Origin of the sequence: Halolamina salifodinae, assembly GCF_017874235.1 — an archaeon.
Lineage (GTDB): Archaea > Halobacteriota > Halobacteria > Halobacteriales > Haloferacaceae > Halolamina > Halolamina salifodinae.
Genome location: NZ_JAGGLC010000001.1, coordinates 660,581 through 717,224 on the forward strand (window position 1 = coordinate 660,581; position 56,644 = coordinate 717,224).

Sequence of the window (56,644 nt, forward strand, 5' to 3'; positions counted from 1 at the left end):
CGAAGCGAGTGGGACCACGAGGGAGTGATACGAGAGGCGCTCCGCGCCTCTTGGCATCGCCAGAAGGCAGCGCCTTCTGGCTAGCAGCCGAGAATCTCCGATTCTCGGCGACATGACGAGAGAGCTTTGCTCTCTCGAACCACTTGCTCCCCCGGAGGACGAACGACCGAACGGGAGTGAGTCGGTTGGGGAGGCTGTGGCCGCGGTGCAGGGCGGTGCGGTCACAGGAGGTCATGGGAACTCCGCGGTGCTGTTCGGGGTCCCAGCCGTGGTCCAGGTGCAGTCACCAACATCGAATAGGCCACCGTAACAAGCTACTTCCCACAGCGAACCCAAACGGAATCCATGTCCATCACCCTGTACGCACTGGACGGCTGCCCCTGGTGTGAGAAGGCCCACGACGCACTCGAAGGTGCCGGCGTCGAGTACGACACCGTCTGGGTCGACGCGCTCCACTCCGAGCGCAACGAGGTCGCCCGCGTGAGCAATCAGCGCAGCGTCCCCGTCCTCGTCGACGAGGACCACGGCGTCACGATGGGTGAGAGCGCGAACATCGTCGAGTACGTGGAGCAGACCCTCGCGTGACGGTCTACACCGGTCGTGGCGACGAGGGCCAGACGGACCTCGGCAACGCCGAACGCGTCTCGAAGACCAGCCACCGCATCGAAGCCTACGGCACCGTCGACGAGGCCAACGCCCTCGTCGGCCGCGTGCGCCCGACGGGCTACGACGACGTCGACGCCCAACTCAAGCAGGTCCAGAACTGCCTCCACGTCGTGCAGGCGGAGTTCGCCAACCCCGACACCGGCGAGGACGACCCCCAGATCGACGCCTCGGATGTCGACGATCTGGAAGACTGGATCGACGAGGCTGACGAGGAGCTGGAACCGCTCACCTCCTTCATCCTCCCCGGCGGCGGCGACGCCGGCGCGCGCCTGCATCAGGCCCGCGCGGTCACGCGCCGCGCGGAGCGCCGCGCCGTCGCCCTGGGCGAACAGGAGCGCGAGTCCGTCAACGCCGAGGCGATCCGGTACCTGAACCGCCTCTCGGACTACCTGTTCACGGTCGCCCGCCTCGTGAATCAGCGCGAAGGGGTGCCCGAGGAATCGCCGACGTACTGAGCCGGCCTCAAGGCTTTTGACCTTTCGAGAGCAACATCGGGTATGGCGAGTCACTTCGAGGACGCACGCTACTACATGGGTCGTGCGGTCGACCACGCCAAGGCCGGCATCAAGGAGGAGCTCGAGCCCCTAGAGGAGCGGGTCCGAGAGCTCACCGGCACCGAGAACGAGCCCGAACCGAGTCGGCTGGAGAAGCTTCAGGGCGACCTGAAAGAGCTCGAGGGCCGTGCCGAGGGCGAAGCCCGCGAGGCCGTCGAAAGCGCTCGCGGCCGGCTGGCGGCGTACCGCGAACAGCGCGAGGAGTAGCCGTCCCGAGACAGTACGCTTAAGTCCGCCCTCGCCTTCATTTTGGGTGAAGGGTCGGTGGTCTAGTCCGGTTATGACGGCTCCTTCACACGGAGCAGGCCCCAAGTTCAAATCTTGGCCGACCCACTTTCTTTCGACGCCACGACCGAGAGCGCCTGCGCCGTCTCTGGGATCCGGGAACTGGTCGGGACCCTCGAAAGGGTCGGCCGAGAACGGCCGATTCCGACCTCGATCACCCCAACACCCAACCTTCCGCCCACCCATCGATCACCATGGATCGCCGACAGTTCGTCCTCGCCGGGACCGGCCTGCTGACCGCGCTCGCCGGCTGTAACGGCGACGGGGCACCGCCGACCGGGACCACAGCGTCGCCCAGTGAGTCGCCGACCCCGACGCCGTCGCCGACAGAGACGGAGACCGGCACCGAAACCGAACAGGAGCCACCCGAGATCCCCGACTCGATTGGCCTCGAGACCGTCGCCACGGGAATGGGGACCCCACTGGACATGATCGACGTGCCCGACTCGGACCTGTGCTACGTCGCCCAGCAGGGCGGCGCCGTCAGCGTCCTCGAGGGTGGGAGCCTGCGCCCGACGCCGCTACTGGACATCAGCGACGGACTCTCCCGGGGGTACGAGAAGGGGCTGCTCGGCATCGCACTCCACCCGAACTTCGCCGAGAACCGCCGGCTGTTCGTGCGCTACTCGGCGCCGCCGGACGACTCGACCCCCGACGGCTACAGCCACCGGTTCATCCTCGCGGAGTTCGAGGTGGGCACCGACGGCTATCAGGCCGACCCCGACTCGCGGACCGGCCTGCTGACCATCGACCAGCCACAGGCCAACCACAACGCCGGCTCCGTGCTGTTCGGGCCGGACGGCTACCTCTACGTCGGCGTCGGCGACGGCGGCGCCGCCAACGATCAGGGCACCGGCCACGTCGACGACTGGTACGACGCCGTCGGCGGCGGCAACGGGCAGGACGTGTCCGAGAACCTCCTCGGCAGCATTCTCCGCCTCGACGTCGACGACCGATCGCCGAATCGGGGGTACAGCGTCCCGGACGACAACCCACTCGTCGGCGGGGACGGCCGCGACGAGCAGTACGCCTGGGGGTTCCGGAACCCCTGGCGACTGGCGTTCGACGGCGAGGACCTCTACGCCGGGGACGTGGGGCAGAACCGATACGAGGAGGTCGATCTGGTCGAGAAGGGTGGCAACTACGGCTGGAACGTCAAAGAGGCCACCCACTGTTTTCAGGCCGATAGCTGCCCCGACGAGACGCCGCCGGACGTGCGCGGTGGCGAACCGCTGCTGGATCCGGTGATCGAGTACCCGCAGGGCGACGCGCCCGTCTCGGGCGTCTCAGTCATCGCGGGGAACATCTACCGCGGCGACGAACTTCCGTCACTGCAGGGTCGGTTCCTGTTCGGCGACCTCGCTCCGGAGGGTCGGCTGTTCGTCGCCCACCCCCGCGAGTCGGGGCTCTGGGAGACCGAACCGCTCCCCATCGCCGCCGACGACGCCGGAAAGATCGAACAGATCTTCGACATGGACCGGATCGGCGGCGAGATGTACGTGCTCGGGCGCGGCGCCGACGGCGGCGGCGTGTTTCGGGTCGTCGCCTGAATCGGAGACAGAAAACGGACCGTCAGCAGTCGATGGTCGGGTTCCAGCGGGCGAACAGCCCGTTTGGGTTGGGTTTGCGCCAGAGCGTGAGTTCGTAGTGGCGCCCCATCCCCTCGAAGTAGCCGTCGATGGGCCCCTTCATCGACTGCCCCACCAGCGAAGGCCGGGAGTCGACTTCGTCGACCGGCATGAACCACTTCACGCCGACGAGCTGTCGGCCGTTCTCGGTGCTCTCGTAGAGCAGCGACTGGAAGTTGCTGTGGTAGAGCGTGCCCGAACTGTTGAAGGGGTCCGACCCGGAGAGGAAGTTCGTGCCCTCCGCGCCGTTGGTGCCCACGCGACAGCTTCCGCGCCGGGAGAAGCCCGTCTGCTGGGCGGTCTGGACATCCTCGAACGTCCGAGTCGCGAAGCCCACGTCGGTGTACTGTGTCGCGTAGGCCGGCGGCGTGATGTCGGGGTTGAACGTCGCGAACGTCCCTTCGGGGTTGTCCGCGAACAGCCACGCCCGGAGCGCGTACTGCTCTGGCTGGCGGGCGCGCAGGCCCTGCTGGGGGCCCTGGAACGTCTCGCCGAACAGGGTTGGCGCCTGATCGACCGCCGACGTCGGGACGGACCACTCGGCGCCGAGCAGGTCGTACCGACCCTGATCGTTGATCTGGTAGAACAGCGCGTGTGGGCGGAGCGGGTCGACTTCGTCGTCGGCCACATCCGGGTTCGTGAAGTGGACGCCCATCCCGGCGGAGCCGTCGTCGTTGGCGACGTACTCCATCGTGTTGGTGTAGCCGTCCTCCCACGCGGTCAGCGCGTCGGAGTACTGCTCCAGTTCCGCGGTCGTCTCGTCGATGTCGCCGACCGGTTCGGGCGTCGCCGTCGACACCGCCGTCGGGGTCGGCGACGATTCAGTCGACGACTCGGTGTCGGTCTCGGTGTCCGTCGACTCGCCGAACCCGCAGCCGGCGAGGCTCGTCGCGGCTCCGGCCGCGACCATCCCTCGCAGCACCTTTCGGCGTGATGTAGGATCATCTGCCATGCACCATAGTAGCTTTTGGGAGCCACATAAGGTTACTCCCGAAATCACCGAAGATTTATATCCCATTTATGCCACCACCCAGTATCTTTATCCAATCTGAAGCACAACCCGTGAGGTATGGAAGATAGTAACATACAAGAAGTATCCATCGGCGAGGAGGAGCGCCGAGACTTCCTCAAACTGCTCGGGCTAACCGGGAGCGTCGGGGCTGCGAGCCAGTTCTCCCTGAGCGACATCCGGAGCGCGCTCGGAAGCGGCACGTCCTCGGAGCTCGCCGCGATGGGCGAGGCGATCCGGGCCGACCTCACGGGCACCGTCGACGCCGACGTGCTCGCGAACTCGATGACCGGCGTCGCGACCGCCGTCGAGACGCTCCCCGACGTGCGGGCGGCCGGCTTTCCAGCCGAGGAGGCCACACCGTATCAGGAGCTGACCGAGCCGGCGTGGGAGGCCTACCGACACCTCTCGGACATCGGCTTCTTCGCCAGCGCCGAAGAACACCTGCCGGCCTACACGAGCGAGGGGCTCGCGACGACGACCGAGGAACTCGTCCGCGCCGAACCGCTCACGGCGACGTTGAGCGAAGCAGGGTTCAGCGAACAGGAGATCACCGCAACGGTGGCCAGCGTCACGAGCCAGCAGGAGCTGCTCAAACACTGGGTGCCGGCAAGCGACCTGCCGGCGGACATCAACGAGTTCGACCCCGCGAACGTCGGCCCGCTGCACAAGCGTGCCGCCGGCGGGGCGCTACTCTGGATCGACGGCCTCGACGACCACCTCTGGCGGAACAAGGTGCTGGTCAGCGAGCAGATGTACGACCAGGGGGTCCAGCACACCAAGACGATGCTGGGCGGTCTGCACCTGATGACGGCCGCGGCCCACGACATCGCCGGGGCGGGCGAGTTCGACGACGCCCACCTCGCGGCCGGCCTCGCCGGCGGGGCCGCGATCATGATCGCCGGCCAGGAGAACATGGCTGGGGACGTATACCGAATCACCGACGAGATGCGGGCTGACGGAGGCTTCTAACAATGACTGACCTATCGAACGACAAGGCGGTGCAGGCGGTCAAGAACACGAAGATCCAGAAGAAAGACGAGTTCTTCGTGGTCGACTCGCCCATCGACGAGCCGGTGACCGAGACCCACGCGGCCGACATGATCCCGGAGAAGGACGTGACCCAGGAGATGCTCACCGGGTCCTCCGCGAACGCGAACGCGTGGCTGATGTACGGTGGCGGCTACGAACAGCAGCGTCACACCAGCGCCGACACCATCACGCCGGAGAACGTCGACGGCCTCGAACTGGAGTACCTGTTCCAGACCGGGACCGGGAGCGGCGAACTCGAAGGCTCCCCGGTCGTCGTGCCGGGCGACCCGCCGGTGATGTACCAGACCAACGGGCCGAACCACGTCAAGGCGCTCAACGCCCGGACGGGCGACGTGCTCTGGAGCTACACCTACGCCAACCCGAACAACATCCGGCCCTGCTGTGGGCTGAACAACCGCGGGGTCGCGGTGTACCAGGACAAAGTCTACATGACCACGCTGGACGCCAACCTCGTCGCCCTCGACCGCTACACCGGCGAGCAGCAGTGGAGCTACAACTCCGGCGACCCGGCCAAGGGCTACTCCAACACCGAGGCGCCCGTCGTCTACGACGGGAAGGTCATCATGGGCAGCGCCGGCGGCGAGTTCGGCGTGCGTGGCTACGTCGACGCCGTCGACGCCGAATCCGGCGAGCAGGTCTGGCGCCGCTGGACGGTGCCGGAGGACCAGTGGATCGACGACTCCTGGCAGAACGGCGCCGCGACGGTCTGGATGACGCCCTCCATCGACCCGCAGTCCGACACCATCTACGCGCCGACGGGCAACCCCGGCCCCGACGTTTGGGCCGGCGTCCGACCGGGGCTCAACCCCTACTCCGACGGAACGCTCGCCATCAACTCCTCGGACGGTTCCGTGGAGTGGCACTACAACGAGAGCCCCCACGACTGGTGGGACTACGACTCGCCGTCGCCGCCCATCATCTTCGACGAGGAGGTCCGGGGAAGCGAGCGGCGGCTCGTGATGAGCGCCGGGAAGGTCGGCTGGCTGTTCACCATGGACGCCGAGAACGGCCAGCTAATGGAGCGCTCCGAAGCGTTCGGCCAGATGCTGAACACGTTCGACCTGCCGCCGGCCGAACTCGAGGACTCGCCGTGGATCATGCCGTCGGCCGACGGCGGCGCGGAGTGGAACCCCGTCTCCTACGACCCGAACTCCCGCACGGCGTTCGTCAAGGCGATGAACTACCCGAGCAAGTTCCAGTGGGACCGCGAGGAGTACGAGGAAGGGCGCCTCTACCTCGGCGGCGGCTTCACCGTCGCCCCCGAGATGGACGACGCCGACTACCCCTCCGAGGACGACTGGAACCGCAAGCTCGGCGTCATGAGCGCCGTCGACCCGATCAGCGGCGAGGTCAAGTGGCGTGACTGGTACGACGAGTACTCGATGGGTGGCTCCATGACTACCGCGTCGGGGCTGGTGTTCACCGGGAACGGCAGCGGCGAGTTCATCGCCTACGACGTCGAGTCCGGCGAGCGCCTCTGGCAGTTCAACCTCGGCGCCTCCGTCAACGCCTCCCCGGTTAGCTGGTACGACCCGGGCACCGAGAAGCAGTACGTCGCCGTGCAGGCTGGCGGTGGCGGCCTTCGCTCCCACAAGACCGGCGACGCCGTCGCCGTCTTCTCGATGGAAGCGTAAGGCCCCGCCTGCCGGATTTCCTCGCACAGCGCGGAAACCGACGCGGTCCGGATTTCTTTCTTGCAGCACGATACTGACGGCGACGTAATCGCGACGCCAATCCAGATCGTCGACGCCGAGCGCTATCGCTAGGCGGCGAGAGAGAACTACAGAAAGGTGGTCGGTCAGCGAAGCGACTGGCTCAGTTGTCCCAGTCTTCCCACGACACGGAGCCCTCCTCGACGATGCGCTGGCTGTCGGGGAGTTCGCCGTCGGGCGGGCTACCCTCCTCGGCAGGGCCGCCGGGCGCACAGACCACGATCCGGCCGATCATGCCCAGACCCTTGTGCGGGATGCAGAAGTAGTCGTACGTGCCGGGCTCGGTGAACGTGTAGTTCCACGAGGCGCCGTCGCTCTGCAGGATCCCGCTGTTGAACGGCTCAGCGGCCTCGGGGATTCGGGTCACGTCGGAGGAGTCCAGATCCTCGTGGTAGCTGGTGGCCGAGTGGCCGCTGGTGTCGTTGACGAACTCGACGGTATCACCGGGGCTGACGAACAGCCCGATCGGGTCGAAGTAGAACGGGCCGTGGCCGGCGCCACCCATCAGCACGGTGTGGGTCTCGCCGCCTTCCTCACACGAGACTTCAGTCGCGGTCGGCGTCGCGGTGTCCGTCGGCGCCGCCGTCTCGGTCGGGGTGTCGGATGCGGGCTCGGTCGCCGTCGAATCGCCGCCGGAACAGCCTGCCAGCGCCACGGTCCCGGCCGTCACCGATCCGGAGACCAGTTTGAGATAGTTCCGTCTGGTTCGATCCATGGCGACAGTATGAACGTTAGGCTGTTACACCTTTCGTTAGAGACATCTCGTGCCCATCATTGACGGATCCGGGAACCGAGTGACCGTAACGCATAGACAGGTCAGGCCCACACATTGGGTAGTGTTCCCACGCTCGGACGGCCAGCGTCTCAGCACCCTTCGCGAGCCCACATACACGGGTGCGAACCGGTGTATCCCGTGTACGGTCGTCAACCTCGTGCTGGCGGCCGCGCTCGCGGTCGCCGTCGCGGCCGTCTGGCCCCCGCTGGCGCCGGTCGTGGCCCTGCTCTCGCTGGCAAGTATCTACCTCCGGGGCTATCTCGTCCCCGGAACGCCGACGCTCACGAAGCGCTACCTGCCCGACCGGATGCTCGCGTGGTTCGGGAAACCCACCGAACGGTCCCGAACCGACCGCGGGGACCGCGGGCCGCGGCTCACCACCGACCTCGGCCCGGAGTCGGCACTCCGGGAGGCCGGAGTGCTGGAGACAGTTCCCGCCAACGAGGCGGACGAAGCCGACGGAACGCGCCTCTCCTCCGAGTTCCGGACAGCGTGGGTCGACGCGCTCGAAGCTCTGGAGACGGCAGACGTGGCCGACGGCGTTCGGGCGACGTTCGGCGACGCCGCCGAGACGACGCCCGTCGGCGGCGACCTGACGACCGTCGTCGACGGCGAGCGACTGGTCGGCTGGGAGACTGACGCGTCGCTCCGGGCCGACATCGCCGCCGCCGAACTGCTCGCCACGCGGGACGCCGACTGGGAGACACTCGGCGGACCCGACCGACAGGAACTGCTCTCGACGCTACGGGCCTATCTCGACCGGTGCCCGGACTGCGGCGGCACGGTCGAACTGACGGAGTCGCTGGTCGAGTCCTGCTGCCGGCCGGCCGACCGAACGGTCACCGCGCAGTGTGTCGACTGTGGGACGATGCTGCTGGACGTTGGAGAGAGGGCCTGAGAGGCCGGTTCGGGGCGAGCGGTGTAGCCGGGCCGTCGCGTACGCGCCGCGGGGAGTGTGCGAAGCTATATCTCCCTGTGAGCCAACAGCTCTGGCAGTGACCCTCCAGACCCTCCAGCCGGCAACCCCGGCCCGATCCGAGGTGGCCCGATGAGTCTCGCCGCCCTCGACGACATCGACGACGCCATCGCCGCCACCCGCGCGCTGCTCTGGCCGTTCGACCTCGGCCGCTGGGCACGGCTCGCGTTCGTCGTGTTCTTCCTCGGCGGCGCCGGCACCGTCAACCCCTTCCAGTTCACCGGCAACACCGGCACCGGGATGCCGACCGACCCCGGGGGGAGTCCCGGGTTCTGGGAGTTCATCAACTCCATCAGCCCCCGCGAGTGGGCGATCATCGCCGGCGTCGTCGGCGCCATCCTGCTGATCGCGCTCGTGTTCGGCTTCATCGGCGCGGTGATGGAGTTCGTGTTCGTCGAGTCGCTCCGGCGCGAGCGCGTCTCGATCCGGGCGTACTGGGGCGAGCGCTGGCGGCAGGGCGCCCGCCTGCTGGGCTTCCGGATCGTGGTCGGCCTGCTCACGCTGGGAGTCGGCGGCGGCGCGCTCGTGGCCGCGTTCTGGCCGCTGTTGGCCGGCGTCGAAGGGTTCTCGCTCGCGCTGCTGGCGGTCGGCGGCGCCGTGTTCGTCGCGGTCACGTTCGGTGGGAGCCTCGTCACCGGCCTGACGACCCAGTTCGTCGTCCCGGTGATGATCGCCGAGGACCGCGGCGTGCTCGGCGCCTGGCGGCGATTCTGGCCCACACTGACCGGCGAGTGGAAAGAGTACCTCGCCTATCTCGTCGTGCGGTTCGTGTTGGGCATCGGCATCGCGATGGTCGTCGGCATCGTCAGCGTCGTGGCCGCTATCGCGCTGGCGATCCCGGTCGGCGTCGTCGCGCTGGTCGGCGTCGCCCTGCTCTCGGTCTCGTCAATCGCCGGCTGGGCGATCATCGGCGTCGCGGCAGCGCTGTTCGCGCTCTGTCTGTTCGTGCTCTCGCTGTTCCTCGCCGTCCCCGTCCAGACGTTCGTGCGCTACTACGCGCTGCTCGTGTTGGGCGACACCGAGGACGCGTTCGACCTGATCCCGGAGCGTCGCCAAGCGATCCGCGGCGGCGACGCGTCCGGTGCGGCCCCGGTCGGCGACAAACGGTAAGGACCCCCAGGCCGAAGCCCGGTCCATGTACGAACAGATCTTCATCGGCGTCGACGGGAGCGAGGAGTCAGAGCGGGCAGCCAAACGCGGGATCGAACTCGCGTCGGCGTTCGACGCGTCGGTGACCGCGCTCCACGTCGTCGAGACGTCGACGCTCGACCTCGCCCGGGACGAGGAGGCCTCTTCGATCCGGACGAACCGCGAGACGGTGTTCTCGGGTGTCGAGGCCGCCGCCGAGGACGCCGGCCGGCCGGTCGCGACCGAAGTGGTCGAAGGCTCGCCTGCCAAACGGCTGACCGAGCGCGCGTCCGACTCCGGGGCCGACCTCGTCGTCCTCGGCCGACAGGGTGCGAGCGGCATCGGCGAGCGCCTGCTCGGCAGCGTCACCGAACGGGTGCTGAGCCACGGCGACGTACCCGTGTTCGTCGTCCCGGGCGAGGCCGAGCCCTCGGCCGACTACGACCGCCTGCTGGTCCCCACCGACGGGAGCGAGAACGCCGAGGCGGCGCTCCCCTACGCCGGCGCGTTCGCCGGGCGCTACGGCTCCGCGGTCGACGTGCTGAACGTCGTCGACCTCCAGGAAGCCGGCGGCGCGTTCGATGCCGGCGGCCTGCGGGAGTCGTTCGTCGAGCGCCTCGAGTCCGAGGGCGAGGCCGCCGCCGAGCGTGCCGCGGCCGCGGTTCAGGAGGACGCCCCGGACGCCGACGTGGAGACCGTCGTCGAGCGAGCCAGGACCCGGAGCGCCGCCGAACTGATCCGTGACCGCGTCGCGGACCGCGGGATCGATCTGGTGGTGATGGGCTCCCGGGGGCGCTCCACGGTCGAGCAGAAACTGCTGGGCAGTGTCGCCGCGGGCGTGCTCCAGACCGTCGACGTGCCGGTGCTGGTCGCTCCCGAGGCCTGATCAGCTCTCGACGCCCGTGATCTCGAGGCGGGCGCCGCCGGCCCCGCTTTCGGTCGCCGCGACCGACCAGCCGTGGCTCTCGGCGATGGTGGCGACGATGTCGAGCCCGAAGCCGGTACCGTCGGTCGAGGTAGAGTAGCCCGGGTCGAACACCGCCTCGCGTTCGTCCTCGGGGATGCCGGGCCCGTCGTCGGCGACGTAGAAGCCGTCCGGGAGGTCGCCGACCGTGATCACGGCGTCGGGGGCGGCGTGCTCTATCGCATTTCCGAAGAGGTTCTCGAACAGCTGCTGGAGCTGATCCGGATCGGCGTTCACCCGCAGGTCGGTCGTCACGGTTAGCTCGGCGTCGCCCGTTTCGACGGTGCCCCACGCCGCCGCGGCAACCGTCGCCACGTCGACCGGTTCGACTTCGAGGGCGGCGTCGCCCTCGCGGGCGAGCGTGAGCAGGTCGTCGATCAGCGACTCCATCCGGTCGAGCGCGCTGCCGAGATCCGCGAGATGCTCGCTCTCGGCCTCGTCGGCGAGCAGGCCGAACCGGCCCTGCGCGACCTGCAGCGGGTTCCGGAGGTCGTGGGAGACCACGCTCGAGAACTCCGCCAGCCGCTCGTTCTGGCGCATGAGCTCCTCCTCGCGGGCCTTCTGTTCGGTGATGTCCCGGTCCAGCGCGACGAACCGGTCCTCGCCGTCCAGATCCAGCCGGATCAGGTGGACCTCGACGGGGAACGTCGAGCCGTCGGCGCGCTCGAGCCGTCCTTCGAACCGCCGGGGCGTGTCCGGGGGGAGCTCCCGCCAGAACGACCGGGAGCGCTCGGGGTCGGCGGTAGCGTCGACATCCCAGACGTTCTTCCCGACGAGTTCGGACGGCCCGTAGCCCAACTCCTCCTGGGCGCGTTGGTTGGCCTCGACGATGGTGCCGGCGGCGTCGTGGACGACGACCAGATCCGGCGATAGCTCGAACAGCGCTTCCAGATGGTTCCGGCTGGCCCGGAGCTGTTCCTGTCTGGCTCGGCTGCGGGTCACGTCCTCATGGAAACCGGCGTACAGCACCACCTCGCCATCGTCGTCGCGGATCGGTGCGATCCGGACCCGGTTCCAGAACATGACGCCGTCGGTCCGGTAGTTCCGGATCTCGAGGGTGATCGGCTCCACGTTCTCGATGGCCTCGCGTAGCTTGTCGACCTGCGCCTCGCTGGTGTGTTCGCCCTGCAGGAACCGACAGTTGCGGCCAAGCACGGCCGCGCGGTCGTAGCCCGTCATCTCGAGAAACCGGGTGTTGGCGTAGACGATGGGGTTGTCCGGCTGATCCGGGTCCGTGAGCACGACGCCCGTCGGCGCCTCGTCGAGCGCACGGGCTTTCAGGCGGAGTTCGCTGTCCGCACCCGCCTCGCGGTCGATCTCCTGCACGATACAGACGTGGCCGCCGTCCTCCATCTGTGTCAGCACCAGTTGCTCTGGCACGGGGTCGCCGTCCTTGGTGACGCCAGTGGCGACGCCACGCCAGACCCCGCAGTCCTCGAGTTCGGGCAGGATCAGGTCGTGGAACCGCGCGGCCTCCTCCTCGGGGTAGAGCACGTCCCAGTGCTCGCCGATCAGTTCGTCACGGTCGCGGTCGTACACCGCGGCGTAGGCCTCGTTGACGTACTGATAGACGCCGTTCTCGTCGATGATGCCGATCCCCTCCTCGGCGGACTCGATGGCGAGAAACCCCCGGCGGACCTGCTGTTCGGCCCAGTGTTTCTCCACGAGGTTCTCGACGTTGTTCGCCAGCACGGGGTACTCCTCGGGGCCCCCCTTCTGGAGGTACTCGTCGACGCCGGCCGAGATAGCGCGGCTGGCGATCTCCTCGCTGCCCTTCCCGGTGAACAGCACGAACGGGATCTCGAACCCCGCGTCCCGAACGCGTTCCAGCAGTTCGAGGCCGTTCACCCGCGGCATGTCGAAGTCGCTGACGACACAGTCGTACTCGTCGTCCGAAAGCGCCGCGACCGCCTCGGTCGGGTCGGTCAGCGTCCTGATCGTCGCGTCGTCCAACTCCCGCGCCAAGAACTCCGCCGTCATCTTCGCCATCGTCTCGTTGTCGTCGACGATCAAGACATCGATGCGACGATTGCCCGCGTCGAAGGGGGTCCGCTCGCTGAGGGGAGCCGTCGCCATAGGTCGGGATTGTTTCTCGACTGTATAAATAACCGCCTCCGGCTATCAGATCCAAAACTCCGACGGAGGGGGCCCAGAATCCCATCAGCAGGCATTTAACCGCCGCGTGGTTGGCTTTCGGTATGGATCCCGGGGAGCTACCCACAGCGCCCGAGGAGTTCTACCGGACGCTCGTGGAGAACGCCGCCGAGGGGATGCTGACCATCGACGCCGAGAGCCGGATCGTCTACGCCAACCCCGCTATCGAGGAGATCCTCGGCTACCAGCCCGAGGAGCTGATCGGGAGTTCGAAGATGCAGATCATCCCCGAACGCCTCCAGTCGGTGCACGCCGAGGCGCTCGCGGCGTACGTCGAGACCGGCGAGCGCCACATCGACTGGAACGGGATGGAACTCCCCGCACTCCACAAGGACGGCCACGAGGTACCGACGCTGATCAGCCTCCGGGAACACGAGTACGGCGGCGAGCAGTACTTCACGGGGATCATCCGTGACGTGAGCGACCGCCGGGAGCGCGAGGCGGAGCTACAGGCACAGAAAGAGCGACTGGACCAGTTCGCGGACATTCTCGCCCACGACATCCGCAACCCCCTCTCGGTCGCCGCCGGCTACACGGAGATCGCCCGCGATGAGTACGACGCGCCGGAGTTGGAACGCGTCGCCGACGCGCTCGGGCGGATCGAGGGGCTGATCGACGACGTGCTCGTGCTCTCGAAACAGGGCCAACAGATCGGCGAGACCGAACGGGTGAGCCTCAACGCCGCCGTCCGCGAAGCGTGGGATAGCACGGCTGCTGACGGCGCGACACTCGAAGTCGAGGGGCGTCTGGGCTCGGTCGATGCGGACCGAAGCCGGTTCCGCGAACTGCTCACGAACCTCTTCGGGAACGCTGTCGAACATGGTTCGACGGGCAGTCAGACGGGGTCTGACGACGCTGTCGAACACGCCGCCCCGGACACCACCGTCACGGTCGGTCCGCTCCCGGACGGCTTCTACGTCGCCGACGACGGGCCCGGCGTTCCGGAAGAGATCCGGGAGAACGTGTTCGAGCACGGCTACTCCACCCGGGAGTCGGGAACCGGGTTCGGGCTCTCCATCGTTCGCCAGATCGCCGAGGCCCACGGCTGGGAGATCAGCCTGACCGAGAGCGAGGCCGGCGGCGCCCGCTTCGAGATCCGGACCGGCGACTGACCGCACCCTTCTTGCGCCGGCACGCCAACCACCGAGCGTGACCCGAGTCTGCTGGGCGTGTGGCGCCCGCACCGACGACGACAGCCGCGTCCGGTGTGACTGCGGCGAACCGCTCTGGCTCGAAACCGACCCCGATTCCGTCCCCGACTCCTGGCCCACGAGCGTCGAGTCGATGTGGGATGTGCTCCCCCTGCTGGGCGTGCCGGCACCCGACGTGCCCGCGGGCCTCCCGACCGCTGCGGGCGGGACGCCGCTCCTGCGCACCGACTCGCTCGACACCGAGGGTGTCCGCGTCCACGTGAAGCCCGAGGGGCTGAACCCCACGGGGAGCTTCAAGGACCGCGGAACGGCCTTCGGCGTCGCCGCCGCGCTGGAACGCGGCGAGCACCGGATCGGCACCGTCTCGCACGGGAACATGGCCGAGAGCGTCGCCGCCCACGCCGCCGCGGCGGACATGGACTGCACCGTGCTGGTACCCGCGGACATCGCCGACCAGCGGTTGGCCGCCATCGCGCGCTACAGTCCGCGGCTGGTCCGGGTCGACGGCGACTACGGTCGACTCTACTACGAGTCCCTGGCGGTGGGCCAAGACGCCGGCGTGCGGTTCCTGAACAGCGACGCCCCGTGGCGCGTCGCCGGGCAGGCGACGACGGCGCTGGAGATACTGACGCAGTTCGCGAACCGGGGCGGAGGTTCACCCGATGCACTCGTCCTCCCGGTCAGCAGCGGCGGCCACGCCAGCGGCACCTGGCAAGCCGTCCGGACGCTGACGGAGGCCGGCCTGCTCGAGGCGGCGCCGAAACTCTGCTTCGTGCAGGCGGCCGCCTGCGCGCCCATCGCGGCGGCGTTCGCGCGCGGCGACGACACGGTGACGGCCGTCGAGGGCGGCGAGACCATCGCCTACTCCATCGCCAACGCGGACCCGCCCAGCGGGGGCCGGGCGCTCGCGGCCGCGAGAGCCACCGGCGGCGCCGTCGTCGCCGTCGAGGACCCGGCCATCGAGCGGGCGGGCAAGCGCTTCGCGGCTGCCGGGCTGGCGGTGGAACCGGCCTCGGCGACGACGCTGGCCGCAGTCGAACGGCTCCGCGAGGACGGGGTTCTCGACGACGGCGACGAGGTGGCGTTGGTCGCGACCGGCCGCGGGTTCGGCGACGCCGGCGCGGCCGTCGACGCCGACCGGGTCGACCTCTCGGCGCTTGGGTCGCTGTTCGACGCGGGCGCGAGTCGCTGATTCCGGGTTGGGCCGTTCCCTGCGCTCGCCGCATCACCTTTGTAACAGGAAGGTGAACTGACCGGTCATGAGCCTGATCGCCGAACTCCGAATCTCGGGTGAGTCCTTCGCCCTGGGAGAGGCGCTCGCGGCGGCGCCGGGGATGCGCGTCGAGACCGAGTACAGTGTCCCGGCGCCCGCAGGCCCCATCGTGTTCGTCTGGGCGTGGGGCGGCGAGTTCGAGCCGTTCGAGGCGTCGCTGCCAGAGGACCCGACGGTACAGGAGTTCGACCTGATCGAGGGCGGCGGCGACCGACGGCTCTACGAGATCGTGCTCGACGACGGCCCCGCGCTCATCGATCCGGCGCCGCTGCACCGACAGACCAGCGCCTCACAGCTCAGGATGGTAACACTGGCCAACTGCGCGATCATCACCGAACGCCTCCCGGATCGTGACTCGCTCAGCGAGTATATCCGCCTCTGTCGGGAGCACGGCTACGAGGTCGAACTGCTCCGGGCCTACCCCGCTGACGACCAGCACGGCAGGTACGACCTCTCGGAGAAACAGGCCGCGGCGCTCCGGGCGGCGCTGGACGCCGGCTACTTCGAGACCCCGCGAAAAACGGACTTGGGAACACTGGCCGCGGCGTTCGACATCTCCGAGCAGGCGCTCTCCGAGCGACTCCGCCGCGGCGTCGCCGCCGTCCTGGAGTCGACGGTCGGCGAACTCGAGGGGAATGCGCGCCACGGCGCCGGCATCGACGCCGAAGCGGTCGACCAGTCCGAGTCGGATCTGCTGTCGAACTAATCCAACCCGCCGGGGAGAATATATAAAACCCGGAGCACACAAGCCCAAAGACTACCAAGGGTCCGAACCTACCGATCATATGTCCACCGGCGCACCAGCGTCGGGTGGGCCGCCTCTGACACGGGTGGACGCCCTTCCCGTCCACCCACACCACCGTTCTGCCGTATGACCTTAGTAACAGGCCGCCGAAGTTGACGGCGTGAGCCTGATCGCCGAACTCCGCCTGACCGGCGCGCGCCTCGTTCTCGGCCCGTCGTTGCAGGCGGCCCCGGGGATGACCCTCGAACGGGAGTGGGCGACCGCGGCCGATCGGGCGTCCGACCCCCTGCTGTTCGTCTGGGCCTCCGGCGGCGACTTCGAGTCGTTCGAGGCGGCGATGCCCGAGGACCCGACGGTCAACGGCTTCGAACGCGTCGACGGTGGCGACCATCGGCGGCTCTACCGGGTCATCGTTGACCGGGACGCCGGCACCACCAACCCCGGCCCCATCGACCGACAGACCGGCGCCTCCCGGCTCTCGATCCGGACGACCGCCGAGGGCGCGGTGTTGAAGATCCGACTCCCGGACCGCGAGGCGCTGACCGAGTACATCAGCCATCTCCGGGAGCGGGGGTTCAGCGTCGAACTGTTGCGGGCCCACCACGCCGACGACGAGCAGGGACGGGCGTACGACCTCTCGGAGAAGCAAGCCGAGGCGCTGCAGGCGGCGTTCCAGGCTGGCTACTTCGAGGTACCCCGGGAGACCGACCTCCAGCGACTGGCCGACCAGTTCGATATCTCCGAGCAGGCGCTCTCGGAACGGCTCCGTCGCGGCGTCTCCTCGGTGCTTGCAGCGACCGTCGGCGAACCCGACGGGCGATCCGACACCGAACAGGCGGCGCCGCCGATCAGTGAGGAAAAACGGGAGTAGCGGCCTACAGGAAGCTCTCGACGTTGTCAGCGACCTCCTCGGGGGTGTCGCCGACAGGGACGCCCGCGTCGTTGAGCGCCTCGATCTTCGACTCCGCGGTCCCGGTACCGCTCCCCGAGACGATGGCGCCGGCGTGGCCCATCCGCTTGCCCGGCGGCGCCGTGCGGCCGGCGATGAAGCCGGCGACCGGCGTGTCCATGTGTTCGCCGATGAACTTCGCGGCCTCCTCCTCGTCCTCGCCGCCGATCTCACCGCACATCACGACGGCCTCGGTCTCGTCGTCCTGTTCGAACAGTTCGAGGGCGTCGACGAACGAGGTGCCGATGATCGGGTCGCCGCCGATGCCGACGGCGGTGGTCTGGCCGATCCCACGCTGGGTGAGGCTGTCCACGACTTGGTAGGTCAGGGTCCCGGAGCGCGAGACGAGGCCGACGTTCCCCTCCGAGAAGATGTTGCCCGGCAGGATGCCGAGTTTGCTCTCGCCGGGGGTGATGATGCCCGGACAGTTCGGGCCGATAAGGTGCGTATCGACCTCAGAGAGGCGCTTGTTCACCTTCGCCATGTCCTGTGTGGGGACGCCCTCGGTGATGGCGACCGCCAGATCGAGCGGTGCGTCGAGTGCCTCGAAGATGGCGTCGCCGGCAAAGGCCGGCGGGACGAAGATGACGGAGGCGTCGGCGTTCTCCTCGATAGCGGCCTCCTCGACGGTGTCGTAGACCGGCACGCCCGCGGTAGTCTGCCCGCCCTTGCCGGGGACGGCGCCGGCGACCACGTTGGTGCCGTACTCGATCATCTGTTCGGCGTGGAAGTTGCCCTCCCCGCCCGTGATGCCCTGCACCACGACTCGGGTGTCGTCGTCGACCAAGATGCTCATTCGTTCACCTCCGCAGCATCTGCAACCGCACGCTGGACCGCCGACTCCAGCGTCTTCTCGACCGTCACGAGGTCGGTGTTCAGGATCTCCATCCCCTCTTCCGCGCGAGTCCCGGCCAGTCGAACCGTCACCGGCTTGGGGATCTCGTCGAACTGCTCCAGGGCCTCGTTGATCCCCTTGGCGACCTCGTCGCCGCGGGTGATCCCGCCGAAGATGTTGAACACGACAGAATCGACGTTCTCGTCGGAGAACACCATGTCCAGCGCGTTGGCCACTCGCTCGGCCTTCGCGCCGCCGCCGATGTCGAGGAAGTTGGCGGGCGTGCCGCCGTAGTAGTCCACGAGGTCGAGCGTGGTCATCACGAGGCCGGCACCGTTGCCGATGATGCCGACGTCGCCGGAGAGGCGGACGTAGTTCGCACCCTCGAAGCCGTACTCGCTGGCCTTGCGCTCGAGGTCGTTCTCGAAGCTCTCCTCCTCCATCTCGGCCAGTTCCGGCTGGCGGAACAGTGCGTCGTCGTCGATGTTCATGACGGCGTCGGCGGCGACGACCTCGTCGTCGCTCGTGATCATCACGGGGTTCACCTCGATCTCGGAGGCGTCAGAATCCTCGTAGAGGTCGAACAGGGTCCGCAGAATGCTCGCCACGTCGCCGGCGAACTGCTGCTCGACGCCGGCCTCGTAGACGACTTTCCGGGACTCGTAGGGGTGCATCCCGAACGCCGGGTCGATCTGCTCGCGGGCGATGGCCTCGGGGGTCTCCTCGGCGACCGTCTCGATGTCGACGCCGCCCTCGGTGGAGATCATCGCGACCGGTTCGCCGGCCGCACGGTCCATCGTGACGCCGACGTACAGTTCGTCGACGAAGTCGACGCCGGCCTCCACGAGCACGCGCTCGACGGTGTACCCCTTGAGGTCCATGCCGAGAATCGACTCGGCGGCCTCGCGGGCCTCCGCCTCGCTCGTGACGATCTCGATGCCGCCGGCCTTCCCGCGGCCGCCGACGTGGACCTGTGCCTTGACAGCGGCGGGGAACCCGATCTCCCCGACCGCCTCGACGACTGCCTCGACCGACGAGGCGAGTCGCGACTCCGGGACGGGGATCCCGGCGTCCGCGAACACCTCCTTTGCCTGGTACTCGTGTAGCTTCATCGCGTAGGAGGACTGCCGGGCGTCGCCTGCATAAATCCCGACGGTACGCGACTGCGTACCGTGCGGGGGAGCTACCGGAACCGACGCGCCCTTGTGCTGCCGGGCGGTTCCCACCCACGATGGCCGACGTGCTCGCCGCGCCACCGATTGTCTACGCGCTGGCACTCGTGCCGGCGCTGCTCTGGGGGTTCTCCCCGGTGCTCTCCAAGCGCGGGATGGCCGCCGGCGGCACCTCGCTGCAGGCGTCGCTGGTGGTCGTCCTCGTCGACAGCACGCTGTATCTCGTTGCGCTCGCAATCCTCCGCGGCGGCAGCGCGTTCACGGGGCTGACTCTCGAAACCCTCGGCGTGTTTCTGCTGGCCGGCGTGTTCGGCACCGCGCTCGGGCGCCTCGCGACGTTCGCGGGCGTCGACCGCGTGGGCGCGAGTGTCAACAGTGCCGGCGTCTCCGCCCGGCCGCTGTTCGCGACGATGCTGGCGGTGTTGTTCCTCGGCGAACCGGCGGCGCTCTCGACGGCCGTCGGCGTCGTCATCCTCGTCGGCGGCCTCGCCGCGCTGGCGCTGGCGAAAGGCGGCGACATCGGCGGCTGGGAGCCCTACGAACTGCTGTTCCCGGTCGGCGCCGCGGTCTGTTTCGCGGTCGGGAACGTGCTCCGGCGCCACGGCCTGACCACCTCCGCGGTGAGTTCGCTGGAGGCCGTCGCGCTCAACGAGATGGCCGCGCTGATCGTGCTGTTCGGCTACGCCCTCGCTCGCGGCCGACTCGGCGAGATTCGGAACGCCCCCAAAGAGACGTGGGGCTACTTCGCCGGCAGCGGGACGATTACTGCGGTCGCGCTGCTCTCGCTGTTCGCCGCCTTCGGCCACCCCGAGGGGACCGTCGCCGTCGTCGACCCGCTGGCGGCGACGGCGCCGCTGTTCACGGCCGTCTTCGCCTACTTCCTGCTCGGGGATCTGGAGCGCGTGACCCGCGGGGTGGTGCTGGGGGCGGCGCTGATCGTCCTCGGCGTCGCGCTGGTGACTGCCGGCCCGGCGCTGCTTTCGGCTGTCGGCCTCTGAGGCCTGGAGCCCGCGCGACCACCACGAATTAATGCCTCCCCGGCACGTAGCCGGGACATGGCCAAGTATTCGACCGGCAGCGGCGGGGGCGACGACGGCGGCGACGCCTGCGAACTCTGCGGGACGGAGTCGGCGTCGCTGCGGAAGGCGAACGTCGCCGGCGCGCAGCTACACGTCTGCTCGGACTGCGAGCCGATGGGGGCGAACCGCCACAAGGACGAGAAGAAGCGCGACCAGCAGGAGGGCTCCCGGGGCGAGCCCCAGAACCGCAAGAAGCGCGCGGCCCAGAACACCGCGAAGCTGATGGAGTCCAACGAGCCGGATACCGACTGGGTCGAGGGCGCCGAGTACGACGAGGACAGCCTCCCGTACCTCGTCTCGGGCTACGGCGACCGGGTGACCGAGGCTCGGCAGGACGCCGGCCTCACGACCGAGGAAGTCGCCGAGGAACTGGACGTCGACGAGGACGACCTGCTCGCCGTCGAGGAGGGGCGGGCCATCCGCGCCGACGTTGGTGGAGCGATCATCGCAAAGCTGGAGGATCGGTTCGGGATCGAACTGGCCGAATAGCCCGTTCGCGGCATCGAGCTCGTGGTCGCTGACCGAAGTCGGCGACGCTCACTCGCCGCGAACGAGTAACCAAACTGCCTCAGCCCGCGGCTTTTTCCACGCGCCACCACTCCCCGGAGCCATGCAGACGCTCGCACCCGACAACCCCGAGACGCTCTCGTTCGACACCGAGGTGGCCGCCGTCGACGGCCGCGAGGTGATTCTCCACGAGACGTACTTCTACCCCGAGGGCGGCGGCCAGCCAGCCGACCGCGGCGTCATCGACGACATCGCCGTCGCCGACGTACAGAAGTCCGAGGCCGGCGTCGTCCACCGACTGAGCGCGGACCACGACCTCGAGAAAGGCGAGACGGTCCACTGCGTCGTCGACGCCGCGTTCCGCACCTACTGCAAGCGGGCCCATACCGCCAGCCACGTGCTGTTCGGCGCCGCCCGGCGCGTGCTGGACGACGTGGGCTACGCCGGCTTCGACATCGGCGAGGAGACCGTCCGGGTCGACTTCACGGCCGACACCGAGATTACCGACGAGCGAATGATCGAGATGGAGCGCCTCGCCAACCGCGCGGTCTGGGACTCGCTGCCCGTCTCGTGGGAGTATCAGGACCCCGCGGTCGCCCGCGAACGCGAGGAGGTCGCGTTCAACACGAAGACGGAGGAGGGTGCGATGGCCGAGTCCGACGAGGTCCGCATCGTCACCATCGAGGGCTGGGACGTCGCGGCCTGCGGCGGCACGCACGTCTCGAACACCAGCGAGATCGGGCCGCTGCACGTGCTCGAGCGGTCGAATCCCGGAGAAGGGGCGACTCGGGTGGAGTTCGCGGTCGGGCCGACGGCCATCGACGCCGCCGCGGAGATCCACGAGGGCGCCCGCGCGGTCGCCCGAGATCTCGACGTGGCGCCGGACGCGATCACGGACGCCGTCGGTCGATTGACTGACGAGCGCGACGACCTCCGTGCAGAAGTGGCCGATCTGAAGTCCGAACTGCTGGGCTACCGCCTCGCGGATCTCGACCGGGTCGGGCGCGACGGCGGCACCTGGCTGGTCGGCGCCGTCGAGGGCGCGACACCGAACGAACTGCAGGGCGAACTCGAGGAGTACATCGACGACGGCATCGACGGCGTCGCCGTCGCCGGCACCTCGGGCGAGACGTTCGTCGTCGTCGCGACCGACGGCGACGCCGACGCCAACGCGGTCGTTCAGGCGGTGACCGGCGAGTTCGGCGGCGGGGGCGGCGGCGGCCCGACGTTCGCACAGGGCGGCGGCATCCCGGTCTCGCCACCGGAGGTCGTGGGCTACCTGCGCTCGGAGTAGTCAGCCGAGCAGCGGGCCCGGCGGCGGGCCGAGCCACCGCCGGACCGCGTACTCGACGCCCCCGACGAGCAGCAGGAGCGCGAACGGCACGACCCAGACGACGAACTGGAAGGCGACGGCGCCGTCGGGGCTCGCAGCCAGTTCACCGCGGACGAGGAGCGCGAGGTTCAGCGCGAACACCGCGGCCGGCAGGACCAGCGAGTACTCGATCAGGAGGTACGCGGGGACCGCCGCCAGTAACACCATCCCGGAAACCGTGTAGACGAGGGCGGCGGCCGCCGCGGGGCCGTCGAGAGTGACCTGTACCCGCCCGAGGACGAACGCGTAGACGAGGAGCACCACCGCGTGGGCGACGCCGATCGCGGCCGCGAGCACGTGGCTCCGCCGGATGGCGAACGGCAGTCGAACGGTTAGCGATAGTTCATCCATTGAATTCAGTACCTCCTCTACTCGGCGTCCGAAATGACAGCTATTCTACCGTCGTGGGTGTCCCACTCCCACTCGGTCTCGCTCTCAGTATGGTAGGAAGTATTGTATCCCCACCCATCCCAGTCAGCCTTCGCTACGTCCCGTGAGAAGTTGAAATCCCATGGTTTGTCACCGATTTGATTGTGGTCATATGGATCCCTGTGGATCTGACCGACAATTTCGGTGTTAAGCGAATCAGAAGCACCCACGTCATAGAGGCGGATGTGACGTTGTTCTGTCTTGTCGATCTCTTTGTATATGTTCGTGTCTTGAACCCGTGAGCTGTCGCCGTCAAGGACGTAGCGAGTCTGGGAGTAGAACGCACAACATGAGGTCCAGCCACGGTCCTTCATGTAGCTCTTAATCTGACTCACGCTTTTTCCGACATCGTAAGTCCAGTTCAAATTTATCGGAGCGGTCCGCTTCGATACGTTCTCGTTTTCGGCGGCACTACCACTCTTGTATTGATACAGCGGGCCGTCATAAGTAACAGTTTGGGTGCTAACAGTGCTGCTGGAGACGGAGTCCGTTTTCGTGCTCCCTCCGCTCCGTGCTGATTTGATCGTTGATTCACTTTGGAGGTGCTGTTCATCGGTTCCGATCACAGCGCTTTCGGGATAGCTCACCGTAAACGGTCGCTCCGGATCGCGGTATTCTTCTGGAACACGGGACGCCGGCAGTTGAACCGGATCGAAATTAACGACGTTCGTGCCATAACGTTGGCTAAGCCCTTGTGCAATGAATTTCTCTGTAACCTCGAAGCCATCGTCGTTGGGGCGATACTTTCGGATCGTTTTCCCACTCGCCTGGATCGGAAGACCGTCTTCGTTCCCTTCGGCTGAGACCCCACGGATATCTGCCCCTTCCTCATTTCCAGAGGTACTCTTCCTCCCAGCGGCGATGGTAGAACCGATCACCCCGGCTGTGACCAAAGATCCGGCCCCTGAGATAAACGTCCGCCTGCTATTATGTTTGTCCACAGGTGTAAGATTACATACTCTATAATAAGTGTTTACATTTCTTTGTGAATCTATTTAATCTGTTTGTAGGTACGATCTGAAACGGGTATGCCGATTACAGAACGTCAAAATAGCTTGGTGCTGATCCCCAGCAGCCCCCCGCAATCCACTCAGAGGTCGTCCTCCCGCAGGACCGAGAGCACCAGCCCCACCGCGCCGATCCCCGCGAGCACGAGGACGATCCGGGCCGACCCCTGAATCGGCGGCAGCACGCTAAACGGCCCCTCAGTGTCGCCGAGGTCCGGGAGTTCGGGCACCGAGAACGGCAGCGCCGCGAACGGCGAGTCGCCGGACTCGTTGGTCGGCGTCGCGGTCGGGAGCGGCGTGGCGGTTCCTGCCTCGTTGTCCGCGGTGGCAGTCCCCGCGGGAGTCGCCGTCCCACTTACCGTCTCGTTCTCCACGCCGCTTGCCGTCTCGGTCGGCGTCGCCGTCGACGAAGTTCCCTCAGCAGTGACCGTCTGCGGATCACTCACGTGCCGCCCGCGCGAGCGCGGACGGTGTGCTCTCCGCCGCTCTCCACCGGAACCGACGCCGTGCCGTCGGCGTCCGTCTCGGCGACAGCCTCGCCGTCGAGCAGCAGCGTCGCACCCGCGACCGGGTCGCCATAGGCATCGGTCACCATCGCCGTGACGCTGTCGCCGGCGTCGACCGAGTCCTCGGCGAGCGAGAGCGAGATCTGGGTTTCACGAGCGATCTCCAGATCGACCGACTGGGCCGACTCGCCGACGGCGACCGAGAGCGCGGCGCGCTCGTAGCCGTCCTTGGTCACCGTGAGGCCGACCTCGCTGTTGACCGGGCGCGGACGGTCTGGGTGCCGTCGGCGCCCGTTCGGACCGTGCCCGCGGCATCCACGTCGACGGTGGCGTCCGCCAGCGCGTCGCCGGTCCGAGCGTCGGTCACGTCGACGGTGAGTGCGACGCTGCCGGGGTCGAGCGCGACCGAGCGGGCCGTCTCGCCGTCGACAGTGACCGAGACCGAGCGCTCGTAGTAGCCGGGTTCGCGGATCTCGACCCGGTAGGCGCCGTTCTCGATCGGGCCGGTGTCGAGCTGGCCGTCGTCGCCGGTCTCGCCCGAGAGTACGCGCTCGCCGTCGCGGTAGAGCGTCACGTCGGCGCCGGCGACGGGGTCGTCGCCGTCGGTGACCAAGAGGGAGAGCGAGCCACCCTGCTGGAGGGCAGGTGCGGCGTCAACCGTCGGTGACGGGGCGTCGGCGCCGGCCGCCGCGACTGGCGCGGCGCCGGCGAACACGAGGAGGAGACAGGCGAGCGCCGACGCTAGCCGAAACATACCGGGATCGACGCAACAGACCGACGTAAAACTGTGCGGGAGGGTGTGGCAGGGGCGGGCCCAGAGTCGGACCGCTTTTGCGCCGGCCGGCCCAGTGCAGGGGTATGCACACGCAGAGCGAGTCGGCGCTGACCGACGAGCAGCGCGCCATCCGGGACGCAGTCGAGGAGTTCGCCCTCGAGGAACTCCGGCCCGCCGCACAGGAACTCGACGCCGAGGAAGCGTTCCCCGAGGACGCCTGGGACGACCTCGCGGAATTGGACCTGACTGGGCTCACCGTCCCGGCGGAGTACGGCGGCTTCGACGCCGACAAGACCACCTACTCGGTCGTGAACGAGGCCGTGGCCTATGGCCACCTCGCGGTGGCGACGGCGCTCTCGGTCCACTGTCTCGCCACCTCCTGCATCGCGGAGTCCGGCAGCGAGGACGTGAAGGCGGAGTGGCTGCCGGAGATGGTCGACGGCCGCCCCGTCGGCGCGTTCTGTCTCTCGGAGCCGAATGCGGGCTCTAACCCCGCGCAGATGACCACCACCGCCGAGAAAACCGAGGACGGCTACCGCATCTCCGGCGAGAAGCAGTGGATCACCAACGGCCAGCGCGCCGGGGTGTATATCGTCTTCGCCAAGACCGATCCGGAGGACCGCGGGTCGATCACGCAGTTCCTCGTGCCCGCGGACTACGACGGCGTCGAGGTCGGGAAGAGGGAGCACAAACTCGGCCTGCGGGCCAGCGACACCACGGGGATGACGTTCGACGGCGTCGAAATCCCGGAGAAGTACCGGCTCACCCCGGAGGGCGAGGGGCTCTCGGCGGCGTTCAAGATCCTCAACGGCGGCCGACTCGGCATCGCGTCGCAGGCCGTCGGCGTCGCGCAGGCCGCGCTGGACGAGGCGGTCGCCTACGCCGGCGAGCGCGAGCAGTTCGGCAAATCCATCGGCGACATCGGTTCGATCCGGCAGAAGGTGGCGGATATGGCGACGCAGGTCGAGGCCTCGCGCCTGCTCTGTCGGGAGGCCGCGCGGCAGGCCGATGCGGGGGAGGATTCGCGCACCATCGCGTCGATGGCGAAGTACTTCGCGAGCGAGGCGGCGGTGGACGTGACCAACGAGGCGGTCCAGATCCACGGCGGCTACGGCTATATGGCGGAGTTCGACGTGGAGCGGTTCTACCGCGACGCGAAGATTACGACGATCTACGAGGGGACCAGCGAGATTCAGAAGACGATCATCGCTCGTTCGTTGCTTGATTAGGCGGGTTCTGGGATTTGGCAGGTAGTTTGAGAGGTTTTCAACGGTGGGCTACCGCCAACAGGACCGCGGAGTTCCCATGACCTCTGAGACCGCCGAGCGCCGGGCCTGAAGCCCGGTCACCAGAAATCTGCGATTTCTGGTTGGCAGACGAGAATCTCCGATTCTCGTCAACGTCGCAGGAAGGCGCCGCCTTCCTGCTGGCAAACGGGAGCTTCGCTCCCGTTAACGGCACAGCCCCGAGTCCCCACCCCTCCCCCCGCGCTCGCCGACCGCTGGCGAGCGCGAGGCGTCCACCGCATCCACACCGCGGTCGCGGTGGCGCGCGAAGCGCCCGCACCTCCGGATGCGGCGCGAGCGTGCGAGGGACGAGTGAGCGACTACCGGGAGCGAACGAGTCGGCTGGGGAGGCTGTGGTTGCGGCGCTGTGCGGTCCTCCGTGGTCATGCTTCGAGATGCTGTTGCTGTATCAGGCGCTCAATATCGTCCTCGATGCTTGCAGGCAGCAAAACAGGCTCCGTGCGAAATTATTTCAGCTAAAAGAACAGTCGGTGTTTATGGTGATATTACGGGCTGCGAGGGACGATGACACTCCCCAACTGACGGAGGTTCGCACGTCGACGTTGCGCGAGCGGGCCAGCGGTTCGTACTCGGAGTCGGAGTTGGCCGCAATAGCGCCGAAAAACCCCGACCCGGATCGCGGTAGTGGAACGATCCAGAACGAATCGTTCGATGTGATCGTCGCTCAAGACGACGGCATCCTCGGGTTCGGAGTCGTTCACCCGTCAGACTGCCAGATACATGGCCTCTATGTGAAACCGGAGGCGACCGGAGAGGGAGTCGGCACCGCACTTCTCGAAGAGCTGGAACAGCGCTGTCGGGAAACGGGCAGTGAGTCACTGTTCGCACTCGCGACGCTGAACGCCGCCCCGTTCTACCTGAAACGTGGATACGAGAAGATCAGCGAGAGAACGATCTCCGAAGAGCCGGAGATTCCGGTGATCCACGTGGAGAAATCGTTCGCCGAAGAGTAGTTCTCAAACAGTCGAAAACGCTACGTCTCGCCCTCTCTTTCCTGCCACCACGCGTATAGATACACAGCCACCCCGGTAATCACCCACACGGGCGCACCAACACGAACCGCAAACGAGACCCGCGAGGCCCAGTCGGGCAGCGCTACCTGCGTCGAGAGCAGCGTCACCACGGGCGCGCCGATCAGGATCGTCAGCACGAACGTCATCTGCATCACCCAGCCGAAATCCACCCCCTCCGGATCCGTCGTCGCGACGCGTTCGGGCATCAGCGTCGGTCGAGGAACGACTCGATGGCGCTGTTGAACGCCGCCGGCTGTTCCAGCATCGCCAGATGCGCGGCGTCGTCGACGACGGCCATCTCGCAGTCGGGGATCGACTCACACAGCGACTCGTGGTAGTGGGGCGGCGTTAGCTGGTCGTGCTCGCCGACGACCGCCAGCGTGGGCGCCTCGATCTCGTCCAGCCGTTCGCGCACGTCGAACGCGTGGCAGGTCCGGAAATCCCGGCTGGTGACCGCCTGCCCCGTCTCGCGCATCGCCGCCTCGCTGACCTCGATTAGCTCCTCGTCGGGGTCGTGGAACAGCCGATCCGGGCCGTGGAGGAACTCGATGGCCCGCTCGAACTCCGACTGGAGCCAGACCAGCAGGTCGTCGAGCACGGGGAGCCGGGCGCCCGCCCCCGCGAGGATCAGCCCCTCGAGGTCGATCTCGCGGTCCAGCGCGACGATCATGGATACTGCGGCGCCCAGTGAGTTGCCACAGAGCACCCGGTCGCCGGTCGCCTCGGCGACGGCGACCACGTCGTCGGCGTACGCCGAGAGCGTCTCGTAGCCCGCCTGCGCGGTCAGCGACCCGCTGTCAGCGTGGTCGCTGAGGTTCATCGCCGTCACCGGCGTTCGGTCGGCGAGGCGCGCCTGGCCCTTCCAGACGCCCGCGTCGCCGCCGCTCCCGTGGACACACAGGATCCCCGGCCCCTCGTCGGTGTGTGCCGAGCGACGGTACGTCGTCGCCCGACCGTGGTGCGTTACCCGCTGCATACCGGCGTGTCAATCGGCGCGAGCATAAAGGGCGGGGCGTTGCCCCGGAAGCGCCGAACGAGCGGCCAGCAGGGACCGCTCCACCCCACCCGGAGATCGCGAACCGCTACCCCACCCCTAATTTAGAGTAGTACTCCCCTCATGCGGTTTCCCGCCAGAAGGGTTAAATAGCCTGGCCGGTTACTTGGGGTTAGCTAATGACCACTCACCAACGCAGTATCAGCGACGAGCAGTTCGGGCGCGTCTACGAGTACGACGACAGTCTCGTGGTCGTGCTCGATCTCGCCGACGCGGAGGGGGAGGTCGCCGTCGACACCGTCGGCGAGACCGCCATCGTCGTCGTCGAGGGGACGGACGGCACGTCCAGCGAGACCGAGTTCGCGCTTCCCGGTGAAGCCAAGGACAGCACCGTGAACAACGGCGTGCTCACCATCGAGGTGGCACAATGAAGCTCACCGTCAAGCCGCTGAAACAGAAGGACGCCGGCCGCCGCCTCGCGGCGGTCGACCGTGTCGCCGCCGACGAGATGGATCTCGCGGGCGGGGACTTCATCCGCATCGAGGGGTCCCAGGGCGCCGCCATCGCGCGGGTCTGGCCCGGCTACCCCGAGGACGACGGCACGGGCGTCGTGCGAATCGACGGCCGCCTCCGGCAGGAGGCCAGCGTCGGCATCGACGACCGCGTCGCGGTCGAACCGGCCGACGTGAGCCCCGCCGACAGCGTCACCATCGCGCTCCCCCAGAACATGGGGATCCGCGGCGACATCGGCAGCCTCGTGCGCAAGGAGCTTTCGGGCCAGCCAGTCACCGCCGGCCAGGACGTCCAGCTCCCGCTGGGCTTCGGCCTGATGGGCGGACAGGGGCAGGCAGTGCCGCTGAAGATCGCCGAGACCGACCCCAGCGGGACGGTCGTGATCACTGATTCGACCGACGTGGAGATCAGCCAGCAGCCCGCCGAGCAGATCCGCGAGGAGCGCGGCGGTGCCGGCGGCGCCGGCGGCGCCGGCAACGAAGGCCCCGACGTAGCCTACGAGGACATCGGTGGCCTCGACCAGGAACTCGAGCAGGTCCGCGAGATGATCGAACTGCCGATGCGCCACCCCGAGCTGTTCGGCCGACTGGGCATCGAACCGCCCAAGGGCGTGCTCCTGCACGGCCCACCCGGTACCGGGAAGACGCTGATCGCCAAGGCGGTGGCAAACGAGATCGACGCCTCGTTCCACACCGTCTCGGGCCCGGAGATCATGAGCAAGTACTACGGCGAGTCCGAGGAACAGCTCCGCGAGATCTTCGAGGAGGCCCAAGAGGAGAGCCCGGCGATCATCTTCATGGACGAGATCGACGCCATCGCGCCGGCCCGTGACGAGGCCGGCGGCGACGTGGAGCGCCGCGTCGTGGCACAGCTCCTCAGCCTGATGGACGGGTTGGAGGAGCGCGGCGAACTGGTCGTGATCGGCGCGACCAACCGCGTCGACGCCATCGACCCCGCGCTCCGCCGTGGCGGCCGCTTCGACCGCGAGATCGAGATCGGCGTCCCGGACACCAACGGCCGCGAGGAGATCCTCCAGGTTCACACGCGAAACATGCCGCTCGCGGACGACGTGGGCATCGAGGCGCTTGCGGAGAACACCCACGGGTTCGTCGGCGCGGACCTCGAGTCGCTGGCCAAGGAGTCGGCGATGATCGCGCTCCGGCGCTTCCGCCCCGAACTCGACCTCGAAGCCGACGAGATCGACGCCGAAACCCTCGAACGGCTGGACGTCACCGAGGACGACTTCCGCAAGGCGCTGCGCGGGATCGAACCCAGCGCGCTGCGCGAGGTGTTCGTCGAAGTCCCCGACATCACGTGGGAAGACGTCGGGGGCCTCGAGGACACGAAGGAGCGCCTGCGCGAGACGATCCAGTGGCCGCTCGACTACCCCGAGGTGTTCGAGCAGATGGACGTCGACAGCGCCAAAGGCGTCCTACTGTACGGCCCGCCCGGCACGGGGAAGACCCTGCTCGCGAAGGCCGTCGCCAACGAGTCCGAGAGCAACTTCATCTCGGTGAAGGGGCCCGAACTGCTGGACAAGTACGTGGGCGAGTCCGAGAAGGGCATCCGCGAGATCTTCAGTAAGGCCCGCGAGAACGCCCCGACGGTGGTGTTTTTCGACGAGATCGACGCCATCGCGGCCGAACGTGGCCGTAACAGCAACGACTCGGGCGTGGGCGAACGCGTCGTCTCACAGCTCCTGACGGAGCTCGACGGCCTCGAGGAACTCGAGGACGTGGTGGTCGTCGCGACCACCAACCGGCCGGACCTGATCGACAGCGCGCTGATCCGGCCCGGCCGGCTGGACCGTCACGTCCACGTGCCCGTGCCCGACGAGGACGCGCGCCGCGCGATCCTCGCGGTCCACACGACGGACAAACCGCTGGCCGACGACGTGGATCTCGACGACATCGCGGCCCGCACCGACGGCTTCGTCGGCGCCGACCTCGAGGCGCTGGCCCGCGAGGCGTCGATGAACGCCACCCGGGAGTTCATCAACAGCGTCTCGCCCGAGGAGGCCAGCGAGAGCATGGGCAACGTCCGCGTGACGATGGCGCACTTCGAGGACGCCCTCGAGGAGGTGGTCCCCTCGGTGACCGAGGAGACCAAAGAACAGTACGCCGAGGTCGAGAAGCGCTTCAAGCGCAGCGACGTGACCGAGGAAGAGGAGCGCCCCGCGGCGCCCACCTTCCAGTAAGCGCGTCGCCTCGGCCCGCAGTTCGCTGCGACCTGCGGCTTTTCCCGTTTTTCGACCCGCTAGCTACGCGTCCGGCAAGTCGTACTCGACGCCAGTCAACTCCTCCGAGACGGCCCAGAGCCGGTCGGCCACGTCGGGGTCGTAGGACTCCTCGTTGGACTCCTGTTCCTCGGGCGCGCCGCGGGCGTTCATCAGCCCACCCGGGCCGATGTACTCCCCGCCGTCGATATCGTCGTCGGTCGCGGCGTAGAGCATCGGGAGCACGCCCTGCGAGGCCGGCTGGGCGAGCAGCGCGTTCGCGAGCTTCATCGCCCAGAGCCGCAGGGTCGACCCGGACTCCTCCGGGCCACGGCGCTGGAGGTTCGTGTTGGCGTAGCCAGGGTGACAGACGACGCTGACGGTGTCGGCGCCGTCCTCGTCGCCTGCCCGCGCCGACGAGCCTTCGGCGGCGTTGAGCCGCCGGTCCAGTTCGTAGCCGAAGAGAACGTTCGCCAGCTTGCTCTGGGCGTAGGCGTCCCACTTGTCGTAGGACTGCTCGCGCTGGAGGTCCTGGAAGTCGATACTGCCGTTCTCGTGGACGCCGCTGCTCTGGGTGACGACGCGCGTCTCGCCGTCGGTGTCCCGGAGCGCCGGAAGCAAGTGACCCGTGAGCGCGAAGTGGCCCAGATGGTTGATGCCGAACTGGCGCTCGAAGCCGTCGGCGGTCTCGCCCCGCGGGACCGCCATCACGCCGGCGTTGTTACAGAGCACGTGGAGGTCGTCGAAGCGCTCGGTGAACGACTCCACGAACTCCGTGGCCGAGTCCAGATTCGCGAGATCGAGCTTCATCACGGTTAGCGACCCGGAATCGGGCGCCGACGCCCACGCGGGCGCGTCGCCGGTCAGCGTTTCTCGGATCTCTTCGGCGGCCTGCCGCCCCCGGCCGAGGCTGCGGCAGGCCATCACCACGTCGGCACCGTTGCCGGCGAACGCCGCCGTCGCCTCGTAGCCGAGGCCGCTGTTCGCGCCGGTGACGACGACGGTTCGGCCGGTCTGGTCGGGCATGGACGAACGGTCCCAGCTCATGGCTGAACGTTTAGTCAACAGCACCCTAACCCTTTCGGCGCCCCGTTCTCAGTCCTGAGAGCGGCGCCACACGAACTATCCATGCCGGGGCTGAACGACTGTTCATGACCGTCATCCGGACCGAGCGGCTGGCGAAAGCCTACGGCGACGTGGCCGCGCTCGATGGGCTCTCACTCTCGGTCGATTCGGGAGAACTGTACGGCTTGCTCGGCCCGAACGGCGCGGGCAAGACGACCGCGATGGAGGTGCTGACGGGCCAGACCGTCGCCGATTCGGGGGAAGCCGAGGTGCTCGGCGTCGACCCCGAAACCGACCCCATCGGCGTCCGCGAGCGAGTGGGGATCCTGCCCGAGAAGGAATCGCCGCCGAGTTTCTCGACGCCGCGGGAGTACTTCCAGTTCGTCGGGTCGGTGCGCGGGATGACCGACGAGCGCGTCGACGAGCAGACCGAAACGTGGGCCCAGCGGCTCTCCTTCGCCGAAAAGCTCGACACGCTCTCGACAGATCTCTCGCGGGGCCAACAGCAGAAGACGATGATCGCCGGGGCGTTCCTCCACGAACCGGAGGTGGTGTTCATCGACGAACCGCTCGCTAACCTCGACCCCATCGTGCAGGAGCGGGTCAAGCGCTTCCTCACGAACTACCGCGAGGCGGGCAACACCGTCGTCGTCTCCACCCACAACGTCGAGGTGGCCGCAGAACTCTGCTCGCGGGTTGGCGTCGTCAACGCCGGCGAACTGGTCGCGGAGGTCGTGCCAAGCGAACTGGCCACCGACGAGACGCTGCTGGACGTGTTCATCGAGCACGTCGACGACCGGGAGGAGTGGACCGGCGATGAGTGAGGAGTCCCCCTCGCAGTGGGAGCGCGACAAAGTTGTGCTCCGGGAGATGTTCCGCGAGGAGTGGCGCCTCCACAGCGAACTGCTGGGCGGCGGCCGCTTCGGCGCGTTCCCGCTGCTCGTGGTCGCGCTCGTCGCGGGAGCGGTCTGGCTGCTCGACTACACCGGCACCGACCCCGGCGCCGTCGTCGCCGGCCTCCACGCGCTGGCGTTCGTGTTCGGCCTCCACACCGGCTCTATCGGCTTCGTGGGCCGCGACGCGATGGAGAACGTGCTCGGCGAGGTGACGCTGGTGGTCTTCTCCGCGCGCACGCTCCCGCTCTCGCAGGGACGCCTGCTGGCCATCTTCGTCCTGAAGGACGTGGTCTACTACGCCGGCCTGTTCCTGCTCCCGATGGCCGTCGGCGTCGCCCCCGCGGCGCTGGCCGAGGGCGGTTTCGGCCTCGCGACCATCCCGCTGCTCTGGGTCACGCTCGTGACGACGTTCGTGCTCGGCATCGGCCTCACCATCGCGGGCGTGGGGCTCTCGGCGAAGGGGCTCCCGGGTCGCGCGCTCTTGCTCGGCCTCACCGTCGGCGCCGCCGTCGCGGCGTGGTACACGGGCGTTCCCGTAATCGCGTACACGCCCTACGGCCTCTATCAGGATCCGGGGCTCGTCAGCGCCGTCACCTCGGCTGTGCTGATTCTCGCCGCCTTCGCCGTCGGCGCGGCGACGTTCGACCCGGCCGTTGAGGCCGCGGATCGCTCCGTAGGTCCGGATTACCGGCGCTGGCTCGCCCGCGTCGACGACCCCGTGGCCGCGAAAACCCTTCTCGACGTCCACCGCAGTTCCGGCGGCTTCGGGAAGGTGCTGTTCTCCGCCGCGGTACTGCTGGGCGTCACTGCGGGGCTCGTCGATCTCGCGGCCGACATTACCGGCGTCGCGCCCTCCGTCGGTGTCTCCTTCGGCGCGGTGCTGGGGCTGACGGGCTTTACGACGTACAACTGGCTCACCACGAACGACGACGTGGAGAGCTATCTCGCACACCCGCTGGACGCCGAATCCGTGTTCCACGGGAAGCTTCGGGCGTTCCTGCTGCTCGGGCCCGCCGTGGGACTGGCGTTCTACGCCGTCGGCGTCGCGTGGCGCGGGACGCCGCTGGGCGAGGCGATTGTGGGCGCCGTCGTGCTCGTCGGCGTCGCCTGCTACGTGTTCGGGCTGACCATCTACCTCGCCGGGATGTCGCCCAACGAGTTCCTGTTCGACACGGGGCTCTACGCCGCGTTCGGCGCCGCCGTGGCGATTCCGCTGGTGCCGATTCTGGTGGTCGCGTTCGCGCTGGCGCCGGTGTCGACGGGGCTGCTGGCGCCGCTGGGCGTCGGCGGGGTAGTGCTCGGTGGGGCCGGTATCGGGCTCTATCGGCGCTCGCTGCCGAAGTGGGGCGCGTACCACCGGGAGTAGGGCGAACAGTCAAACCGCCGACCCGTGAAAGGGGGCTGTGAAGCGAAGAGCCCTCCTCGGCGCTGCCGGGTCGGCCGGCCTCGTCGGCGTCACCGCCGTCGACCTGTTCGCGCCGGAACTGATCGTCGGCTCCCCGCAGGCCGACGGGAAGCCGATAGCGACCGAGCGAACGGTCACGGACGCGGATATCGAGTTCCTCCCCGACCAGAACGCCGTGCGCTGGCCGGGGCTGGTCGGCACCGACGGCGCCGTCGAGAAGTACGAGGTGGAACCGTTCGAGCAGTGGGCCGGCCGCCGCGCGGCGACTGTCGCCCACGACACGGTCGAGTTCGTTCTCCCCGAGCGCATCGACGGAGAGGCCGAGGGTGTCGGCGTGAGCGTGAGCGGCGAGTACCTCGGCCTCGCCGTGATGGTGTCGACGGTGATCCCCCGGGACGAAAACGGCGAACCGGATGGTGAGCCCGCGGTTTCTCGGGCCACGCTCGTCAACGCCGCGCCACGGTACGCCGAGACGACTGTCCGACTCGACGGCCGGGAACACACCCGACGAGTGCCGGTGTTCGTCGAGGAACGGCCGGAAGCCGTGCCGCTGTAGCCGCCCGGCCGATTCACACCCTTTTTGCGAACCGCCCCGGTATTTACCGCTAATGGACGAGGATCTCCGCGAGCGGGTCGAACGGGAGGCCGAGAAGCACGCCCTGTTCAACGCGCTCGAACACGGCAGCGACGCCGAGGTCGGCCCGATCATGGGGCCGCTCATGGGCGAGAACCCCGAGTTCCGCCAGCACGGCGACCAGATCGCGGGCGTCGTCGCCCCGGTGGTCTCGCGAGTCAACGGGATGGACGCCGACGAGCAGGCGGCTCGCTTGCAGGAACTGGACGAGGAACTCTACGAGGAACTCATGGCCGAGGAGGAGAAGGACGACCAGATCCTGCCCGACCTCCCGAACGCCGAGGAGTACGACGAGATCCGCATGCGGGCGGCGCCGAACCCCAACGGCCCGTGGCACCTCGGCCACGCCCGGATGCCGTCGGTGATGGGCACCTACACCGAGGACATCTACGACGGCCACTTCATCGTCCGGTTCGACGACACCGACCCCGAGACCAAGCGCCCGGACCTCGACGCCTACGACCGGATCCTCGACGACATCGACTACCTCGGCTTCACCCCAGATCAGGTGATCAAGGCCTCCGACCGCGTCGAAACCTACTACGAGCACGCCCGGGACCTCATCGACGAGGGGGGCGCCTACACCTGCTCCTGTTCGGGCGAGACGTTCTCGAACCTCAAAAACGACGCCGAGGCCTGTCCGCACCGGGACAAGGACAAAGAAACCGTTCACGCGGAGTTCGACGACATGGTCGCCGGCGAGTACACCTCCGGCGAGATGGTGCTCCGGGTCAAAACCGACATCAAGCACAAGAACCCCGCGCTGCGTGACTGGGTCGCGTTCCGGATGGTCGACACCCCCCACCCGCGTGAGGAGGCAGAGCAGTACCGCTGCTGGCCGATGCTCGACTTCCAGAGCGGTATCGACGACCACCTCACCGGCGTCACCCACATCATCCGCGGGATCGACCTGCAGGACTCCGCGAAGCGCCAGCGGTTCGTCTACGACTACTTCGGCTGGGAGTACCCCGAGGTGCTCCACTGGGGCCACGTCCAGATCGACGCCTACGACGTGAAGATGAGCACCTCGACCATCATCGAGAAGATCGAGAACGGCGAGCTATCGGGCTGGGACGACCCGCGCGCGCCGACCATCGCCTCGGTCCGCCGCCGCGGCATCCGCGGGCAGGCGCTCGTCGACGCGATGCTCGAACTCGGCCTCTCGACCTCCGACGTGGATCTGGCGATGTCGACGGTCTACGCCAACAACCGCGACCTGATCGACGACGACGCCGACCGGCGCTTTTTCGTCCGCGACGGCGTCGAGGTCCCGATTTCGGGCGGCCCTGCGGTCGCCAATCCGCCGCTGCACCCGGACCACGAGGAGCGCGGCGACCGCGATATCCCCGTCAGCGACGCGGTGCTCGTCGAGGAGCAGGATCTGCCCGACGTAGGCGGGAAAGTCTGGCTCAAAGGGTTCGGCCCGGTCGAGCGGACGGGTAAGGGCTTCGCGCACACCGACGACGACCTCGCGGTCGTCAAGAGCGGCGACGTGGACGTGATCCACTGGGTGCCGGCCGCCGAGAGCGTCGCCCTGCGCCTGCGGACGATGGAGGGCGACGAAGTCGGGCGCGCAGAGCCGGGGTACGCCGACTACGAGGCCGACGAGATGCTGCAGTTCGAGCGCGTCGGCTTCGTGCGGGTGGACGAGCAGAACGAAGGCGGGGAGTCAGTGGCGTACTACGCGCACTCGTAGTTCGATCCGCGTTTTCAGCGTTTTTGCGGTGTGAGAGCGGTTCCGGGAGTCCGTCGACGGCCAGCGCCGCAGCCGTGAACAGCACCGCGGAGTTCCCAGGGCCACTGGTGACCGCACGGCTCCACGACCACAGCCTCCCCAGCCGATTCAGTCGCTCCTCCGTCACTCCTTCCTCCCTCGCGCCGGGGGCGCCACGGAGGGCGCCCTCCGACTCGCGCCGACACGACGGGTCGATGATGGTCATGCGCCGCGGTTCACTCGTAGAAAGCCACGGGGTAGTCTCCGAGTCGACGGCACAAGGCCGTCGACCGGCCGTTCGCCATGACTTACTCGTGGGCCGCGTCCCACTCGTCGGGCTTCTTCACGTTGCCACAGACGTTGCACTCGATGCGGCCCATCGCGTCCATCGCGTTGTCAGTTGTCTCGCAGTTCTCACAGAGATAACCCCAGCGGCGCTCCCCCTCCTCGCCGACGTACGCCGCGAAGAAGTGGCCCTTCGACCCCTTCTCCCCGTCGGTACGGTCGACGTACACCGTCTCGCCCTCGGCGGTCCGGATGGCGTCCAGTTGCATACGCGACCGAACGTCGGGCACCGTCAAGAACGTACGGCTCCCCGGACCGGCGTCGACGCCGATAGCGTCGCATCCCCGAAATGTTTAACTGGGTCGTGTCACATTTCCTCATAGACATGTCTCGGACCCTACGTATATCGGGCTACGTCGCACTGACTATCCAGATGCTCTGGGGGCTCGTTCAGGCGCTGCTGATCGCGCCGGTCGGCCCCGAGGGGCTTCCCGCCGTCTCCATCGGCGCCCACGCCCACTTCGGCGTGCTGTCGATTCTCGCGGTCGTGACGAGTTTCGGCATCGAGCGAACCACGCTCTCGGGTCGGCGCCGGCAAGTCGCCGTCTGGGGGTTCATCGCCGGCCAGTGGCTGCTGCCGGCGACGGTGCTGCTGGAAGGTGTCGCCCCGCCGCTGCTGATGCTGAACTTCGTCTGGGGGTTCCTGCTGCTGGTCTCGATGGCGCTGCTGGCATGGGGGACGATCACCGCCGACGAGGCGACTGCGAGCGCCTGAACGCTGCCACCGTCGGCCGTTTTAAGCCCTCCGCGCGCGAGGTGTGGGCATGGACGTTGCTCCGGATCTCGCATCCCTCGACGGCCGCGACGCGGTCGTGATCGGCGGCGGCGTCGGCGGCCTCTCGACGGCCTGCTATCTCGCCGACGCCGGCGCCGACGTGACTTTGCTCGAACGAAACGAGCAGTTGGGCGGCCGCGCGAGCGTGATGGAGCGCGACGGGTTCCGCTTCGACATGGGCCCGTCGTGGTACCTGATGCCCGACGTGTTCGAGCGCTTTTTCGACTACTTCGACCGCGACGTGAGCGACTACTACGAACTGAATCGGCTGGACCCGCACTACCGCATCCAGTGGAAGGACGGCGACTCGATGGATCTCGCCCCGGATATCGAGACGAACGTCGAACGGTTCGAGGAGTACGAAGACGGCGCCGGCGACGCGCTCCGCGAGTATCTCGACGAATCCGAGTACACCTACGAGGTCGGGATGGAGCAGTTCGTCTACGAGGACCGCCCCCGGCTGCGTGACTACCTCGACCCCGACGTGGGCAAGCAGGCTCGCGGCCTCGCCTTGCTGGGGTCGATGCAGGACCACGTCGAGGAGTACTTCGACCACCCCAAACTCCAGCAGGTGATGCAGTACACCCTCGTCTTCCTCGGAGGGTCGCCCAACAACACGCCGGCGCTGTACAACCTCATGAGCCACGTCGACTTCGATCTCGGCGTCTACTACCCGGAGGGCGGCCTCGCGGCCGTCATCGACGGCCTCGTCGACCTCGGCGAGGAACTGGGCGTCGAGTACCGCGCCGGCGCCGACGTGACCCAGATCCACGGCCAGCGCGGGGGTTTCAAAGTCGACTACGACGCGGCCGACCCCGCGGATTTCGCCCCCAGCGACCGCCACGAGGATTGGCGCGTCGATTCGGGCGGCTACAAACTCGCGGATCTCGTGGTCAGCGACGCCGACTACGCCCACACCGAGCAGGAACTGCTGCCCGAGCAGAAACGCCAGTACAGCGAGGAGTACTGGGACTCCCGGACATACGCCCCCTCGGCGTTCCTGCTCTACATGGGCGTCGAGGGCGACCTCCCCGAACTGGCCCACCACACACTCGTGCTCCCCACCGAGTGGGACGACCACTTCGGCCAGATTTTCGACGAGCCAGCGTGGCCCGACGACCCGGCGTACTACCTCTGTGCGCCTTCGAAGACCGACGATTCCGTGGCTCCGGAAGGGCACTCAAACCTCTTTGCGCTCGTCCCCATCGCCCCCGGCCTCGACGACGACGACGTGACTCGCGAGGCGTACCGCCAGTCCGTCCTCGACGACATCGCCGAGAACACCGGAACCGACCTGCGGGACCGCATCGTCGTCGAGGAGACGTTCTCCGTCTCGGAGTTCGGCGAGCGCTACAACTCGGTGCAGGGCTCGGCGCTCGGCCTCGCCCACACGCTGAAACAGACCGCCCTCCTCCGGCCCTCCCACGCCTCCAGCGAGGTGCCGGGGCTCTACTTTACCGGCTCCTACACCACCCCGGGTATCGGCGTCCCGATGTGCCTGATCAGCGGCCAACTCACCGCGGAGGCGGTGGCCGACCGCGAAGCCTGATGCTGCGCTACCTGCTGATGCTCTCGCGGCCGCGCTTCTGGCTCTACACCGCCGGCCCCGTGCTCGTCGGCGTCGCCTACGCCGCAAGCAGCGTCGCAGAACTGCTCACACCACTCCCGGCCCTCCTCTTCGTCTACTTCCTGCTCCCGGCGAACGTCTACCTCTACGGCGTCAACGACCGCTTCGACCGCGAGATCGACGCCGAGAACCCGAAGAAAGAGTCAGGCCCCGAGGCGCGCTGGCGCGACTCGTGGGGGGTCACGGCCGTCGTCGCCGCCGCGGGACTGCTGGGTCTGGCCCTGTTCCCCCTCACGCCCACTGTCACGTGGCCCTACCTCGCCGGCTTCTTCGCCCTCGCCACCGCCTACAGCGCGCCGCCGCTGCGGTTCAAAGCGCGCCCCTTCCTCGACTCGCTCTCGAACGGGCTCTACCTCCTCCCGGGTGCGGCCGCCTACGCCGCGCTGGCGGGCGCACACCCGCCCGCTGCGGCGCTCGTGGGTGGCTGGCTCTGGACGATGGGGATGCACACCTACTCCGCGATTCCGGACATCGAACCCGACCGCGCGGCCGGCATCGAGACGACGGCGACACTGCTCGGCGAACGGCGAACCTACCGCTACTGCGGGCTCTGCTGGACCCTCGCGGCCGTCGCGTTCGGCCTGCTCGACCTGCGGCTGGGTGCGCTGCTGGGCGTCTACCCCCTCTTCCTGCTCGGCACCGTCGGCGCCGGCGTCGATGTGGATCGAGCATACTGGTGGTTCCCGGTCGTGAATGGGGTCGTCGGGATGCTGCTGACGTTCGGCGGCCTCCTCCGTCTCGTGGGGGTGCTCGGGTGAGCGTCGCCGGGTGGCTCCCTGAGGATCCCTCTGACCGCCGGTCCTGGGAGACGGCGCTGGAGCGACTGGTCCGGGACAACCGATTCACCATCGCCGTCGTCTTCCCCGGGGTGGGTGCGCTCTCGCTGATCGCCAGCGCGGAGGGGTGGCTGCCCGACCCGCTGGCGTTCAACCCCCTGTTCGTGCTGACGGGCGTGCTGGTGATGCGCTCGCCGCTGGTCGTCGGGCTGCTGCCGGTCGTCGACCGCCGCGCCGCGCTGGGGGTCGTGGGGCTGGCGGCGTACTCCTACGCCATCGAGATCGTCGGCGTCACCACGGGCTGGCCGTACGGCTTCTTCGAGTACGGCGTCTCGCTCGGGCCGATGGTCGGCGGCGTGCCGCTGGCGCTCCCGATCTTCTTTCTCCCCCTCGTCGCGAACGCCTACTTGCTCTGCCTACTCTTACTCGGGGATCTGGCGGATCGGGCGCTCCCGCGCCTGCTCTCGGTCATCGCGCTGGTGCTCCTGATGGACGTGGTGCTCGACCCGGGTGCCGTCGCGCTGGGGTTCTGGCTGTACGAGGGCGGCGGCGCGTTCTACGGGGTCCCGCTGTCGAACTACGCGGGGTGGATGCTCTCGGCGACTGTGGCGGTAGTCGTCCTCGACAGTACGTTCGACCGGGTCGCGTTGGGCCCCCGGATCGAGGCCTGCGAGTTCGCGCTGGACGACGTGGTGAGCTTCGTGCTACTCTGGGGGGGCGTGAACGTCGTCTACGGCAACTGGGTTCCGGCGCTCGTCGCCGCCGGCATCGGCGTCGGCCTGTTCCGGACCGACCGGTTCGATGCGGGGATGGTGCCGTGGCGTGCGGATGGGGTCGGCGATGGCGCCGACGCGGACGACACCGACGCCGGCCCCGCCGGCCGTCGGTAGCTTGAAAGGTCAGCCTCCCGACCGGACGGCCGAACGCCGATGGAGCACCCTCATCCGGAAATCGAACGCGGCGAGCGCTACGCCAAGGCGGATATCGAGTCGCTGTTCGATACCGGCTTCGGCTATCACGTCCGCGGGATCACGGTCCGGAACGACGACGAAGACGAGCGGTTCGTGCTCCTGTTCTCCCGGGAGGGCGGCCCCTACGACGACCAGATCGGCGGCGAGACGTTCACCTACGTCGGCGAAGGGCTTCCAGACAAGGGCGACCAGTCGCCCGACACGCTGGGCAACGCCGCGCTGATCGAGGCGGAGGCCGACCCCGTACCGATCTACTTCTTCTACCAAGCCGACGAGGAACCGGGCTGGGAGTACCGCGGCCAAGTCGCCGTCGAGGGCCACGAGATGGTCGCCGGGCCCGACGGCGAACGCGAGGTGCTGGAGTTCGAGATGCGGCACGTCGACACCGACGGCGCTGAGCCCGAGCCAGCGGACGTCGACGCCCCCGCGGCGCCGTTCGCGCCCGACGACACCGCCGGCCGGAAGGTGACCCAGACCCGCGCCGGCGTGCGCGTCTCGGAGTCGTTCAAGCAGTCCGTCTACGACCGCTTCGACGGGCGCTGTGCGGTCACCGACATTGACCACCGGAGTCTGCTGACGGTCTCACACGTGCGTCCCCGAAGCGAGCGCCCGGACATCGCCGAGGACCCCGGAAACGCGCTGCTGCTGAACTGGACCCACCACTTCGCGTTCGACGCCGCGCTCTGGACGTTCGACGAGGCCGGACGGCTGTGGGTGAACCCGGAGTACGCACCGAGGGACCAGTGGATGCAGGAGAGCCTGCGGGACCGCCACGGCCAGCGACTCGACCGACTCCGCGAGGCCGGCGTCACCGACGAGTATCTGGCCGACAGAAACGAGTCGCTGCCGTGGTGGCCGCCGAACTAGGGCACCGGAATTCGGCCCATCGTGCGGTGGATCCGATGGTCGGCGTCGTCGGTCGGAATGGCGCTGACCGAGTGGAACACCGTCATCGGGTCGGGGGTGCGCCACCACGCCAGCCGGGCCCGGGCAGCGAGCCAGAGCTTTCGACTGGTCGATAGCGAGGGCGTCGTCGCCACCACGTCGTAGCCCAGATTCCGGATCAGCCGGTGGTGGTCGACGTAGAGAATCGCCGCGAGCAGCACCGGGAACTGGCAGTCCTTCGGGAGCAGTTCGATGCCGGCGACGCCGTCGCGGTAGAGCGCCTCCGCCCGGGAGAGTTCGGCCTGTACCGCACCGGCGACGTGCTCGTCGAACTCCAGTCGGGCGATCTGCTCGTGGCTAGAACCGTGCGCTTCCAGCGTCTCGCCGGGGAGGTAGATCCGGTTGCGCTCGATCACGTCCTCGCGTACGTCCCGGACGAAGTTGGTGAGCTGGAACGCCTCGCCCAGCGCCGTCGCCGCGGGGAGCGCCTGCTCGGGGTTCTCCGGCGCCATCACGGCAGTCATCATCCGGCCGACGGCGGCCGCCGAGCCGTCCATGTACGTCCGGAGGTCGTCGTACGTCTCGTAGCGGGCCGTCTCCACGTCGGTCGCCATCGCGTCGACGAACGTGTTCACGTCCGCGGCGGGGATGCCGTGCTCCTCGCGGATCTCGGAGAAGGCTGCGAGCACGGGGTCGTCCGTCTCTGCCTCGCCCAGCGCCGCCCGGCGGAACTCTTCGAGGCGCTCGGCGCGCTCGGCCGGCGAGAGGTCGTTGTCGCTGTCGACCACTTCGTCGGCGACCCGGAAGAACGCGTAGAGCACGTACGTCGGGTGTCGGACTCGCTCCGGGAGGAACCGGGTGGCGACGTAGAACGTCGTGCCCGTCTCGCGGTGGATCTGTTTGCTCCGGGCGAGCTGTCGTTGTTCGACCATAGTGGGGGTGACCCCCGGTGGAGGCGGCGTCCGGCGGTCAGGTACGGACGCGAGGTTCTCGCGGCAGCGGCTTAACTGTGTGGTGCAGTGGCATATCCCCCCGTCGACGGTCAGTAGAACGTGTCCGCACAGTCGTAGACGACGCCGTGCTGCGGGCAGACGTACTCGCAGTGGCGGTGGACCATCGTCTCGCCGCAGGTGGGGCAGGGACGCCCCGGCGCCGTCGTCTCCTCGGCGTCGCTCATAGCCGAGGGTTGGGGCGAGCGGGCAAAACTGTTCGGTGCGCGTGCCACCGTGCGAACGTTTTCCCCGCCAGCGCCCCACATGAACCCCATGAACCGCCGCGTTCGGGATATCGTCGATCCGGCCAGTCTGGGGGTCGCGCTGCTCGCTGCGCTGGGCGCCGTCGGCGGATCGCTGCTGCTGATCGGGAACAGCCCAGGGTTCGTCGTCCCGAGCGCGGCCGCACTCGTTCGCGACACGCTGCCGGACCTGTTCGTCGCCGTCGGCATCGGGACGCTCCGGGACCTCGCCCAGCCACTGCTCTCGCTCGGCGCGGGCCTGCTACTGCTCGCCGTCTTCGCCGCGGCCGCGCTGGCCGCCGAGCGCGCCGTCGAGGGGATCGCTCGGCGGGCGCTCGTAACGTTCGTCCTCGTCGGCGCCGTCACGGCGCTGCTCACGGGCAACACCACCAGCACGCTCGGGGCGGCGCTCGGCGCCGCCGTCGTCGTCGCCGCCGCGAACGCCACGCTGGCGGCGATGGACCCGACGACCGACCGCGCTGACCCGCCGCCGGGGCGTCGACGGCTGCTGCAAGCCGGGGCGGCCACGCTGGCGACGCTGGTGCTCGGTGCGGCGCGGACTCGGGATCCGGCCGAGCCAACAGAACCGCCGGATCCCGCCGCCGCGTCGCTGCTGGCGGCCGCGAACGACCGCGGGCTCTCACTACCCGGGGCTGAACCGATGGTCTCCGAGGATTTCTACACCGTCGATATCGCGACGGTCGACCCGAAGATCGACCCGTCGGACTGGCAGTTGGCCGTCACCGGTGAGGTGGAGACCGAGCGCTCGTTCACGCTCTCGGAACTACAGGATCTCGGCGGCGAGCGCCGGTTCACCACGCTGCGCTGTGTGAGCGACCTGCTGAACGGGAAGAAGATGGACACCGCGCTCTGGGACGGCGTCCCCGTCGAGTCGGTGCTTTCGGCCGTCGGCGCGCCCGAAAGCTGCTGTGTCACGCTCCACGCCGCCGACGACTACTTCGTCTCGTTCCCCCGCGAGGCGCTCGATCCCGGCCTGCTCGCGTGGGGGATGAACGGCCGGCCGCTCCCACGGAGCCACGGCGCCCCCCTCAGAACGCTCGTGCCGGGCCACTGGGGCGAGACGAACGCCAAGTGGCTCACGGAGATCGAGATCCGGGACGAACCGGAGGAGGGCTACTGGGAACAGCGCGGCTGGGAGGGCACCGGCGAGGTTCACACCATCGCCAAACTCCACAGCACGACCGTCGACGACGGGACGGTCCGCGTGGGTGGGCACGCCTACGCCGGTACGCGTGGCATCGACGCCGTCGAGGTGTCGACCGACGGCGGCGCCTCGTGGACCGAAGCCAGCCTGAGCGAGACGCTTCCCGAGCCGACACCCATCGGCGAGGAGGAGCCAGAGCCCACCGGCGAGGCCGCCGACGCATGGCGCATGTGGGAACACGAGTACGAGGCCGACGGGAAGCACGAGGTGGTAGTCCGCGCCATCGACGGCACCGGCGAAGCTCAGCCTGAGCAGGAGCGCGAGGGCTACCCATCGGGCGCGACTGGGTGGGTTCGGGAGACGGTCGGGGGCTGAAAGTTCGGAAGCGTTTTCTGGTCGTTCGCGTATTCGGTCCGTGATGCAACACGACCGGATGCTACTGGCGGGAGCAGCCATCCTGCTCTCGACAGGCGTCGTCGCTGGAGTCCCGACGAACGCGACTGCCGCCGCAAGCGGAGCGATGTCCACCGCGGAGCAGCTTCGACTGGGGTTCACCGGGATATCTGTGATCGCATCGGGTCTTCTCGTCGTACTCTACTTTCAACAGAAAGAAATCGCTGAGACCGAACACGAGGCTGATGTGGAGCTGGAGGGGTACGCTGCGACCAAGAACGATCTCGATCTATGTTTGACCAACGTCGGAAGAGGGCCCGCGACTAACCTATCCATCGATTTCAACGCGGAGGTGCCCGACGGCCCGAGCAGGTTCTGTCCACGGTCGAAAGAGCTCATCAAGAGCCTTCATGATGGGATCGAAAACGAGTGGATACGGCCGAACAGGAACTATCTCTCAGGCGGCGCCACGTATACGAGATTCCGGACGTCGGTCCAGCTGTACGATAAGGTGGCCGAACGTAAGGTCACACCAGCGTATCTCTCGAATAACGACGGTCCAGAGAGACTTCGGCTGCGCGGTGTTCTCCACTACGAGGATCGACTCGGGAACGACAACGAAGAGAAAGTGGTTGACCTCGTTCTGCCCATCGGCGAAGAACGGACACTTGAGGAAATGCTTCCGGATGGGCTGAAGAATGACCGCTATCAACAGCGGGTGGTGGAGGGTGATTCCCCATTTGGACCGGGCGTTACACAGCGGGAGTACCTACGCTAGCACTCCGACCAACCGCAGTTGCGGCAGGTCTTACAGCTCTCCGAGTAGTAGAGCGTCATCTTCCCGCAGTCGGGACACTCCGGGCTCTCGCCGGAGGCGATCAGGTCGCCCGTCGCGTCGTCCGCAGTCTCTGCGGCCTCGGCGTCCTCGGGGCTCTCGACGTCGATGTCGACGCCCGTCGGCTCGCTCGGCGGCTCGGTGGTCGCACCACCGTCGGTCGACGCGCTCTCCTCGTCGAGTTCATCGATGGTCTGCTGCTGGGGAACGGCCTCGTCGATCTCGCCGTCGAGGTAGCGTCGCATCGCCGTGCCGATGGCGTCCGGGATCGACTGGATCTGCTCGCCCTTGTCCCAGGCGACCTTCGGGCTGCGGATGCCCTGTAGCTCGCTCGCGATCTCCGCGGGGTCGACGCCCGAGCGGAGCGCGGTGGAGATGGTCTTGGCCAGCGCCTCGGTGAAGGAGGCGGTGAACCCGCCGGAGTTGCCGATGTTGGCGAACAGTTCGAACGGCTCGCCGGTGTTCGGGTCCTCGTTGATGTTGACGTAGAGCTTCCCGTAGCCGGTGTCGATGCGCTGGGTCAGCCCGTGGAGCACGTCCGGCCGCGGGCGCTTGCGGCCCGGCGGCGTCTCGTCGCCGTCGGCGCTCGCCAGCAGGCTCTCGACCTGCGTGTCGAGGGCCGCCTGCACGTCCTCGTTGTCGAGGAAGCTCTCGAGACCGCCGAAGACCTCGGTGATCTGTTCGACGAGTGCCGCCGCGGCCTCGTCCTCGTCGGCGAACTCGGTGTTGTCCGCGCGAGTGGTGAGCACCTGCTTGCTGCGGGTGCCGTCGCGGTAGTAGGTCACACCCTTGCCGCCGTTGTCGTAGACGAACTCGAAGGCCTCCTTGGCGTCCTCGAGCGTGGAGTCGTTGGGCGCGTTGACCGTCTTCGAGATGGCGGAGTCGACGCCCTCCTGTGCCGCACACTGGATCGAAGCGTGCTGCTTCGCGTCCAGGTCGCCGGTGACCACGAACAGTTCGCCCAGCGCGGTCGGGACCGTCTCCAGCCCTTCGACGCCGTCGAACTCGTTGTTGGCCATCTGCTCCTGGGCCTCCTTCTTGACTGCCTCGACGTCGATGTCGTTGTCCTCCAAGGCTCGGAGGAAGTAGTCGTCGAACTCGACGAGCATCTCGTCGCCCTGCACGTCGCCGCTGACGTTCTTGTAGTAGGCGACGTTGTAGATGGGCTCACAGCCACCCGTCGTGTTGCCGATCATCGACGTGGTGTTGTGCGTGACGAACCCGTCCGCGACGTACGTGTTGTTCGAGGGGACGCTGATGTCCTTGGTGTAGGCTTTCTCCTCGGTGACGGTCTCGACCGTCGCGGCGTAGAACCCGGTCAGCCGGCGGCCGTCGAGTTCGACCGTCCCGCCCGTCTCGGACTCCACGTCCCGAACGAGCTTCCGCGAGACGGTGCCGTTGGTCGGCGACTGGTTCATCCGGTGTTTCACGGAGCTATCGACCGAGTCGTAGCCGTCGATGGAGCGGAGGAGGTCGACGACCGCCGGCGGGTACGTGTCGTTCTTGTACGACTGTGCGGTTAGCTCCAGTTCGGTGGACTTCGTCACGAAGCCGACCTCGTCGAGGAAGCGCTGGTCCTCACGCCGGTTTACCCCGCGGAGGACGTGACGCGGGCGGTCGCCGTAGTGATCGTCCATCTCGGCGGTCTCCGACGTATCCCGAGCGAACACGCAGCCGAACGAAAGTAGGAGCGTCTGTACCTGGTCGGCGAGGCGGTCCGAGACGGTCGAGAGTTCGACTTTCCGGGAGGCGGTCCCGTCGGCCTCGAACAGCCCGCGCAGGAACGCCTTCGCCGTCGCCTCGTCACCCTGGAGGATGGCCTCCGGGACGAACGCGCTCGCGGCACCCTCCCCGTTGTTGCCCTCGGCTTTCACCCAGCCGTTGTCTTCGAAGTACCGCGGGAGGTGGCGGCCGCCGAACGAGAGCATGTGACGAGTGTCTCGATCCTCGACGGTTGGCGTGACGCCGAACAGCGACTCTCCGAGCTCCCGGAGGTGGGCGTCGAGTTCGGTCGCCTCGGCGTCGACCACCAGCTTCACGCCGACGTCCTCGTGGACGTAACCGTCGCCCATGAAGTAGCCGAGGAACTCGGCCAGTTCGGGGGACGTCTCCGCCGGGAAGCGGAGGTCGGGGTCGGTGTTATGGTGGTCGTTCTCGCGCTCACTCGTGTCGAGCTGGACGCTCGACCCACCCTCGAAGGTGTCTCGCTGTAGCAGGATGCGGTCGCCGGCCTCGAACTCGCCGGCCTCCTTCCAGGCGTACTCCCCGTCGGCGGTGAGCGTACGGAACCGATGGTTGGGCGTCGCCGCGACGTTGAACCCGTTCTCGGTTTCGATGCGGCGAACGTTGGCGAACCCATTGTCGTAGACGGCCGTTGCTGCCCTCGTGCCGCCGTCCGTGGCGACGCCGACATCGATCTCGTCCCACTGCTCGAACTCCGCTGTCGTCTCGTCGAGGTCTTCGATCGGACGGAGCCCCTCGTCGGTCGAGACGAGGGAGCTCTCGTCGACACAGCCCGTCGGCGCGATAGTCGTCGTGTTGTGGTTGCGCAGCGGGTAGCCGTCCTCCCACTCCTGGGGGTCCTCGCCGGTGTGGTGCTCGAACCAGTCGGGGTAGGAGGTCGGGTCGGCGTACTTCGAGTCGCTCCAGTCCGCAAAGGAGCCACGCTCCTCGGCGAGTTCGTGGCTGGCGTCCTTCGACCCGTGGTTGATGTGGGTCATGAGCTGTCGCGCGATCTCGTCGGCGTCGTCGGTGCCGTAGCGCACGCCCAGCTGGATGTACAGCTGTGCCAGCCCCATGACGCCGAGGCCGATCTTGCGCATCTCCCGGACTTTCTTCTCGATCTCGGGGACCGGGAAATCAGACATCGTGACCACGTTCTCGAGGAAGCGCGTGCCGTACGCGATGCGGTGGTCGAAGTCGTCCCAGTTCATCGCCTCGTCGAGGAACGCCGAGACGGCCGCCTCGTGGCTGCCGTACTCGTCGGCGTGCTCGTCGGCCCAGACACGCCAGTCGGGGGCGTCCTGTGCCGCGAGGGTGGAGAGGTTGATGTGGCCGAGGTTGCAGGCCTCGTACTCCTCGAGGGGCTGCTCGCCGCAGTTGTGAACCACGAGCCCGTTGGCGACGAACGAGTTCGTGTCCGGTTCGGTCAGGTCGTAGACCGTTTCGTGACCGTCGTGCTCGACGGATTCGACAGTCGCCTCGAACCGTTCGGCGTACGGGCCACGGTCGTAGCTGTCGAGTCGGTCTGCGAGCGCCTCGTTCTTCGAGTTGAGGAGGAAGCCGATCTCTTCCTGGAACCGGACGAGGTTGTCCTTCGCGACGACGAGGTCGTGGTCGGCTTGTCGTTCGTATGTCGCGGTTCCACCGTTGCCGTCCGGCATCTCCTGCTCGCCGGCTTCGTGACGCTCCTCGTAGATTTTGCTCGCGATGCCGAAGTTGAGGAGAAGCTGCTGGGCATCCTCCAGTAGTTCAGTGCTGACGCTGGTGAGGCGGACAGAGTTGCCTTTCTCGGTCTTCCCCTGCACGCCGCCATCCGCACTGAACAGCGCCTGCAGGAAGCCGCGAGCCATCTCCTCGCTGCCGCGCATTACCGCGTCGGGCACCTGTAGTTTCTCCTCGGCCAGCCCAGCCTGTTCAGCGTATTCGTAGAGGCGAGTCGAGCGAACGCGCTGCTCGACTGCGGCCGTACCGCGGTAGTCGTCGCCGCGATTGATCTCGTTCACGCCGACCTCGTAGTCCGCGTTTCCGGTCGGCTCGCGGACGACCTCGTTCACGTCGTCGGCAAGCGCCGCCGATATCTCGCTGTCCTCGTCGTAGAAGTTGAGAACCGCACGCTCTTCGCCGTGCTTGAGGTGGCCGTCGCCGACGAGCCAGCCCAGCGTTCGACCTTCCGTCGCGGAACCGTGCTGGCCGAACGAGCCTTTCCGGTTCTGGATGTGGACCGTATCGCCTGCGTCGAGTTCGCTCGCCTCGACCCAGCCGTCGTCGGTCATGACGCGGTGGTCGGCAGTCAGGCGGAGGCTGTACCCTTCCTCGGTCGTGAGTGCGTACACGTCCTTCTCACCGGTCGCGTAGACGCTACTGGCCTCCTTGATCGACTCTTCGCTGAGTCGGCCGTCGACGACGACGTCCTGAGCGGTCCCCTGCTCGTAGAGTTCCTCCGCGGGCACGAGCCCGTTCTCCGTCGAGATGTGTGTCTCACCGGTAACACAGGGGTTCGTCGCGAGAATCCTGTGATCTGGATTTTCTTCAACGTCGAACGAATGACGCTTGTTGACGCGCTCGAGGTAGATGACGCCCGGTTCGCCGTTCTCGTGGGCGCCCTCGATAAGCTGGTTCCAGAGCGCCGCCGCGGGCACGGAGAGCACTTCGCCGACCTCGACGTGCTCGCCGAGGCCGAACATGTCGTAGAGCTCCTTCGTCTCCGGCGTGGCGACGTGGGGCTCCTCGGTGCGGGGGTTGGTGAAGGTGAACTCCTCGCCCGCTTTCAGCGCCTCCATGAAGTCGTCGGTGATACCGACGGAGATGTTGAAGTTCGAGAGGTGGCCCTCGACGGCGTTCCGGAGGTGCTCGGGGACGCGCCCCTCGTCGTCGATGAGTTCACGCGCCTCCTCCAGCGCGTCCGCGAAGGAGTTATGCGTGAAGTCGTCGGGGTCGTTGAGCCGCAGCGTGTTCGCGAGGCTCACGTCCTTGTTTTTGGCGTGGATGAACTGGATCACGTCCGGGTGCGAGACGCGCATGACGCCCATCTGGGCGCCACGGCGGGCGCCACCCTGGGCGATGGTCTCACACATCTGGTCGAACGTGCGCATGAACGTGATCGGCCCCGAGGCGATGCCGCCGGTCGAGCCCACGGCGTCGCCGTACGGTCGGAGCTTCCAGAACGCGTAGCCCATGCCGCCGCCGCTGTTGTGGGAGACGACCGACTGGGCGACGTACTCGTGGTCGTCGGCGACCGTCAGGTCGTACACCGTCGCGGGTTCGGCCTCCTCGACCGATGCGACGGGCTGGGTCCACGTGGTGCCCTCGACGGTCCCGCACTGCGTCGGCTCCGGCGGCGTCTCCGAAAGCGACACCGTCATCTCGGCCGAACGGGCGTCGACGTAGCCTACGTCCTCGGCGAAGCGTTCCAGCCCCGTGGCGTCGGTCGGGGCGACGCTGAAGTAGTCGCGGTCCTCGTTCTCCCACTCCCACTTCGTCGCCGGGATGCCGACGCCGAGGAGGAGTTGGAGCGACTCGTCGACGAGCCGCTCCGACGCGCTGTACAGTCGCGGGTAGCGCCCGTCGGTGAGCGTCCCGTCCGTCGAGAACAGCCCGCGGAGGAACGCGCTGACGGCGTCGTGGTCGGCTTGCCAGAGCTGGTCGGGGACGCGCGCCGTCGACGAGTCGGGTTTCGCGTCGCCGAAGTTCTCCAGCCACCAGCGCTTCACCTCATGGCTGTGGATGACGGCCTCGTAACAGCCGTCGGACCACGTGTGGTCGATGCCGGTGTCGAACAGTTCGCGGGCGAGCGTGTCGACGTGGTTGAGCACGTCGTCACGGTTGAGATGGAACCGGATGCCGTCCTCGTGGACGGAGCCGTCCCCGACCCATATCCCGAGGAGTTCGGCGAGGTCGTCGGTCAGCCGCTCAGGCTGAGAGACCGTCTTGACTGCTTCGCCGTTGGCTTCGATCTCCCGGGCAGAGCGATGTTGCTGGACGGTGGTCTGGTGGACGCCGAGTTCGTCGGCGATCTCGGTATCGGACCGGCCGGTTTCGTGGAGGACGGCGAAGCGCTCCTCGTCGAAGCTGGCGCCGGGCTTCCGGCCGCCGTCGCCGTTGGGGTCGAGGCCGAGTTCGTTCGCCCGCCGGCGCTGGACCGTCGACGCCGAGCAGCCGAGTTCCTCGGCGATGTCGTAATCGCTCGCGCCCTCGGCGTGGAGCGCCGCGACGGCTTCATTGGAGACGGTCCGCTCTCTGTCCCACTGCGGGCCAGCGTCGACCGCCGTAAGGGAGTCGGTCTCGTCGGCGTCGGTGAGCCAGCCCAGCCGGAGTGACACAGTGTCGCCGGACTCCACGTCGGCGAGTTCGGTCCACTCGCCGTTTACGAGCAGCCGGTGGTTCGGTGTCCCGCGGATCGGGACGCCGCCCGCAGTGGTCAGTTTCACCGTCGGTGCATCGTCGTAGGCATGGACTTCGTCGACGTTCTTCGTCCGGTAGCCGTCGCCATCTCGCTGGACGACGCTGTCGCCCGGTTCGACGTCCGCGACGGAAACCGACCCCTTGCCCGCAACGGCCACGCGGGCGTCGTCAGTCAGGCACTGGAACACCTCGGCGGCCTCCTTGGCCGTCTGGTGGATGTCGGTGATGTCGTCCGCAGGCGAGTCGACGAAACACGCAGAGAGCTGCTGGAGTTCGTCGCCGGCGTTCATCAGGGTCGGCGAGTTCGGCATAAAGGAGAGATCCGTCATCAGCGTCTCGAACTCCTGGCGGGCCTCGTGGACGGCGTCAGCGATCTCCGCGTCGAGTTCGGGGACGACGGTGTCGTAGGCGAACTTGTTGACGTTGTGCTCGGTCAGGGGCGTCTCGGTGTCGGCGGTAGCGTCGAACCCCTTGCCGAACACGTCCTCGGCGAGTTCGTCCCGTCGCGGGTGGTCGGGCTTGAGCTGGTCGGGCGTGACCGTGACCTCGACGTCCTGACGCTCGGCCTCGTAGACGGCCTCGGCCAGCGCGATGTTCTTGGCGACGCGGGCGAACAGCTCCTCCTGGCTCTCGATGACCTCGCCGTCGGCGTTCTTGCGGAGGTATCGCGCGGGCAGGATGTTCTCGTAGGCGTTGTCGGTGAGGCGGTCCTCGAGCGTCTCGCCGTCGGTGCGCTTGATCGGCAGGGTTAGCTCGTCGGCACCCAGGTCGGGACTGCTCACTGCGCGCTCACCCCGCAGGCGGCGCAATCGGGCCGGATACGACTGTCTGTTGTAGTGGGTAGATCGGACATCTGTGACGGAGAAGTTCTATCCGTTGGAACCCCAATAACGGTTTGGATCCCGGCCCGGTTGGTGTAGTACAAACTCGCTTGTATTGTCGGATGGCGGTTGCTGGTCATAGTGTGGGCGACCCACGCCTCTCGGCGGTCATCTGTTGGTACGGAACGGCCGGGTATAACGTTGGCCGAACCGGAGTGAAAGTGGTCGCGGTCCGACGTGATTGCGGTTACTGCGAGCGGTTTTCGACCCGAACAGAAGGGGTGTTCGGTGGTGCTCGCAGGCCCTGAATCGGGGGCGTGGGCGCCCTCGGCCGGCACCGTTTTGCCGTCGCCGACCCGAGTTCGGAGCGTGTACGAGGACGTGTTACTCCCAGTCGCAACGGGCGAGGGTGAGGCGGAGGACGATCCCGCGCTCGAGCACGCGCTGGATCTGGCCGAGCGCTACGACGCGACGCTCCATGCACTGAGCGTCGTCGACCCGACGGTGATCGAACCGTTGGCCATCGACACCGAGGGGGTCCGCGAGGCGATGGAGAAGCGCGCCGAGGAGACCGTGGAAACCGTCGCCGACCACGCTCACGAGCGCGGCATCGACGTTGAGACCCGGATCGGCCATGGGCCGCCGGCGGGTGTGATCACCGACTACGCCGAGAACGTCGACGCCGTGGTAATGGCGACCCACGGCCGCGAGGGGCTGAAACACGCGCTGCTGGGCAGTGTCACCGAACGTGTGGTCCGGACATCGCCAGCGCCGGTACTCACGGTGCCCCGCTAGATGCGCGCGTTCAGGCTGGCCTACGACGGCCGGCCGTTCTACGGCTTCCAGCGCCAGCCAGACGTCAGAACCGTCGAGGGGACGCTGTTCTCGACGCTCGAGACGGCCGAAATCGTCGACGAGGGCGAGACGCCGCCGGGCTACGCGGCCGCCGGCCGGACCGACGCCGGCGTCTCCGCCGTCGAACAGACCGTCGCGTTCGAGGCGCCCGACTGGTGTACGCCGGCGGCGCTCAACGGCCGGCTCCCGGGATCGATCCGAGCGTGGGCCGCCGCCGACGTGCCCGATGACTTTCATTCGACTCACGACGCCGCCAGCCGGCGCTACACTTACCACCTCCACGCCCCCGACGCCGACGATTCCGCCGCCCGCGAGGCCGCAACCCGGCTCTCAGGCGAACACGACTTCCATAACTTCACCAGCGACGAAACGGGGACGGTTCGGGACGTCTCTGCCGGCGTCGAACGAGACGGCGAGTTCCTCGTCGTGACGGTCAGCGCCGGCGGCTTCCCTCGTGGATTCGTCCGACGGCTGGTGGGCGTGCTCGCGGAGGTGGCCGTCGAAGGCTACTCACTCTCCCGGGTGGACGAGGTGCTCGGCGACGAGTCACTACAGGGCGGGAAGGGCGTCCCGCGGATGCCGCCCGAACCACTGGTACTGACGGGCGTCAACTACCCCGGCGTCGAGTTCGTCGTCGACGACGAGGCCGTCGAGAGCGCGCGAGCGGTGTTCGAGGAGCGCCGGATCGCCGCACTCGAGCGGCGCCGGATAGCTGAGACGGTGCTCTCGGGGCTCCGGTAGGCCCTGTGTGCTTTTCCTCCCTTCATCGCCGCCGTGGCGATGGCCGAGAAGCGGCCCGTGAGGTCGTCGACGGCCGCCCTCGGAGCGACCCGCTAGCCGATCACGGCGAGTGAACAGCGCCCGCCGTCGGGCGGGTGCTCGGAGCCGACGCCGTGATCGTGTTGACCGACAACATACCGAGTGAACAGCGCCCGCCGTCGGGCGGGTGCTCGGAGCCGATGCCGTGATCGTGTTGACCGACAACACGGTACAGCGCGACGGACGGAAGCGGCAAAATCGACCGATACGGCCGCGCTCCGGGGCTGAAGTGAGAAGACTTACCACCGAATCCGACACTACGGCATCACGATGAGCACTGTCCCCGAACGCGAGGATATCGACGAGGCGTACAAGTGGGACCTCGAGTCCATCTTCCCCGACGAGGCGGCGTGGCAGGAGGCCTACGACGACGTCGAGGATCGCATCGACGACCTGCGGGCGTACGAGGGTCGCGCGACCGAGAACGCCGAGACGCTCGCCGAACTGCTGACCGAGTACGAGGACGTGATGCGCGACGTCGCCAAGGTCGCGGCCTACGCCTCGCTCCGCTCGTCGGAGGACACCCGGAATCAGGAGTATCAGGCCATCAACGCCAAGGCCGAGTCGCTGCGCTCGGAGGCCTCCAGCGCCACCAGCTTCCTCGAACCGGAACTCCAGGAACTCGACTGGGACGAGGTCGAGGCGATGATGGAGGAGGAGCCGGATCTGAAGGAGTACGAGCACTTCTTCGACGACGCGCTGCGGATGAAGCCCCACACGCGCTCGGCGGAGGTCGAGGAGCTACTGGCCGACCTCTCCGAGATCACCAGTGCGCCCTCGGACATCTACGGGATGCTCTCGAACGCCGACCTCACCTTCCCCACCGTCGAGAAGCCCGACGGCGAGGAAGTGGAGATCACCCAGAGCAACTTCACGACGCTCCTGAAACACGAGGACCGGGAGTTCCGCCGCGAGGTGTACGAGCAGTACTACGAGACCTGGGACGACTACCGCAACAGCGTCGGCACGTCGCTCCAGAACTCCGTCAAGAAGGACGTGAAGGTTGCCGAGGCGCGCAACTACGACACCGCCCGCGAGGCCGCCCTCGACGACACCAACGTCCCGACGGAAGTGTACGATAACCTCGTGGACACCGTCCACGACAACCTCGACTACCTCCAGCGCCACGCCGACCTGAAACGGCAGGCCTTGGACGTGGACGAACTCGGGATGGAGGACCTCTACATGTCGCTGACCGGCGAGGAGGGCCCCGACATCACCTACGAGCAGGCCAAGGAGTGGATCGTCGAGGCCGTCGAACCGCTGGGGCCGGAGTACCAGGCCCAGATGGAGCAGGGTCTCGAGAACCGCTGGGTCGACGTCTACGAGAACCGCGGGAAGCGCTCTGGCGCGTTCTCCTCGGGCACGTACGACACCCAGCCGTTCATCCTGATGAACTATCAGGACGACATCTCCTCGCTGTTCACGCTGGCCCACGAACTCGGCCACTCGATGCACTCGGAACTGGCCGCCGAGAAGCAGCCGTGGCAGTACTCCAATTACGAAATCTTCGTGGCCGAGGTCGCCAGCACCGTCAACGAGACGCTGCTGACCCACTACCTGCTGGAGAACGTCGACGACGAGGAGATTCGCGTCCACGCGCTGGACCAGTATCTCGAACGGATCCGCTCGACGCTCTACCGCCAGACGATGTTCGCGGACTTCGAACAGCGCGTCCACACGCGTGCCGAGGAGGGCAAGCCGCTCACCCCCGACGCGTTCGACGAGGTGTACGGCGACCTGAAGGCGGAGTTCTACGCCAACGCCGACGTCGACGACCTGATCGCCAAGGAGTGGATGCGGATCCCCCACTTCTACTACAACTTCTACGTCTACCAGTACTCGACGGGGATTTCGGCGGCCGTCGCCATCGTCGAACAGATCCGGGAGGAGGGCGAGCCAGCCGCGCAGGCGTACCGCGACGCGCTCGCCGCCGGCGGCGTCGAGTACCCCATCGACGTGCTCGAGATCGCGGGCATCGACATGACCAGCCCCGAACCCATCGAGTCCGCGCTCTCGGCGTACGGCGAGCGACTCGAGGACGCCGCTGACCTGCTGGATCTGGAGTAGGGGACCGGTTCGTACGGTTTTCGGTCGGTTTTTCGAGAACTCGGGGGCCACTGGAGGGACGGGCGGCGAGCTTCCGGCTACGCCTCGTGAATCTCGAGTTCGAACGTCCAGCTCGTGTTCTCTTCGGAGCGGCCGAACTTACTCTCGAACGTGTACGTACCCGGAGAGAGGCAACCGTCACCATGAGGGGCCGCGACTGAGTACAGACGGCTCTCCGGAACCCATGGCCGAATACGGTACACATCAAAAAGACTCCAGTTCGATTGAGGTTCAATTTGTCGCCAGCAGGGACTGCTGTCGTCGACAGCGGTTCGGATGACGTTATCTGGTTCCGCGAGGGCAGCCTCTCGGTCAACACTGTAGGGGGATCCGAATCGGTTCTGCTCCGACGGTTGTCGGAATCGAACCGATCGGAAGGACTGGTTTTGAAGGGATATCTCGACGGTTGCGGTGCTCTCGGCGCTTATCGCACTGTCGGGAACGCCGATAG

51 protein-coding genes, 1 tRNA gene and 4 pseudogenes (1 of these 56 only partly in view) are annotated in these 56,644 nt (G+C 67.6%); 35 read left to right on the plus strand and 21 right to left on the minus strand.

Translation table 11 applies throughout. From position 1 onward, the window contains the following. The first annotated feature begins 345 nt into the window (after positions 1–345). The 5 genes from J2753_RS03530 to J2753_RS03550 all read left to right on the plus strand — a co-directional run bounded on the left by J2753_RS03530 (position 346) and on the right by J2753_RS03550 (position 3,055). Positions 346–585 carry a glutaredoxin family protein gene (locus J2753_RS03530; RefSeq protein ID WP_209490488.1) on the plus strand — a complete coding sequence of 80 codons (240 nt, stop codon included), beginning with the start codon at positions 346–348 and terminating at the stop codon, positions 583–585. Next, complete coding sequence (locus J2753_RS03535; protein ID WP_209490490.1) at positions 582–1,121, plus strand: cob(I)yrinic acid a,c-diamide adenosyltransferase; 540 nt, start codon at positions 582–584, stop codon at positions 1,119–1,121. The genes J2753_RS03530 and J2753_RS03535 overlap by 4 nt, the downstream gene beginning before the upstream one ends. 42 nt (positions 1,122–1,163) lie before the next feature. Continuing rightward, positions 1,164–1,427, plus strand: a complete 264-nt coding sequence (locus J2753_RS03540; RefSeq protein WP_209490492.1) for a DUF7553 family protein — start codon at positions 1,164–1,166, stop codon at positions 1,425–1,427. 51 nt (positions 1,428–1,478) lie between these two features. Further along, positions 1,479–1,553: transfer RNA gene (locus tag J2753_RS03545), tRNA-Val, on the plus strand. A 146-nt stretch (positions 1,554–1,699) separates the two neighbouring features. Beyond that, a complete protein-coding gene (locus J2753_RS03550) occupies positions 1,700–3,055 on the plus strand; it encodes a PQQ-dependent sugar dehydrogenase (protein ID WP_245334416.1) in 1,356 nt (451 codons plus the stop codon). Between the two features lie 22 nt (positions 3,056–3,077). On the opposite strand, the gene J2753_RS03555 is transcribed toward J2753_RS03550, so the two are convergent. Further along, positions 3,078–4,085 carry a twin-arginine translocation signal domain-containing protein gene (locus J2753_RS03555; protein WP_209490494.1) on the minus strand — a complete coding sequence of 336 codons (1,008 nt, stop codon included), beginning with the start codon at positions 4,083–4,085 and terminating at the stop codon, positions 3,078–3,080. A 117-nt stretch (positions 4,086–4,202) separates the two neighbouring features. Between J2753_RS03555 and J2753_RS03560 the strand changes: the two genes are divergently transcribed. Together J2753_RS03560 and J2753_RS03565 are read left to right on the plus strand one after the other, a co-directional pair. Continuing rightward, positions 4,203–5,114 carry a hypothetical protein gene (locus tag J2753_RS03560; protein ID WP_209490496.1) on the plus strand — a complete coding sequence of 304 codons (912 nt, stop codon included), beginning with the start codon at positions 4,203–4,205 and terminating at the stop codon, positions 5,112–5,114. Between the two features lie 2 nt (positions 5,115–5,116). Next, on the plus strand, positions 5,117–6,829 hold the full coding sequence (locus tag J2753_RS03565) for a pyrroloquinoline quinone-dependent dehydrogenase (RefSeq protein WP_245334417.1): 1,713 nt from the start codon (positions 5,117–5,119) through the stop codon (positions 6,827–6,829). 181 nt (positions 6,830–7,010) lie between these two features. Here J2753_RS03565 and J2753_RS03570 read toward each other — a convergent pair whose 3' ends face one another. After that, positions 7,011–7,622 carry a plastocyanin/azurin family copper-binding protein gene (locus tag J2753_RS03570; RefSeq protein WP_209490498.1) on the minus strand — a complete coding sequence of 204 codons (612 nt, stop codon included), beginning with the start codon at positions 7,620–7,622 and terminating at the stop codon, positions 7,011–7,013. Positions 7,623–7,743: 121 nt separating this feature from the next. On the opposite strand from J2753_RS03570, the gene J2753_RS03575 reads away from it, so the two are divergent. The 3 genes from J2753_RS03575 (at position 7,744) to J2753_RS03585 (ending at position 10,672) form a co-directional block, all read left to right on the plus strand. Next, entirely contained in the window at positions 7,744–8,580 is an 837-nt protein-coding gene (locus J2753_RS03575) for a hypothetical protein (RefSeq protein WP_209490500.1), read from the plus strand. A gap of 150 nt (positions 8,581–8,730) precedes the next feature. Beyond that, positions 8,731–9,768: a DUF7544 domain-containing protein gene (locus J2753_RS03580; RefSeq protein ID WP_209490502.1), complete on the plus strand. Its 1,038-nt coding sequence runs from the start codon at positions 8,731–8,733 to the stop codon at positions 9,766–9,768. Positions 9,769–9,793: 25 nt separating this feature from the next. Beyond that, positions 9,794–10,672 (plus strand): universal stress protein, encoded by an 879-nt coding sequence (locus J2753_RS03585; RefSeq protein WP_209490503.1) that lies wholly within the window; start codon positions 9,794–9,796, stop codon positions 10,670–10,672. Here the strand turns inward: J2753_RS03585 and J2753_RS03590 are convergent, their stop codons facing one another. After that, the gene (locus J2753_RS03590) at positions 10,673–12,826 is read right to left on the minus strand and encodes a PAS domain S-box protein (protein ID WP_209490504.1); all 2,154 of its coding nucleotides are present in this window, start codon (positions 12,824–12,826) and stop codon (positions 10,673–10,675) included. A gap of 122 nt (positions 12,827–12,948) precedes the next feature. On the opposite strand from J2753_RS03590, the gene J2753_RS03595 reads away from it, so the two are divergent. The 4 genes from J2753_RS03595 (at position 12,949) to J2753_RS03610 (ending at position 16,944) form a co-directional block, all read left to right on the plus strand. Continuing rightward, positions 12,949–14,016 (plus strand): two-component system sensor histidine kinase NtrB, encoded by a 1,068-nt coding sequence (locus tag J2753_RS03595; protein WP_209490505.1) that lies wholly within the window; start codon positions 12,949–12,951, stop codon positions 14,014–14,016. 37 nt (positions 14,017–14,053) lie between these two features. Next, positions 14,054–15,247, plus strand: coding sequence for a threonine synthase (locus tag J2753_RS03600; RefSeq protein WP_209490506.1), 1,194 nt, complete (start codon positions 14,054–14,056; stop codon positions 15,245–15,247). Between the two features lie 67 nt (positions 15,248–15,314). Next, complete coding sequence (locus J2753_RS03605; protein ID WP_209490507.1) at positions 15,315–16,034, plus strand: helix-turn-helix domain-containing protein; 720 nt, start codon at positions 15,315–15,317, stop codon at positions 16,032–16,034. A 199-nt stretch (positions 16,035–16,233) separates the two neighbouring features. Further along, entirely contained in the window at positions 16,234–16,944 is a 711-nt protein-coding gene (locus tag J2753_RS03610) for a helix-turn-helix domain-containing protein (protein ID WP_209490508.1), read from the plus strand. A gap of 4 nt (positions 16,945–16,948) precedes the next feature. Here J2753_RS03610 and sucD read toward each other — a convergent pair whose 3' ends face one another. Continuing rightward, positions 16,949–17,818 carry a succinate--CoA ligase subunit alpha gene (gene sucD, locus J2753_RS03615; protein ID WP_209490510.1) on the minus strand — a complete coding sequence of 290 codons (870 nt, stop codon included), beginning with the start codon at positions 17,816–17,818 and terminating at the stop codon, positions 16,949–16,951. After that, the gene (gene sucC, locus J2753_RS03620; RefSeq protein WP_209490511.1) at positions 17,815–18,969 is read right to left on the minus strand and encodes an ADP-forming succinate--CoA ligase subunit beta; all 1,155 of its coding nucleotides are present in this window, start codon (positions 18,967–18,969) and stop codon (positions 17,815–17,817) included. The genes sucD and sucC overlap by 4 nt, the downstream gene beginning before the upstream one ends. 119 nt (positions 18,970–19,088) lie before the next feature. Here sucC and J2753_RS03625 point away from each other — a divergent pair, with 119 nt between their 5' ends. The 3 genes from J2753_RS03625 (at position 19,089) to J2753_RS03635 (ending at position 21,909) form a co-directional block, all read left to right on the plus strand. Next, complete coding sequence (locus tag J2753_RS03625; protein ID WP_245334418.1) at positions 19,089–20,027, plus strand: DMT family transporter; 939 nt, start codon at positions 19,089–19,091, stop codon at positions 20,025–20,027. Positions 20,028–20,084: 57 nt separating this feature from the next. Beyond that, a complete protein-coding gene (locus J2753_RS03630; protein ID WP_209490512.1) occupies positions 20,085–20,597 on the plus strand; it encodes a helix-turn-helix domain-containing protein in 513 nt (170 codons plus the stop codon). Positions 20,598–20,718: 121 nt separating this feature from the next. After that, the gene (locus J2753_RS03635) at positions 20,719–21,909 is read left to right on the plus strand and encodes an alanyl-tRNA editing protein (protein WP_209490513.1); all 1,191 of its coding nucleotides are present in this window, start codon (positions 20,719–20,721) and stop codon (positions 21,907–21,909) included. Here J2753_RS03635 and J2753_RS03640 read toward each other — a convergent pair whose 3' ends face one another. The 5 genes from J2753_RS03640 to J2753_RS03660 form a co-directional block, all read right to left on the minus strand. Continuing rightward, a complete protein-coding gene (locus J2753_RS03640) occupies positions 21,910–22,338 on the minus strand; it encodes a hypothetical protein (protein WP_209490514.1) in 429 nt (142 codons plus the stop codon). 17 nt (positions 22,339–22,355) lie between these two features. Further along, entirely contained in the window at positions 22,356–23,357 is a 1,002-nt protein-coding gene (locus tag J2753_RS03645; protein ID WP_209490515.1) for a hypothetical protein, read from the minus strand. A 149-nt stretch (positions 23,358–23,506) separates the two neighbouring features. Further along, positions 23,507–23,869 carry a hypothetical protein gene (locus J2753_RS03650; protein WP_209490516.1) on the minus strand — a complete coding sequence of 121 codons (363 nt, stop codon included), beginning with the start codon at positions 23,867–23,869 and terminating at the stop codon, positions 23,507–23,509. Further along, positions 23,866–24,165, minus strand: coding sequence for a hypothetical protein (locus J2753_RS03655; protein ID WP_209490518.1), 300 nt, complete (start codon positions 24,163–24,165; stop codon positions 23,866–23,868). Before J2753_RS03655 ends, J2753_RS03650 begins: the two co-directional genes overlap by 4 nt. Beyond that, complete coding sequence (locus tag J2753_RS03660) at positions 24,162–24,683, minus strand: carboxypeptidase regulatory-like domain-containing protein (RefSeq protein ID WP_209490520.1); 522 nt, start codon at positions 24,681–24,683, stop codon at positions 24,162–24,164. Before J2753_RS03660 ends, J2753_RS03655 begins: the two co-directional genes overlap by 4 nt. A gap of 104 nt (positions 24,684–24,787) precedes the next feature. Between J2753_RS03660 and J2753_RS03665 the strand changes: the two genes are divergently transcribed. Together J2753_RS03665 and J2753_RS03670 are read left to right on the plus strand one after the other, a co-directional pair. Then, on the plus strand, positions 24,788–25,933 hold the full coding sequence (locus J2753_RS03665) for an acyl-CoA dehydrogenase family protein (protein ID WP_209490522.1): 1,146 nt from the start codon (positions 24,788–24,790) through the stop codon (positions 25,931–25,933). Positions 25,934–26,385: 452 nt separating this feature from the next. Next, positions 26,386–26,964, plus strand: coding sequence for a GNAT family N-acetyltransferase (locus tag J2753_RS03670; protein WP_209490523.1), 579 nt, complete (start codon positions 26,386–26,388; stop codon positions 26,962–26,964). Between the two features lie 20 nt (positions 26,965–26,984). On the opposite strand, the gene J2753_RS03675 is transcribed toward J2753_RS03670, so the two are convergent. Together J2753_RS03675 and J2753_RS03680 are read right to left on the minus strand one after the other, a co-directional pair. Next, positions 26,985–27,230: a DUF5822 domain-containing protein gene (locus J2753_RS03675; protein ID WP_209490524.1), complete on the minus strand. Its 246-nt coding sequence runs from the start codon at positions 27,228–27,230 to the stop codon at positions 26,985–26,987. Then, complete coding sequence (locus J2753_RS03680; RefSeq protein WP_209490525.1) at positions 27,230–28,000, minus strand: alpha/beta fold hydrolase; 771 nt, start codon at positions 27,998–28,000, stop codon at positions 27,230–27,232. The genes J2753_RS03675 and J2753_RS03680 overlap by 1 nt, the downstream gene beginning before the upstream one ends. Positions 28,001–28,197: 197 nt before the next feature. On the opposite strand from J2753_RS03680, the gene J2753_RS03685 reads away from it, so the two are divergent. Beyond that, entirely contained in the window at positions 28,198–28,449 is a 252-nt protein-coding gene (locus J2753_RS03685; RefSeq protein WP_209490526.1) for a DUF7127 family protein, read from the plus strand. After that, positions 28,446–30,728 (plus strand): CDC48 family AAA ATPase, encoded by a 2,283-nt coding sequence (locus J2753_RS03690; RefSeq protein ID WP_209490527.1) that lies wholly within the window; start codon positions 28,446–28,448, stop codon positions 30,726–30,728. Before J2753_RS03685 ends, J2753_RS03690 begins: the two co-directional genes overlap by 4 nt. A gap of 63 nt (positions 30,729–30,791) precedes the next feature. Here J2753_RS03690 and J2753_RS03695 read toward each other — a convergent pair whose 3' ends face one another. After that, the gene (locus tag J2753_RS03695) at positions 30,792–31,793 is read right to left on the minus strand and encodes an oxidoreductase (protein ID WP_209490528.1); all 1,002 of its coding nucleotides are present in this window, start codon (positions 31,791–31,793) and stop codon (positions 30,792–30,794) included. Between the two features lie 104 nt (positions 31,794–31,897). Between J2753_RS03695 and J2753_RS03700 the strand changes: the two genes are divergently transcribed. Genes J2753_RS03700 through J2753_RS03715 form a run of 4 tightly spaced genes read left to right on the plus strand, consistent with a single transcriptional unit; the run spans position 31,898 to position 36,442 of the window. Then, on the plus strand, positions 31,898–32,635 hold the full coding sequence (locus J2753_RS03700; protein WP_209490529.1) for an ABC transporter ATP-binding protein: 738 nt from the start codon (positions 31,898–31,900) through the stop codon (positions 32,633–32,635). Then, a complete protein-coding gene (locus tag J2753_RS03705; RefSeq protein WP_209490531.1) occupies positions 32,628–34,073 on the plus strand; it encodes a hypothetical protein in 1,446 nt (481 codons plus the stop codon). The genes J2753_RS03700 and J2753_RS03705 overlap by 8 nt, the downstream gene beginning before the upstream one ends. A gap of 37 nt (positions 34,074–34,110) precedes the next feature. Next, complete coding sequence (locus J2753_RS03710; RefSeq protein ID WP_209490533.1) at positions 34,111–34,668, plus strand: hypothetical protein; 558 nt, start codon at positions 34,111–34,113, stop codon at positions 34,666–34,668. A 52-nt stretch (positions 34,669–34,720) separates the two neighbouring features. Continuing rightward, entirely contained in the window at positions 34,721–36,442 is a 1,722-nt protein-coding gene (locus tag J2753_RS03715) for a glutamate--tRNA ligase (protein ID WP_209490535.1), read from the plus strand. 326 nt (positions 36,443–36,768) lie between these two features. On the opposite strand, the gene J2753_RS03720 is transcribed toward J2753_RS03715, so the two are convergent. Next, positions 36,769–37,014, minus strand: coding sequence for a DUF5816 domain-containing protein (locus tag J2753_RS03720; protein WP_209490537.1), 246 nt, complete (start codon positions 37,012–37,014; stop codon positions 36,769–36,771). 116 nt (positions 37,015–37,130) lie between these two features. Here J2753_RS03720 and J2753_RS03725 point away from each other — a divergent pair, with 116 nt between their 5' ends. From J2753_RS03725 to J2753_RS03745, 5 genes are read left to right on the plus strand one after another with little or no spacing between them, the layout of a single operon-like run. Then, positions 37,131–37,520 (plus strand): hypothetical protein, encoded by a 390-nt coding sequence (locus J2753_RS03725; protein ID WP_209490539.1) that lies wholly within the window; start codon positions 37,131–37,133, stop codon positions 37,518–37,520. Positions 37,521–37,569: 49 nt separating this feature from the next. Next, entirely contained in the window at positions 37,570–39,129 is a 1,560-nt protein-coding gene (locus J2753_RS03730; RefSeq protein ID WP_209490540.1) for a phytoene desaturase family protein, read from the plus strand. Beyond that, a complete protein-coding gene (locus J2753_RS03735; protein ID WP_209490541.1) occupies positions 39,129–39,965 on the plus strand; it encodes a prenyltransferase in 837 nt (278 codons plus the stop codon). The genes J2753_RS03730 and J2753_RS03735 overlap by 1 nt, the downstream gene beginning before the upstream one ends. After that, positions 39,962–40,873 (plus strand): bisanhydrobacterioruberin hydratase, encoded by a 912-nt coding sequence (cruF, locus tag J2753_RS03740; protein ID WP_209490542.1) that lies wholly within the window; start codon positions 39,962–39,964, stop codon positions 40,871–40,873. Before J2753_RS03735 ends, cruF begins: the two co-directional genes overlap by 4 nt. 39 nt (positions 40,874–40,912) lie before the next feature. Then, on the plus strand, positions 40,913–41,821 hold the full coding sequence (locus J2753_RS03745; protein ID WP_209490543.1) for an HNH endonuclease signature motif containing protein: 909 nt from the start codon (positions 40,913–40,915) through the stop codon (positions 41,819–41,821). Here the strand turns inward: J2753_RS03745 and J2753_RS03750 are convergent. Beyond that, a complete protein-coding gene (locus J2753_RS03750; protein WP_209490544.1) occupies positions 41,818–42,771 on the minus strand; it encodes a phytoene/squalene synthase family protein in 954 nt (317 codons plus the stop codon). The genes J2753_RS03745 and J2753_RS03750 overlap by 4 nt on opposite strands. Before the next feature lie 110 nt (positions 42,772–42,881). Further along, positions 42,882–43,016, minus strand: coding sequence for an HVO_2523 family zinc finger protein (locus tag J2753_RS14525; protein WP_281064172.1), 135 nt, complete (start codon positions 43,014–43,016; stop codon positions 42,882–42,884). An 88-nt stretch (positions 43,017–43,104) separates the two neighbouring features. Here J2753_RS14525 and J2753_RS03755 point away from each other — a divergent pair, with 88 nt between their 5' ends. Next, positions 43,105–44,613, plus strand: a complete 1,509-nt coding sequence (locus J2753_RS03755; RefSeq protein WP_209490546.1) for a molybdopterin-dependent oxidoreductase — start codon at positions 43,105–43,107, stop codon at positions 44,611–44,613. A 43-nt stretch (positions 44,614–44,656) separates the two neighbouring features. Then, positions 44,657–45,409 (plus strand): hypothetical protein, encoded by a 753-nt coding sequence (locus J2753_RS03760; protein ID WP_209490548.1) that lies wholly within the window; start codon positions 44,657–44,659, stop codon positions 45,407–45,409. Here J2753_RS03760 and J2753_RS14705 read toward each other — a convergent pair. From J2753_RS14705 to J2753_RS14720, 4 pseudogenes are all read right to left on the minus strand, one after another. Further along, positions 45,406–46,776 (minus strand): annotated as a pseudogene (locus J2753_RS14705) (TSCPD domain-containing protein); the annotation flags it as partial. The gene J2753_RS03760 and the pseudogene J2753_RS14705 overlap by 4 nt on opposite strands. A gap of 252 nt (positions 46,777–47,028) precedes the next feature. Further along, positions 47,029–47,538, minus strand: a pseudogene (locus J2753_RS14710) (LAGLIDADG family homing endonuclease); the annotation flags it as partial. Between the two features lie 219 nt (positions 47,539–47,757). Beyond that, positions 47,758–51,918: pseudogene (locus J2753_RS14715) on the minus strand (LAGLIDADG family homing endonuclease); the annotation flags it as partial. Further along, positions 51,919–52,233: pseudogene (locus J2753_RS14720) on the minus strand (adenosylcobalamin-dependent ribonucleoside-diphosphate reductase); the annotation flags it as partial. It abuts the pseudogene before it with no gap. Positions 52,234–52,779: 546 nt separating this feature from the next. Between J2753_RS14720 and J2753_RS03770 the strand changes: the two are divergent. The 3 genes from J2753_RS03770 to pepF all read left to right on the plus strand — a co-directional run bounded on the left by J2753_RS03770 (position 52,780) and on the right by pepF (position 56,154). Beyond that, positions 52,780–53,205, plus strand: coding sequence for a universal stress protein (locus J2753_RS03770; protein ID WP_209490552.1), 426 nt, complete (start codon positions 52,780–52,782; stop codon positions 53,203–53,205). Continuing rightward, positions 53,206–54,006, plus strand: a complete 801-nt coding sequence (gene truA, locus J2753_RS03775) for a tRNA pseudouridine(38-40) synthase TruA (RefSeq protein WP_209490554.1) — start codon at positions 53,206–53,208, stop codon at positions 54,004–54,006. It abuts the gene before it with no gap. 348 nt (positions 54,007–54,354) lie between these two features. Continuing rightward, a complete protein-coding gene (gene pepF / locus J2753_RS03780; RefSeq protein ID WP_209490556.1) occupies positions 54,355–56,154 on the plus strand; it encodes an oligoendopeptidase F in 1,800 nt (599 codons plus the stop codon). A 77-nt stretch (positions 56,155–56,231) separates the two neighbouring features. On the opposite strand, the gene J2753_RS03785 is transcribed toward pepF, so the two are convergent. After that, positions 56,232–56,644: the 3' portion of a hypothetical protein gene (locus tag J2753_RS03785; RefSeq protein ID WP_209490558.1), read on the minus strand. 136 nt of this gene lie beyond the right edge of the window; 413 of the gene's 549 nt are visible here — the last part of the coding sequence; its start codon lies off the right edge, out of view; it ends in the stop codon at positions 56,232–56,234.

Excerpts from the sequence above, each read along its gene's own strand:
- J2753_RS03665 (WP_209490522.1), top strand. The coding sequence starts at position 24,788 with ATGCACACGCAGAGCGAGTCGGCGCTGACCGACGAGCAGCGCGCCATC.
- J2753_RS03640 (WP_209490514.1), bottom strand. The coding sequence starts at position 22,338 with ATGGATGAACTATCGCTAACCGTTCGACTGCCGTTCGCCATCCGGCGG.
- J2753_RS03555 (WP_209490494.1), bottom strand. The coding sequence starts at position 4,085 with ATGGCAGATGATCCTACATCACGCCGAAAGGTGCTGCGAGGGATGGTC.
- J2753_RS03750 (WP_209490544.1), bottom strand. The coding sequence starts at position 42,771 with ATGGTCGAACAACGACAGCTCGCCCGGAGCAAACAGATCCACCGCGAG.
- J2753_RS03565 (WP_245334417.1), top strand. The coding sequence starts at position 5,117 with ATGACTGACCTATCGAACGACAAGGCGGTGCAGGCGGTCAAGAACACG.
- J2753_RS03550 (WP_245334416.1), top strand. The coding sequence starts at position 1,700 with ATGGATCGCCGACAGTTCGTCCTCGCCGGGACCGGCCTGCTGACCGCG.
- J2753_RS03760 (WP_209490548.1), top strand. The coding sequence starts at position 44,657 with ATGCAACACGACCGGATGCTACTGGCGGGAGCAGCCATCCTGCTCTCG.
- J2753_RS03675 (WP_209490524.1), bottom strand. The coding sequence starts at position 27,230 with ATGCCCGAACGCGTCGCGACGACGGATCCGGAGGGGGTGGATTTCGGC.
- J2753_RS03725 (WP_209490539.1), top strand. The coding sequence starts at position 37,131 with ATGTCTCGGACCCTACGTATATCGGGCTACGTCGCACTGACTATCCAG.
- J2753_RS03590 (WP_209490504.1), bottom strand. The coding sequence starts at position 12,826 with ATGGCGACGGCTCCCCTCAGCGAGCGGACCCCCTTCGACGCGGGCAAT.
- J2753_RS03730 (WP_209490540.1), top strand. The coding sequence starts at position 37,570 with ATGGACGTTGCTCCGGATCTCGCATCCCTCGACGGCCGCGACGCGGTC.
- pepF (WP_209490556.1), top strand. The coding sequence starts at position 54,355 with ATGAGCACTGTCCCCGAACGCGAGGATATCGACGAGGCGTACAAGTGG.
- J2753_RS03595 (WP_209490505.1), top strand. The coding sequence starts at position 12,949 with ATGGATCCCGGGGAGCTACCCACAGCGCCCGAGGAGTTCTACCGGACG.
- J2753_RS03720 (WP_209490537.1), bottom strand. The coding sequence starts at position 37,014 with ATGCAACTGGACGCCATCCGGACCGCCGAGGGCGAGACGGTGTACGTC.
- J2753_RS03530 (WP_209490488.1), top strand. The coding sequence starts at position 346 with ATGTCCATCACCCTGTACGCACTGGACGGCTGCCCCTGGTGTGAGAAG.
- J2753_RS03570 (WP_209490498.1), bottom strand. The coding sequence starts at position 7,622 with ATGGATCGAACCAGACGGAACTATCTCAAACTGGTCTCCGGATCGGTG.
- J2753_RS03580 (WP_209490502.1), top strand. The coding sequence starts at position 8,731 with ATGAGTCTCGCCGCCCTCGACGACATCGACGACGCCATCGCCGCCACC.
- J2753_RS03670 (WP_209490523.1), top strand. The coding sequence starts at position 26,386 with ATGCTGTTGCTGTATCAGGCGCTCAATATCGTCCTCGATGCTTGCAGG.
- J2753_RS03695 (WP_209490528.1), bottom strand. The coding sequence starts at position 31,793 with ATGAGCTGGGACCGTTCGTCCATGCCCGACCAGACCGGCCGAACCGTC.
- J2753_RS03685 (WP_209490526.1), top strand. The coding sequence starts at position 28,198 with ATGACCACTCACCAACGCAGTATCAGCGACGAGCAGTTCGGGCGCGTC.
- J2753_RS03605 (WP_209490507.1), top strand. The coding sequence starts at position 15,315 with ATGAGCCTGATCGCCGAACTCCGAATCTCGGGTGAGTCCTTCGCCCTG.
- J2753_RS03585 (WP_209490503.1), top strand. The coding sequence starts at position 9,794 with ATGTACGAACAGATCTTCATCGGCGTCGACGGGAGCGAGGAGTCAGAG.
- J2753_RS03560 (WP_209490496.1), top strand. The coding sequence starts at position 4,203 with ATGGAAGATAGTAACATACAAGAAGTATCCATCGGCGAGGAGGAGCGC.
- J2753_RS03630 (WP_209490512.1), top strand. The coding sequence starts at position 20,085 with ATGGCCAAGTATTCGACCGGCAGCGGCGGGGGCGACGACGGCGGCGAC.
- J2753_RS03755 (WP_209490546.1), top strand. The coding sequence starts at position 43,105 with ATGAACCGCCGCGTTCGGGATATCGTCGATCCGGCCAGTCTGGGGGTC.
- J2753_RS03715 (WP_209490535.1), top strand. The coding sequence starts at position 34,721 with ATGGACGAGGATCTCCGCGAGCGGGTCGAACGGGAGGCCGAGAAGCAC.
- J2753_RS03745 (WP_209490543.1), top strand. The coding sequence starts at position 40,913 with ATGGAGCACCCTCATCCGGAAATCGAACGCGGCGAGCGCTACGCCAAG.
- sucC (WP_209490511.1), bottom strand. The coding sequence starts at position 18,969 with ATGAAGCTACACGAGTACCAGGCAAAGGAGGTGTTCGCGGACGCCGGG.
- J2753_RS03680 (WP_209490525.1), bottom strand. The coding sequence starts at position 28,000 with ATGCAGCGGGTAACGCACCACGGTCGGGCGACGACGTACCGTCGCTCG.
- J2753_RS03660 (WP_209490520.1), bottom strand. The coding sequence starts at position 24,683 with ATGTTTCGGCTAGCGTCGGCGCTCGCCTGTCTCCTCCTCGTGTTCGCC.
- truA (WP_209490554.1), top strand. The coding sequence starts at position 53,206 with ATGCGCGCGTTCAGGCTGGCCTACGACGGCCGGCCGTTCTACGGCTTC.
- J2753_RS03625 (WP_245334418.1), top strand. The coding sequence starts at position 19,089 with ATGGCCGACGTGCTCGCCGCGCCACCGATTGTCTACGCGCTGGCACTC.
- J2753_RS03705 (WP_209490531.1), top strand. The coding sequence starts at position 32,628 with ATGAGTGAGGAGTCCCCCTCGCAGTGGGAGCGCGACAAAGTTGTGCTC.
- J2753_RS03700 (WP_209490529.1), top strand. The coding sequence starts at position 31,898 with ATGACCGTCATCCGGACCGAGCGGCTGGCGAAAGCCTACGGCGACGTG.
- J2753_RS03690 (WP_209490527.1), top strand. The coding sequence starts at position 28,446 with ATGAAGCTCACCGTCAAGCCGCTGAAACAGAAGGACGCCGGCCGCCGC.
- J2753_RS14525 (WP_281064172.1), bottom strand. The coding sequence starts at position 43,016 with ATGAGCGACGCCGAGGAGACGACGGCGCCGGGGCGTCCCTGCCCCACC.
- J2753_RS03735 (WP_209490541.1), top strand. The coding sequence starts at position 39,129 with ATGCTGCGCTACCTGCTGATGCTCTCGCGGCCGCGCTTCTGGCTCTAC.
- J2753_RS03635 (WP_209490513.1), top strand. The coding sequence starts at position 20,719 with ATGCAGACGCTCGCACCCGACAACCCCGAGACGCTCTCGTTCGACACC.
- sucD (WP_209490510.1), bottom strand. The coding sequence starts at position 17,818 with ATGAGCATCTTGGTCGACGACGACACCCGAGTCGTGGTGCAGGGCATC.
- J2753_RS03540 (WP_209490492.1), top strand. The coding sequence starts at position 1,164 with ATGGCGAGTCACTTCGAGGACGCACGCTACTACATGGGTCGTGCGGTC.